Consider the following 57,671-nt stretch of genomic DNA (forward strand, 5'->3'; position numbering starts at 1 on the left):
CAGCAACGCCGCCGAGGCCGTCGGCGCGCCGGGCCAGTCCGAGGGCTTCATGGGGCTGATGAGCTCGGCCAAGTACCGCGACAACGCGGACTCGGACTTCAAGCTGGGTCTGTGTGACGGGATCAAGCCGTGGCTCGGGTTCACCAACGCCGGTGTCGGCCTGATCGCGGCGGGCAGCGACAGCCCGAACGCGTCCAAGCTGTTCATCCATTACGTGATGACCGCCGAAGGCATCGCGCCGCAGGCACAGGACGGCAAGATGTCCGCCAACTCCGAGGTCGGCCTGCCTGACGACGAACCGTCGGGCATCGGCGACGCGTGGGATCAGCTGCTGACCTACAATCTGTCCACCGCCGTCGAAGACTACGACACGCGGCAGGATTGGCAGGATTTCTGGCGCATCAACTACGTCCGCTAAGCGGGTCAGCCGGGCGGCAGCGCCGCCCGGCCCTTTCCCAAGAAGGTGAACAGGAATGAGACAGATGAACAGATCCGGGACGTCCGGCATCCTGCTTGCGCTGACCGCCGCGATGGCCCTGCCCTCGATGGCGATGGCCGAGGACTTCGACCTCGACGCGCTGATCGAGGCCGCCCGCGCCGAGCCGCCGCTGACCGTCTACGATAGCACCGGCAAGATCGTATCCATGGCCGAGAATTTCGCGGCCAAGTACGGGCTGGACGCAATCGGCCAGAAGGTCAGCGCGACCGCGCAGCTAGAGATGGTGATCCGCGAGTTTCAGGCGAACAACGTGCAGGGCGACGTCCTGATGATCACCGACGCGCCCGCCGGGCTGGCGCAGCTGCTGCCCGAGGGCTTCGTCACCAGCTGGCTGCCGCCTGACATGGCCGACGTGATCCCCGCCACCTATCAGGACCCGCTGACGGTGACGACGAACGCCAACGTCTTCGCCTACAACACCGAGGTGTACGACGCCTGCCCCGTCACCAACATCTGGGCGCTGACGGATCCCGAGTGGTCCAAGAAATTCGCCCTGATCGACCCGCTGTCCAAGTCCAGCTACACCGACTGGTTCAGCCAGATGGAAAGCCACCACGACGACGCGGTCCGGGCCGCCTATGAAGACCACTACGGCCAACCGCTGGAGACCGAGTTCGACACCGCCACCAAGGCATGGGTGGCCGCTTTGGCGGGCAACGCGCCGCTGGTGACTGAAGGCGACGACACCACCTCGGCCGCCGTCGGCGCGCCGGGGCAGGAAGACCCGTTCATCGGGCTGATGTCCTCGGCCAAGTTCCGCGATGTCGACGGCAAGGGTCACGCGATGGCGATCTGCGACACGCTGACCCCGTGGGTCGGCTGGACCTATTCCAAGCTCGCGCTGATCGCCGCCGGGACCGACAGCCCCAACGCCGCGAAGCTGTTCGTACATTTCGTTCTGACCGAAGAGGGCATCGCGCCCCAGATGGTCGACGGCAAGGTGCCGACGAACACCACCATCTCGATGCCGGATGACGAACCCTCTGGTGTCGTGGCGCTGTGGGACAACCTTCTGGCCTACGACTCGAAGTCCGGGATCGAGGACTGGGACACCCGCCAGGACTGGCAGGACTTCTGGCGCATCCACTACAGCCGCTGACCTCCCCAGCGGCCAAGCTTCGGGCCTGTCCGGGCCCGGAGCGACCGAACTCAAAGGACCAAGATCGAATGACATCCACCGATCCCGCCATTCCGTCCCCCGCCCGCCTGCGCGAGGTGGCCGAAGCCGTCGCGCGCGCCGCCGGGACGCCGCTGATCCCGGTGTTCCGGTCCGGGATGACGGTGGACTACAAGGCCGACCTGCACGACCCGGTCACGGTCCACGACAAACGAACCGAAGCGGTGATCCGCGAACAACTGCTGGCGCAGGTCCCCGCCTCTGCCATCGTCGGCGAGGAAGGCGGCGAGATCGGCAACGGGCCGGTGAAGTGGTTCGTCGATCCGATCGACGGCACCTCGAACTTCGCTGCCGGGCTTGCGTTCTGGTGCGTGTCGATCGGGGCCGTCGTCGACGGCCGGATCGTCGCGGGCGCGGTATATGACCCGATGGCGGACAACCTGTTCTCGGCCGACACCAAGGGCGCGTGGCTGAACGGCGCGCCGCTTCGCTGCCCCGAGGCGCGTGACGAAGCCCGGGCCACGCTGATCACCGGATACCCGGTTCAGCGCGATTTCCGGCTTGAAGGCCGCGACGCGGCCCTTGCCGGTCTGGGCGACCTTGTTTCGGCATTCTCGACCCTGCGGCGTCCCGGCAGCGCGGCGCTGAGCCTGTGCCACATCGCGGCGGGCTGGGCCGACGCGGCGGCGGGCTTCGGCGTCAACGCGTGGGACGTCACCGCCGCGATCCTGATCCTTGAACACGCCGGGGGTAGCTACCGCCCGCTGACGCTGGGCAAGACGCACGACGGCACGCCCGCCCACCATTGCCCCGGCTACGTCGCGACGGGGCGCGGCGGCCGCTATCCGACGCTGGACCGGGTCGCCGACGCGGTCGACGCCCGCCGCCGCGCTACCGCCTCGGCCCCCGCCCTATGACACCGCACACGACCCAATACACCCGGCCCGAGCCCGCGCGCCGGCCCTTGAACGGAGCCTTTCCTGCATGAGCCAAGCAGACACATCCGCGCCCCGGCAGATCGCCGACCGCGCCGACATTTGCCTTTCCCTGATCCGAAGCGCCGGACGGATCGCGCTGAATGGCTTCCGCCGCCGCGATGGCGAAGAGATCACCATGAAGGGCTCGCAGGACTTCCTGACCGAGACCGACGCCGCCGTCGAGGCGCACCTGAAGGCCCGGCTGGCCGAGGCGCTGCCCGGCGACGACTTTCTGGGCGAAGAGACCGGCGGCACCGTCACCGGCCAGTCGGTCTGGGTTGTCGATCCGATCGACGGCACCGCGAACTTCGCACGCGGAATCCCGCATTTCTGCATCTCGATTGCCTATGTCCGCAACGGCGTCACGGAACTTGGCGCGATCTTCTCGCCCGCGACGGACGAACTGTGGTTCGCCCGGCGCGGCGAAGGCGCCACCTGCAACGGCGCGCCGATCAAGGTCGCCTCGACGCAAGCCTTCTCGGCTGCGTGCCTTGAACTGGGCTGGAACAACCGGCGTCCGCAGCAGGACTACCTGTCGGTCCTGACGCGGCTTCTGGATCACGGCGCGAACGTGCGGCGCTGCTCGTCGGGTGCGCTTGGGCTGGCCTACGTGGCCGACGGGCGGTCCGATGGCTATGCCGAACTGCACATGAACGCGTGGGACTGCCTTGCGGGGCTTTTGCTGGTCGAAGAAGCCGGCGGGCGCGTCAGCGCCATGCCCGAAGACGGGCTGGGTCAGGGGGGCGCGGTGCTGGCCGTCGTGCCCTCGCTGGCGGCCGAGACAAGCGCCGCGACGGGCATCAGCCTTGCGTCGCAGTCGAACGAAACCGAACGCGCAAGGATGATCGCATGAACGACGCAAGCCCGATGAAGAAGGCCCCCCGCTATGACCGCCCCGACATCAGCCTGATCGAAGAGCGGCTAGAGCCCTACGGCGTCGCCCTGTACATCGGCGGGCGCGAGGGCATGTCGAACCCGGATCTGCTGCAAAAGCACGGCATCACCACCGTCGTGAACTGCGCCGTCAATCTGGACGTGAACCTTGTGACCTCACCCGACCCCGAGATGTCCGACGACGGACTGACCTACGGGTTCGGCGCGTACCGATATTACAAGCTGGGTCTGGTCGACGGCGGCGGCAACGCCGAGACGATGATGCTGGCTGGCTACTATCAACTGCTGGGCGCGCTGTCGCAGATCCTGCCCGAGCGGGCGTCGTACCCGCTGCGCGAGCGTGGCAACGTGCTGGTGAACTGCCGGGGCGGACGCAGCCGGTCGGTCGCCTTGGTGGCGCTGTTGCTGCACAAACAGATGCCGGACCGCTATCCGACGCTGGACGCGGCGCTGGACCATGTGCGCACCCGGCGCGAACTGCACCCGGACGAGTGGTTCGAGGCGCCGAAGCCCGTGCTGGTCAATGCCGCGAAGGCGGCGTCGGACTGGATCGACCGGATCGCGCATCGCGACCCCGAACCGGCCGAGGCAGCCCGCGCGCAATGACCCGTATCGCCGTCCTGTCCGATCCGCACCTGCACGACGTCCACGCGGGCACCACCGACGACACGCCGCTGGTGCGGTCCTTCGCCGACAGCATGGCGTCAACGCGCGTGTTCAACGAAAGCGGCCCGGCGTTCCGCGCCGCGCTGGATGCGTTGGTGGCCGAAGGGATCACCCTGTGCATCATCGTGGGTGACCTGACCGACGACGGCCAGCCCGCAAGCTGGCAGGCGGTGTCCGACCTGCTGGCCGACTATACCCGGCGGCACGGCGTCCGCTTTTTCGCGACTCCCGGCAACCACGACCAATGGTCGATGACCGGCAAGCCGCTGGCGAAAAGCTTCGTCGATGCCGACGGCCACGTCGAGGCGCTGGCAGGCCAAAGCATCCCGCGCCGCGCGGGCGCGCGGTTGTGGCCGGGACAAAGGATGGTCGGCTATGACGAGGCGACGCTGTACGCCGAGGCGTTCGGTTACCGCCCGCAGCCGTCGGACCTGCACTGGGAAACGCCGTTCGGCACCACGCCGGACCTTGCCGACCGCGAGGCCCGGTTCTCGTCCGCGCGGGGCGACAGCGCCTTCGTCTGCGACCTGTCCTATCTTGTTGAGCCGGTCGAGGGTCTGTGGCTTCTGTCGCTGGACGCGAACGTCTACCTGCCGGACGGCACGGGCGGTTACACCGATTGCAGCAAGGAAGGCTGGAACGCGACGGTGCGGCACAAGCCCTACCTGCTGGACTGGATGCGCGACGTCGCGCAGCGGGCCCGCAAGCAGGGCAAACGGCTGGTGACGTTCTCGCACTATCCTGTGGCCGATGTCTTCCACGGCTGCACCGAAGCGCTGGCGCGGTTGCCGTCCTCGCGCGCGGGCGCCCGCCAGATGCCACGCAGCGACGTCGCGGCGGCGATTGCCGGAACCGGCATCCCGCTGCATTTCAGCGGCCATTGGCATGTCGATTCCACGGCATCCAGCCCCGGCGGCGAGGTCGTGAATGTCGCCATCCCGTCCACCGTCGCCTTCCCCGCCGGGTGGAAATGCCTGACCCTCGACGCGGACGGCGCGCGGATCTGCGACCGCGCCGTGACCGACGCACCCGGATTTGACGCGTGGTTCGGCCGATATGCCGCCGAGGCTGAACGGACCGTGCGCGAGGCCCCCGCGCTGACGGCCGCCGATTATCCTGACTTCCTAGATCTGCATTTCCGCGATGTCGTGCTGAACCGTCGTCTGCCGGAAGACTGGCCGAAGCGGATGCAGCCAATGGTCCAGACCGCACGGCTGTCCGACGTGATCGCACGCCTCGGCCATTCCGACGTGCAGGTGCCCGACATCGCGTTCGCCGATGTGTTCGTGGATTGGTATCGCCTGCGCGAGGCCGGTGCCGGCGCGGCGGCTGTCGCCCCCGAGCGGCGCGCGCTTTATGCCGACCTTGCTCGAACCTGTGCCAGCCCGGCGTCCGTCAGCGGACCCGACACGGCAATCCTTGCGGTCTTCTTTGAAACGCTGGGGATAATGAAGACCGGCAACGCCTTGGCCCGCGCCGCGCTGGACCGGCTGAGGTCGGTGGCCGAAACGTGCTAGCCCATGCGCACAGTCTTCCGCCACACCGGCAAGGCGTCGAAGGCGGACTCGCTACCGCCCGCGTCCGAGGTCAGCAGCTCGGCGATGCGCGCGACCATCTCGTCCATCGGCTGGCGGAAGGTGGTCAGTTCGTACGCCGACCAGCGCGCCTGCGGCACATCGTCGAAGCCGATTACGCACAGGTCGCGCGGGATCTCGACGCCGAAGATGTTGCGCGCCCCGTCGATGAAGCCGAACGCCAGCAGGTCGGTCACGCAGAACACCCCGTCCGGCGGATCCGAGCGGCCCAGCAGGACGCGCGCCGCCTCGAGCCCGGTGTCATAGCTGGTCGGCCCGATCCGCGTGACGTCGATGTGGACGCCGACCTCGGCCGCGGCTTCGGTAAAGGCGGTTTCACGGGTCATCATCGACGGGGTCCGCGCCTGCGAGGACACGCACGCCAGCCGCGCGCAGCCCGCCCGACGCAGCAGTGCCAGCGCCTCGCGGCAGGCCTTGTGGTTGTCGATCCAGATCCGTTCCACCCCTTCGGCGTCATCGGTCCGGTTGACCAGCACCACGCGCTGCCCATTGGCAAGACAGCTTTGCACCAGCTTGGCAGAAGGCGCCCCGCTGAGCACGACCGAGGCCTCTGCACGGTATTGCAAACTTTGCCGCAAAGCCTGGCTGACGCTGTCCTCGTCACCGCCGGTGTTGATGATCATCGCGACCTTGCCCAGATCCTGAATCTGCCGGGTCACCCGGTCGATCATCGCGGCATGATACGGCTGGCCGACATCCGCCGCGATCACGCAAACGATCTTGGACGGTTCACCGACCAGCCCGCGCGCCAGAAGGTTGGCGTGATACCCAAGTTCTTCGGCTGCTTTCAGCACCTTGCGGCGGGTCGCCGGGGCGACGCTTCCGGCGCCCGAAAAGGTGCGCGACACGGCGGACCGGGACACCCCGGCGCGTTCCGCCACCTCGTTGGCGCTTACATAGGACGTCCGGTCGCCCCGCGGTGGAATTGGTCCGCTCATGCACAGCCCTTGCAATCGGTTGCAAATAATTTCATCGAGGACCCTAAAGGCAGGATCCGCACGGCTCAAGAAAAAGCTGTGGCCGCCCTGCCCGGCCCGGCGCCGCATGGAGACCCCGCATGACCTCTACCATCCAGCTGATCGACCTTCTGGGCGCCGGTGCGCTGCTGCTGTGGGCGCTGCGGATGGTCAAGTCGGGCATCCTGTCGGGCTTTGGCGCCTCGCTGCGAAACGGCATCGCCCGAGGCACCGGCAACCGCGTCACTGCCGCGCTGTCCGGGATGCTGGCGACCATCGCGGTGCAATCCTCGACCGCGACGGCGGTGATCGCCGGGTCCTTCGTCTCGCGCGATCTGATCGGGCCGCGCATGGCGCAGGCGGTACTGCTGGGCGCGAACCTTGGCACCGCGCTGACCGCCGCGATCCTCGTGAACGACCTGCACTGGCTGTCGCCTGCCTTGGTGCTGGCCGGGGTCATCACCCATGCCCGCAGCCAACTGGCCAAGGGGCGCGGCATCGGCAAGGCTCTGATCGGGCTGGGTCTTATGCTGTTCGCGCTGGAACTCCTCGGCGCCGCCACCGGCCCCCTGCGCGAGGCCGAGGTGACGACCGCGATCCTGTCCGCACTGTCGCAGGGCCCGATCTTCGGCCTGCTGCTGGCCGCCGCGCTGGCCTTTGCGTCCTCGTCCAGCCTTGCCGTGGTGCTGTTCGTGTCGATGCTGGCCGACAGCACCGCCGTCAGCCCGTCGCTGCTGTTGGTGCTTGTCGCCGGGGCGAACCTTGGCGGCGCAATCCCGCCCTGCCTTGCCGTCACGTCAGACGGCCCCGAGGCGCGCCGCCTGACGCGCGGCAACCTTGCGGTGCGCGCCGCCGGGTCATTGCTGGTGCTGGTCACGGCGGGGCTGGCCGGGCCCGTCATGGCGGCCCATGTCCCGGCGGGGGTCAACCTTGGCATCGCCGCGCATCTTGCGTTCAACGCCATCCTGCTGGCGCTGTTCCTGCCGCTGCTGGGCCCGCTGGACCGCCTGACCCGCAGGCTGTGGCCCGACCCCGAGGGCGAGCGCGGCGCACCGTCCCATCTGGACGACGCCGCGCTGGACACTCCGGCGCTGGCGCTGGGGGGCGCCGCCCGCGAGGTCCTGCGCATCGGCGACACCGTGGCCGCGATGATGGAACTGAACCTGCGGTCGCTCTTGGTCGACGATCCGGGCGCCCCGCGCGAGATCGGGCGGCTGGACGACCGCGTCGACGCCGCGCTGTACGAGGTAAAGCAGTATTTCCTGCGCCTTGGCCGGTCCGACCTGAACGAACCCGAGGCCGCGCGGATGCGTGAAATCCTGTCCTACGCGATCAACCTCGAACACATCGGGGACATCATCGACCGCGACCTGTCCCAGATGGCGCGCAAGAAGGCCGAGCGGCAGGTGAAATTCTCGCCCGCAGGCGAGGAAGAGATCGGCGAGCTGTACCGCAAAACGCTGCTGAACCTAGAACTGGCGCAGTCGGTTTTCCTTAGCCGCGACGTGAACCTCGCCCGCCGCCTGACCGCAGAAAAGGTGCATGTCCGCCAGATCGAAGAGCGGTCCCAGAAAAAGCACATCGAACGGCTGCAGAACGGCCAGCCCGAAACGCTTGGCTCGACTTCGCTGCATCTCGACATCTTGCGCGACCTGAAGCGGATCAACGCCCACGTCGCGGCGGTGGCGCTGCCGATCCTATCCGAAGCCGGAGAGCTGTCGGCCAGCCGAGTGATTACCCTGCAGAACGCGAGCTGACCCGCCCGGGCGCCTTGCCGCGCCACAGGATGAACAGGCCCGAGGCGACGATCAGCGCCGATCCGACCAGCATCGCAAGGCTGGGCCGCTCGCCGAAAAGCGCGATACCGAAGGCCACGCCGAACAGCAGCCGGGTATAGCGGAACGGTGTCACCGCCGATACCTCGCCGGTGCGCATCGCCTTCATCAGGAAGGAATAGGCCGCGACGCCCGCGACGACGGCCGCCGTCAGCACCAGCGCGGCGCGGGTGTCGGGTATCACCATCGGGCGCGCCTCCCATACCGCGAAGGCAAGACCCGCGACCACGATGGCAAGAAAGCCATAGACCCCAAGCGTCGACGTGCCCAGCGTCCTCGGCGCCGCGCGGCTGGCTAGATCGCGGCCCGCAAAGCCGAACATGCCGATCACCGCCAGCACCGACAGCATGGAAAAGCTGTCCGTTCCGGGCTGAATGATGATCACCACCCCGGCCAGCCCCACGACGATCGCGCACCACCGTCGCCAGCCGACCGTTTCCCCGAACAGCAACGCCGCCCCCGCAACGACCACCAGCGGGGTCGCCTGCAGGATGACCGTCGCCGCCGACAGCGGGATCATCGAGATGGCAAGGACATAGAACAGCCGCCCGACGACCTCGAACAGGACGCGGATGCGCATCGGGCGGGACAGGACATCGGGCGAGAACAGCCGCTCGCGGTTCACAAGCGCAAGGCAGGCGAACAGGCAGGCCCCGCCCGCGCCGAACAGGATCAGGATCTGCCACACCGGCAAGGTCACGGCGGCGACCTTCAAAAGCGCGTCCTCGACCGCGAAAGCGCCCATCGCGGCGATCATCCAGAAGCTGCCGGCAAGGTTGGCACGGCCAAGGTCGGCGATTGCGGATGTCACGGTGTCTCCCGGTCTGGCGCGCGGCAGACCGTGGGGGCCGCCGATCTGCCTATAGGACCGTTCCGTTGCCCGAACATCCCGGATCAATCAAGGGGCGGCGTCGCTCCGCCGCCCCGCGCAACGGTTATGTCGCGTCGCGCTCCATGATCCATTCGACCTGCGGCGCGGCGACGAAGCGCCACTTGCGCAGCGGCCCGGCCATCACGTTGAGATAATACATCTCGAACCCGTGCGGCGCCCCGCAAGGGTGGTGGCCGCGCGGAACGCAGACCACATCGCCGTCATGCACCGCCATCGTCTCGTTCAGCTGCAGGTCGTCGGTATAGACCCGCTGAATCCCGAATCCGTCCGCGGGGTTCAGCCGGTGATAGTAGGTCTCTTCCAGATAGGTGATCCGGGGATAGTCGTCCTCGTCGTGGCGGTGGCTGGGATAGGACGACCAGTGGCCCGCCGGGGTGAACACCTCGGTCACCAGCAGGCTGTCGCAGTAATCCTCGGCCTCCATCGCGATGTTGTTGATATGACGCGTGTTGCTGCCCTTGCCGCGCTGGGTCAGTTCGATCCCGTCCGGCCCGATCCGGCGCGCCGGATGGCCGCCGGTGCCGGGGGCCGAGCAGACGGCGATGACGCAGTCGGTGGTGGCCGTCGCCTGCCACGTTTCGCCGTTCGGCACGTACAGGGAATGCGGCGGCGTCTTCTCGAACACGTTCATCCGGTCGCCCAACTCGCCCCAGTCCTGCCCGGCCGCCTGCATCGTCGCCTTGCCCTCGACCATGACAAGGATCACCTCGCGGTCGCCGGTCTCTGCGCCCGTGGTTTCGCCCGCGCGCAGGCGCCACAGGTCGAACCCGACATAGCGCCACCCGGCGCTTTCCGGCGTGATCGAATGGACCTTGCCGTGGGTCCCGAACGGGCGTTTCAGAAGATCTGGCATCGGAATTCCTTTCCTGTCTTGTCCGGTCGCATCAGCCCGCGACCAGCCCGGTCTCGCGCGCCAGCCGTTTCAGGGTGGCCAGTCCCAGCGTCTGGTACAGCAGGGGATTGCGAACGTTGGGGTCCTGCTCTGCCTCGATCACGATCCAGCCGTCGTAACCGGCATCCGAAAGGATCTGCAGCAACGGACGAAACTCGACGCACCCCTCCTGGTCGCCGGGCACGGTGAAGGCCCCGGCCAGGACGCCCTCGATGAACGACAGGTTCTCGTCGCGCACCCGCGCCGCCACGTCGGGGCGTACGTTCTTGGCATGGAAATGCACCACACGGTCTATGTGCCGCGCCAGCACCGTCTCGGGATCGCCACCGCCAAACCGGCAATGGCCCGCATCGAACAGCAGCCCCGTCGCGGGTCCTGTCGCCGCCATGAACGCGTCGATCTCGTCCGGCGTCTCGACGATGGTCCCCATGTGGTGGTGATAGGCCAGCCGCACGCCCTCCGACTGGAGGTAGGCGGCGAAGGCCTCCAGCTTTGCGCCGAACGCCGCCATCTCGTCCGCCGACAGCACCGGCTTGTCGTTCACCGCGACCGCCGGGTCGGAATGCACCGCGTTCGAGGTCTCGCACGCGATGCACACCGCACAGCCGTTCTCTTTCAGCTTGGCAAGATGCGGCTGTACGGCGGCGATCTCGTCCTCGACCGACCGCACCAGCAACTCGGTCGAGTACCAGCCGGAAATGAACGTCAGCCCGTAGCCGCCCAAAAGCTGCTTCAAGGCTACGGGATCGTCAGGCCAGCGGTGGCCGTTCTCGATCCCGTCAAAGCCGATCTGGCGGCCTGCCTCGTCAAGAATACGCTCGGTCGGGATGTCCGCACCGATGCTTTGGTCGTCGTCGTTGGCCCAGGCGATGGGGTTGGTGCCGAATTGGATCATGGGTCGGTCCTGCATGGAACGCGCGGGCGCACGGCCCGGCGCGGGATCAGTTGAGCGGGTTCTGCCGGGCGATGTTGGCGGCATAGTCGGCGCGGGCGCGGTCCAAGCTGTCACCGTCGCCCACTTCCGGCACCGCGACGTCCCACCAATGCCCCCCGGCGCCGGTGCCGGACTCCGCCTCGGTGTCGATGACGATCACGCTGGGGATGTCGCGCCCGCGCGCCGCAAGGATCTTCGCCTCGAGGTCGGCGATGCCGGTCGCCTTTTCCGAATGGGCCCCCATCGCGCCCGCGTGGGCGACAAAGTCGATGTCGGGCTGCACCTCGACATTGGCGTCGGCGTACATGTTGTTGAACGCGGCGCCCCCGGTGGCCTGCTGCAACCGGTTGATGCAGCCATAGCCGCGGTTGTCGGTCAGAACGACGGTGAAGGGCACGCGGCGCATCACCGCCGTCGCCAGCTCCGAGTTCGCCATCATATAGCTGCCGTCGCCCACGAAACAGACCACGTTGCGGTCGGGCGCGGCCAGCTTGATGCCCATCGCGCCCGCGATCTCGTAGCCCATGCAGCTATAGCCGTATTCCATGTGGTAGCCGCCCTGCGCCGCCTGCCACAGGACATGCAATGCCCCCGGCATGGTGCCCGCGGCGCACATGGCGACCGTGGTCTCGTCCGCGGTCCGCTGCACCGCGCCGATCACCTGCGCGTCCGACGGCAGACCGTCATGGTTCGGCGCGGCGGTGACCTGCCGCACGGTGTCGTGCCACGCCTCGCGCGCCGCGGGGTCGTGCCAGTCGAACCGCGTGTCGCCCAAGGCGGTCGACAGCTGCCCCAGCACCGTGCGCGCATCGCCGACGCAGGGGATCGCGCCGTGCTTGGTGGCGTCATAGCCGTGCAGGTTGATCGACACCAACCGGCGCCCCTCGCCCCCGAACACGGTCCACGAGCCGGTCGTGAAATCCTGGAACCGCGTGCCGACGCCGATGACAAGATCCGCCTCTGCCGCCAGCGCGTTGGCGCAGGCCGACCCGGTCACACCGGGCGCGCCGAAGTTCAGCGGGTTCTCGAAGGACAGCGCCCCCTTGCCCGCCTGCGTTTCGGCGAAGGGGATGTTGTGGCGCGCGGCGAACGCGGCCAACGCGGCCTCGGCACCGGAATACAGCACCCCGCCGCCCGACACGATCATCGGCCGCTGTGCCGCCTTGATCGCGGCGACCACGTCCGACACCTCGCGCGGGTCGGGCTCGGGACGCCGGATGCGCCAGACCTTCGGCTCGAAAAAGGCTTCGGGATAGTCATAAGCCTCGGCCTGCACGTCCTGGCAAAAGGACAGGCACACCGGACCGCAATTCGCGGGATCGGTCATCACCGCCAGCGCGCGCGGCAGGCAGGTCAGCAGATGCTCGGGCCGGGTGATCCGGTCGAAATAGCGCACCACGGGACGGAAACAGTCGTTGGCGCTGACCGTGCCGTCGTCGAAATCCTCGATTTGCTGCAGCACCGGATCGGGTCGGCGGTTCGCGAAGACATCGCCACAGATCATCAAAAGCGGCAGCCGGTTCACATGCGCCAGCGCGGCGGCGGTCACCAGGTTGGTCGAGCCGGGCCCGATCGACGATGTCACCGCCTGCGCCCGCCTGCGCCGCATCGTCTTGGCATAGGCGATCGCCGCGTGCGCCATCGTCTGCTCGTTCTGGCCCCGCCACGTCGGCAGATCGTCGCGATACCGATGCAGTGCCTCGCCCACACCGGCCACGTTGCCGTGCCCGAAGATCGCCCAGACGCCCTCGATAAACCGGCAAACCTCAGTCTGCCCTGCCGCGTCGCGGCCCGAGGGCTCAACCGCCTCGGTCACTTGCACCGAAAGCCACTTCACCATCGCCTGCGCCGCTGTCAGCCGGATCGTCTTCATGACCACCTCCCTTTCCCAGTCGGAACCAGATCCTTCTTCTGTCCCGAAATATCCCGGGGGAGCCGCGCAGCGCGCGGCGGGGGCAGAGCCCCCTGTCCCACCGACCGTTTCACGCCGCCGCCTGCCGGGCCTGTGCCCGCGCCGCGTCCCACGTTTCGCACAGCTTCGCATAACGCGCCGCCATAAGCGCCACCGCGTCGGCATCGGACATCGCACCTGTCATCCACGCCCGCGCCGCGTCCCCGAAGATCGTGCGCCCGACGGCGAACCCCTTCACCAAGGGCTGCCGGGCCGCCAGCGCGAAGCTTTCGGCAAGCTCTGCCTCTGGCGCGTCCAGCCCCAGAACCACGATCCCGCGTGTGCGCGGGTCGTTGCGCTCGATCGCGGCGACGGCGGCCTCCCACGCGGCGGCGGTGCGGAACGGTTCCAGCTTCCACCAGTCGGGATACACGCCCGCGTCATAGAACTGCTGGATCAGCACCGCCGTCGTGGTGTCGTCCACCGGGCCCACCTTCGACGGGATCACTTCCAGCAAGAACTCCAGCCCGTTGCGGCGTGCGGCGGTGAACAGGCGCCGGACCCGATCTTCCTGCAGCGCGCGCGTCGCGGCATCGTCGTCGGGGTGGCAGAAGACCAAAAGCTTCACCACGTTCTCGCGCGCCCATTCCCGCAAGCGTCCAAGGTCCGGGCCCAGGTCCGGCTCGAACCCGATGGGGCGCGAGCCGGGAAGCTCGGCAGGCCGCCCGATCCACAGGCCGGACCCACTTGCCCGGTGCAGCGCGGCGCGACCGATGCGGTTGTCGCACAGGATGCCGAAACCGCCGTTGCCGCCCTGAACCTTTATCGCAGCTTCAAGGCACAGCTCTTTGAACGCGCTGCCTTTTTCGGGCGTATAGCCATCCATCTCCTCAAGCTGCGCCCGGTGGTCGAAGGCAAAGGTCTTCAGGCTGGACCAGTCGCCTTTGCGATTGGTCGCCCAGTGGACCTGCTCCAGTTCAGCATCGTTGCGCAGGTCGGGCCGAACGACGCCGCGACGGAAAAAGAATTGCAACTCTTCCCACGATGGATAGGCCGGCGTGCAGCCGTGGCGGCTGACCGCGAAGGCGCCGCAGGCGTTCGCGTATTTCAGCGCGACCGGCCAGTCCTCGCCGTCCAGCCAACCCTTCAGCAGCCCGGACATGAAGCCATCGCCCGCGCCCAGCACATTGAACACTTCGATCGGAAAGCCCGGTCCGGTCTGACCTGCTTCAAGGCTGTCGGGGATCGCACCCTCGAACGCCACCGCGCCCATCGGCCCGCGCTTGCACACCAGCACCGCGTCCGACACCGCCCGAACCGCGCGCAGCGCCGTCAGCGTGTCGGTCGACCCGCCCGCGATGTGGAATTCTTCCTCGGTGCCGACGATCAGGTCGAACAGATGCAGCGTTTCCTGCAGGCTCGACGTGACCTCGGCGCTTTCGGCGAACCGGCTTTCGCCATCGCCATGTCCCAGCACGCCCCACAGGTTCGGGCGATAGTCGATGTCCAGCGCCGTGCGCGCCCCGTGCTTGCGCGCCAGTTCCAGCGCCTTCAGCACCGCCGCCCGCGTGCGCGGATGGCTAAGATGCGTGCCCGTGGGCACCACCGCCCGCGCCGAGGCGATGAAAGCCTCGTGCACGTCATCCTCGCACAGGCCCATGTCGGCGCAGTTCTCGCGGTAGAATATCAGCGGGAACTGTTCCTGATCTCGGATGCCAAGGATCACCAGCGCGGTCAGCCGCTCTGGATCGGTCACCACCCCCTCGGTCACCACGCCCTCGCGGGCCAGCTGTTCAAGGATGAACCGGCCCATGTGTTCGTCGCCGACCCGGCTCAGCAAAGCCGACTTCAGCCCCAGCCGCGCCGTCCCGCAGGCGATGTTCGTCGGAGACCCGCCGATGTACTTCGAGAACGAGCCCATGTCCTCCAGCCGCCCGCCGATCTGGTCGCCGTACAGATCCACACCCGCACGGCCGATGGTGATAACGTCAAGCGTCTTGGTCATGGTCATGTTATCCTGTTTTTCCAAAGCCCTGCCCGCCGCGCCTAATCCAGCGCGACAACCTTCCCGGTGCGCACGCTGTCCAAGGCGGCCTCGGCCAGTTCCAGCGCCTTCAGCCCATCCTCGCCCGTGGCGGGCATCGGCCCGTCGGTGGCAACGGCGTCGACGAAGGCCGCGATTTCATTGGCGTAAGCCGCGGTGTAGCGCGTCATGAAGAAGTTCAGCAGCGGCGGACGAAGATAGCCGTCGGCGGTCGCGATCTCGACGTTGGCTTCGCGGTGGTTTTCGGCAGACACCGCACCGCGCGATCCCAGCACCTCGATCCGCTGGTCGTAGCCATATGTGGCGCGGCGGGTGTTGGTGATGGTGCACTGTTTGCCGCTGCCCGTCGTCAGGATGACGTTGACGCTGTCATAGTCCCCCAGATCGGCAATCGCCGGGTCCGTCAGGACACTGGCGGCGGCCTGCACGGACACCACCGGCTCACCCAGCAGCCAGCGCGCCATGTCGAAATCGTGGATCGTCATGTCCCGGAAGATGCCGCCGGAAACCTTGATATAGGCGGGCGGCGGGGCGCCGGGGTCGCGCGATGTGATGGTCACCATCTCGACTTCGCCGATGCGGCCGTCGTCGATCGCCGCCTTCAGCGCCATGAAGTCGGGGTCGAAGCGGCGATTGAAGCCGATCATCAGCCGGGCGTTCAGCGCCTCGACCGTGGCTAGCGCCTGCTTCACCCGGTCGACGCTCAGGTCGATGGGCTTTTCGCAGAAGATCGCCTTGCCCGCGCGGGCGAAGGTCTCGATCAGGTCCGCGTGGGTGTCGGTCGGCGTGCAGATGACCACCGCGTCGATATCATCGGACGCCGCGATCTGGTCGATGGTGCGGATCTCGCAGCCATAACGGTCCTGCACCGCCTTCGCCGCCTCGGCCGAGGACTCGGCGACGGCGACAAGATCCGCCGTGGGGATCGAAGCGATGGCGCGCGCGTGCACCTGGCCGATACGGCCTGCGCCAAGAATGGCAAACCTGACGTTCATGTTTCCTCCCGGAACCGAGGGCCGTCGCGGACAATCCGACGCGGCCCGACTCGCCGCCTTGTGCGGCGCGGTACGGGCGAAACCTGCGCAACGGGGGCGCGTTCCGTCAATCATCGGCCGGGGATTTCACGTCATTGATGACGCATTCCAGCGCGCCTTAATGACGTATTCACGTCATCACAGCATCTCCGGCAAAATGATCCGGGGCTCAAGGAACAGCTGGCCCGCCCCCTCGCCCGATCCACCGTCGAAACTGTCGACCACGGCCCCCACCAACGCGCGTGACAAGTCGGCAAGCGGGGTCGAGATAACCATCTGGACATAGCCATCTGCCAATGCCGCGCGGCTGTCGAGGGTCAGTTCGTTCACCACAAGGCTGACCTTGCCCGGGGGCCGCATTTCGCGTAGCGCGGCGATGGCCCCTTCCATCCCGCCGCCCGCGACGTAGATGCCCGACAGATCCTCGTGACGGCGCAATAGCTCCAGCGTGGCCTCGTACGTGACCTTGCGGGTCTCTAGGTTCACCAAGGTATCAAGGACCGAGAACTGCGGCGCCTCGCCCCGTACATAGGATCGGAATCCTACCTCGCGCAGATCGTGGCCGTGCCAACGGTTTCCGCCGACGAACACCGCCAGCTTCCCCGGTCCAGCCGCGACGCGGGTCAGCATCCATGCGGCATTCCGCCCTACTTTCATGTTGTTAAGCCCAAGGTAGGCCGTCCGCACACCCTGTGCCATGTCATTCAGCAGCGCAAAGACCGGCACGCCCCGATCCTTCAGGTCCTGCACCGCGGCGGTCAGCTTCTGGTGGTTGATCGCCACGCAGGCCAGCGCGTCCACCTCTTTCCCCAGCGACTGGATCGCGGCGGCGAAATCGTCCGGCGATTGGGACGCGACATAGCTGATGCGCACCGCTCCGCGAATGTCGGGCCGGGCTGTCATCGCCTGTTCCAGTTCCTGCGCGAAGTTGCGGTAGAACGCCTGACCGCCCTTCACCAGCACCACGCCCAGCGTGACATGCGGCAGCGAGACGTTCAGACGATGCGCGATCAGCCCCCGGCCATGATAGCCCACGCGATGCGCCGCTTCGGCGATCTTGCGCAGCGTCTCTTCGCGGACCCGCATCCGCCCGTTCAGGGCGCGGTCCACGGTGGTGACGCTGACCCCGGCCGCTTTGGCGACATCTGCGACGGTGGCGCGCTTGGCCATGACTTCCCCATGAATGACGTCAAAGCGTCATTAGTGACGGACATCCCGCCCCTGCGCAAGCCGCGTCAGAAGGGCTGGTTCTTCCGCACGCTGCCGCGCCACGCCAACTGCACCGGGATCGAGGTTTGCAGCGGATCGCCAGACATCGCATCTCCGGTCAGCCAATCGACGCAGGCATCCGCGATCTCGCCCACCGGCTGCGAAAAGGTCGTCAGGTCATAGCTTTCCCAAGACGCCTGCGGCACATCGTCGAAGCCGATCACGGACAGATCCTCGGGGATGCGGACACCGAAGCGGTGGCGCGCGGCGTCCATCACGCCAAGCGCCAGAAGGTCGGTGGTGCAGAACACCCCGTCCGGTCGATCCGTCTGCGACATAAGGCGGGTGCCGATGGACAGCCCGGTCTCATAGCTGGTGGGGCCGGTCGCCTCTTCGACGATCTCCACCCCGGCGGCAGCAGCGGCATCGCGGAACCCATCACGGCGGGCGGATAGGCTGGGCGTGCCGGCCTGCGACGTCGCCAGCGCAAGACGCCTGCACCCGGCGGCGGCCAGCGTCGCGAAGGCGGTGCGCCCCGCCGCGCGGTCATCAAGGCGGATCAGGTACGACCCTTCTCGGTATTCGTCGCGGTTGATCAGAACCAACCGCATTCCGTTCTTCAGACAGGTCTCGGTCAATTCGGTCTTCGGCATCCCGGACAGCACCACCGCCGCATCGGTGCGATAGCTGATCGCCTGCCGCAGCGCCCGTTCGACACTGTCATCGGAGCGGTCCGAGTTGATCAGCATCGCCACCTTGCCGGCTTCCTGCAGCCGCTCGGACAGCGCCGCCAACAGCGCAGACCTGTAGGGCGTTGCCAATTCCGCCGCGATCAGCGCGACGATCCCGGTCTCGGACCGGATCAACCCGCGCGCCAGATGGTTGACCTGATACCCCAGCGTGTCGGCGGCCTTCATGACCTTTTTGCGGGTCTCGGCAGAGATGCTGGCGCCCGGCGTGAACGCGCGCGACACGGCCGCCCGGCTGACACCGGCCGCCTTCGCGACATCCTTGGCGCTGACGCCTCCACGTCCCAAGACCATCAATTCCCTCGCCCTTGTTGAGCACCTGCGCACATGGCACGCCCCGTACAGATTACGCACATTCCAACAGATTTGTAACAAATGTTTGACAACCTGCGAATCCGGATGAAAAGTATTGCACAGCTGTTCACGGGCTCAAGTCCGGCATTCGACAGCAAGGGAGGAAATTATGAAACCATTGAAACTGACCCTCGCCGGGGCAGCCGCGCTGCTGACCGCAGGCGCCGCCCACGCGCAGGAACTGAACCTTATCTGTTCCGCCGACGTGGTGATCTGCGAACTGCTGGTCGAGCAGTTCGAAGCCGGCCACGACATTGACGTGAACATGGTGCGCCTGTCCTCGGGCGAGGCCTATGCCAAGATCCGGGCCGAGGGCCGCAATCCTCAGACCGATCTGTGGTGGGGCGGCACCGGCGACCCGCATCTTCAGGCGGCGTCTGACGGGCTGACGATGGAATACCAGTCGCCGATGCTGGAAGAACTGCACGAGTGGGCCACGCGGCAGGCGGAACTGTCGGGCTACCGGACGGTCGGCGTCTATTCCGGCGCGCTTGGCTGGGGCTACAACACCGAGATCTTCGAATCCAAGGGCATCACCCCGCCGACGTGCTGGGCCGACCTGCTGGATCCCTCGCTGGCCGGCGAGATCCAGATCGCCGACCCGAACTCGTCGGGCACCGCCTACACCACGCTCGCCACGCTGGTGCAGCTGATGGGCGAAGACGAAGCCTTCGCCTTCCTCGCGGACATGGACGCGAACGTGTCGCAGTACACCAAGTCGGGCTCTGCCCCGGTGAAAGCCGCCGCGCGCGGTGAAACCGGCCTTGGCATCGTCTTCATGCACGACGCCGTGGCGCAGGCCGAGGAAGGCTTCCCGGTCGAGGTAGTCGCCCCCTGCGAGGGCACCGGCTATGAGATCGGGTCGATGTCGCTGATCGAAGGCGCACAGAACGAGACCGAGGCGAAGACGTTCTACGACTGGGTTCTGGGCGCGGACGTGCAAAGCATGATGCCCGAGGCCGGATCGTTCCAGATCCCGTCGAACGCGTCGGCCACCCCGCCCGAGGCGGCGCCGAACCTCGATGACATCAAGCTGATCGACTACGACTTCGCGCAGTACGGCGACAGCGAACGCCGTGCCGGCCTGCTGGCCCGCTGGGACGAAGAGATCGGCGGCAAGTAACGTCGACGGGCCGGGGCGCACCCAAAGCGCGCCCCGGCCTTTTCTTGTGTCGGCACCGCCTTTCGCCGCGCCATTGGCCGAGAACGCACGTCCGACACCACGCCGCCCGATGACATCCGCCTGCCCCCCAACGGACCCCTTCCGATGATACGCGACAATCACCGTCTCGATTACCTGCTTGGCCTTGCGCTGGCCTGCCTGCTGCTGGTGCCTTGGTACCGGGTCCGTTCCGGCTTTTTCGGCTTCGAGTGGGTCGCGGACATTTTCGGCAACGACGACCTGTGGCCCGGCCTTGCGGTGCCCTTCGCGGGCCGCTGGCAGGTGCTTCCGGTGCTTGCGCTTGTCGCGCTTGCGGTGCTGTTGCGGCTGCGGGCGCGGCCCGGCGACCGACGTGGGCGCGGGCTGATCCTGATCGGGGTCGCCGGGCTGGCGTGGATGCTGGCCGAGGGCCTGTCGATCGGGATGCGGGGATGGAACTGGGGCCTGCTGGAAGCCACGTTCGGCGACATCAACGGCCAACCCGCCTTCGGCGCGGGGGCGGTCGGGCTGGCCACGGTCTTTACCCTGCTGATCGCCTTCGGCTTCACCGAACGCGGCGCGCTGAAGGGCGACGCCTTCGTCGCGGGCATGATCGCGATGCTTCTGTTGCTGGTCGCGACCTTCGTGTTCTACCCGATCGTGTCGATGTTCACCGGCGCGTTTCAGGACTATGACGGGTCCTTCACCGCCGCCGGCGTGCTGAAGAACCTCCCCGACCCCAAGATCTGGTCGCTGTCCTGCCTGACCGGATCGGGCAGTTGCGGCGTTGCGTGGCGCACGTTCTTCCTTGCCTGCTGCACGGCGACCGGCACCACGCTTCTGGGTCTCGCCTTCGCGCTGGTCGCCACCCGCACCGGATTTCCCGCCAAGAAGGGCCTGCGCCTGCTGACGGTGCTGCCGATCATCACACCGCCATTCGTGGTCGGCCTTGCGCTGACGATGATGCTGGGCCGCGCCGGCTTCGTCACCCAGTGGATCGAAGCAATCACCGGGCTGGAACTGGGCCGCTGGCTGTACGGCCTGACCGGCATCTGGATCGCGCAGATGCTGTCCTTCACCCCGATCTCGTTCCTTGTCCTGATCGGCGTCGTCGGCGGCGTCTCCCCCTCGATGGAGGAAGCCAGCCAGACCCTGCGCGCCGACCGCTGGCGCACCTTCCGCAAGGTGTCGCTGCCGCTGATGGCGCCGGGGCTGGCGAACTCGTTCCTGATCGGCTTCATCGAGTCGATGGCAGACTTCGGCAACCCGCTGGTCCTTGGCGGCTCGGGCGGCGTGCTGTCGACCGAGATTTTCTTTTCCGTCGTCGGCGCCCAGCACGATCCGTCCCGCGCGGCGGTGCTGGCGACGGTGTTGCTGTGCTTCACCCTGTCGGCCTTCTTGGCCCAGCGGCTGTGGCTGTCGGGCCGGAACTTCGCCACCGTGTCCGGCAAGGGCGACGGCGGCCGCCATGCGCTGCTGCCGCGCCGGGTGGCATGGCCCGTCACCTCGATCGTGGTGTTCTGGAGCCTGTTCACCATCGCGGTCTACGGGATGATCCTGTTCGGCGGCTTCGTGAAGCTTTGGGGGCTGGATCACTCGCTGACCTTCGACCACTACGTCCGCGCCTTCGGCATCTCGTGGGATGGCGGCATCGTCTGGGCCGGCGTTGCGTGGGACAGCTTCTGGACCACCATGAAGATCGCCCTGATCGCCGCGCCGCTGACCGCCGCCGTGGGTCTGTTGACCGCATGGCTGATCGTGCGGCAGACCTTCCCCGGCAAGGCGGCGTTCGAATTCGCGCTGATGATGTCCTTCGCCATCCCCGGCACGGTCATCGGCATCAGCTACATCATGGCGTTCAACCTGCCGCCGCTGCAGATGACCGGCACCGCGCTGATCCTGATCTTCTGCTTCGTATTCCGCAACATGCCCGTGGGCGTGCGCGGCGGGGTGGCGGCGATGGCGCAGATCGACGGCTCGCTGGACGAGGCGTCGCTGACGCTGGGCGCCAACTCGGCCCGCACCATGCGCCGCGTTGTCCTGCCGCTGCTGCGCCCCGCGATCCTTGCGGCGCTGGTCTACAGCTTCGTGCGGGCGATCACGTCGATCTCGGCGGTGATCTTCCTTGTCAGCGCCAAGTACAACATGGCCACGGCCTATATCGTCGGCCTTGTCGAGAACGGCGAATACGGCGTTGCGATCGCCTATTCCTCGGCGCTGATCGTGGTGATGATCACCGTGATCGGCACCTTCCAGCTGCTGGTGGGCGACCGCCGCCTGCAGCGCCCCGCAACCCCTGACACACCCGCTGCCAAACCGCAGGAGGTCCCCGCTTGACCCGTCCCAAACGCGGCGCCGTCCGCTTCGAGAACGTCCGCAAGGACTTTGGCGGCTTCACCGCCATCCCCGACCTGACGCTGGACATCGAGCCCGGTCAGCTGGTCACGCTGCTGGGGCCTTCGGGTTGCGGCAAGACCACCACGCTGCGGATGCTGGCGGGGCTGGAAAGCCCGACGCAGGGGCGCATCCTGATCGGTGGAGAGGACGTGACCCGCCTGCCCGCCAACCGCCGCGACGTGTCGATGGTGTTCCAAAGCTATGCCCTGTTCCCGCACATGAGCGTGGCCGACAACGTCGCCTACGGTCTGGAATCCGGCGGCATGAAGCGGGCCGAAGCCCACGCGGCAGCCGAGAACGGGCTAGAGCTTGTCGGCCTTGCCGGGCTGGGGCGGCGCCTGCCGTCCGAGCTGTCGGGCGGTCAGCAGCAGCGGGTCGCGGTCGCGCGCGCGCTGGTGCTGGAACCGCAGGTGCTGTTGCTGGACGAACCGCTGTCGAACCTTGACGCCCGCCTGCGGCGCCGGGTGCGGACCGAGATCCGCGACCTGCAGCAGCGGCTGGGGTTCACCGCCGTCTACGTGACGCACGATCAGGAAGAGGCGCTTGCCGTCTCGGACCGGATCGTCGTGATGAAAGACGGCCGGATCGAACAGTCCGGCTCTCCGCGCGAACTGTACGATGCGCCCGCCTCCGAGTTCATCGCGGATTTCATCGGCGAAGCGAACGTGATGGCGGCAGAGGTCCTGTCGGTCAACGGCACCGAGGCCGACGTGTCCATCAGCGGCATCACGGTCACTGTCCCTGCGCGCGCCGCCCGCCCCGGCCCGTCGAAAGTCGCCGCGCGGGCCAACGCGATCACCGTGACGCCCCAGTCGGACGCGCCCTTTCCGGGCCGCGTGCTGTCCTCGGCCTATCTCGGCGACCACGTCGAGTACGAGATCGAGACCGCCAGCGGCCCGCTGTTCGTGCTGGACTCCGAAGGCGAAACACCCCTGCCCGCCGGCACCAGCGTTGCCATCGGCTTTCGCCCCCGCGGGCTTGCGCTGATCTCGTGAAAGGTCTTGGCAGTCCGTGAGTTTCAGACCACGGGCTGCACCGTCACGCCGCTTTCAGCAACTCGCGCAGCGCCGGGTCTTTCTTGGGCTTCCGGTCGATCCGGCGCAGCAGTTCCGACAGTTCCGGCTCGTGCACCGATTTCGCCGCCGACCGGGCCGAGAACCAGCGGCGCTTGCGTTGCTTCCGTTCTTTCCAGTCGCGCTTTAGCTTCTGCACGATCATCGGATAGACCCGGACCCGGCACAGCACCGTGCTGCCGTCGTCCAGCACCTTGTCATAGTGATAGTCCCCGATCGCCCGGCGCGAGATACGGCCCTTGGCCCCGGCTTCTTCCAGCGCCTCGATCTCTGCGGCGGCCCACGGCTTCTTGCCGTCCATCGTCCAGCCCTTCGGCATCACCCAGCGCCCCGTCTCGCGCGAGGTGACCATCAGCACCTGAAGCTCGCCCTTGCCGCTATAGCGCAGCGGCAGTGCCGCGATCTGCTCTGCGGGCGTCGTCATCCCGGGGTCTCCGACCAAAATTGCAGAAGACGCACCAAACGGACACGCGGCCAAAATGGACCGGCGAAGGTCCGCGTGGACCTTGCAAGTTTCTGGTCAGGGGTGCCGTAGAGTTCCCTGCGCTTCGTGCTCACCTCTACACCTTCCCGCTTCAAAGCGGTGTCATCTTGCCTTGCACAGCCGATGATAGCGGAAAACACCGCCGCATGTCTTCAAATGTTCCGGCAGTCTATAAATGCAATTCGGCGCAAATGCGGAAATACCAGGCCACCGGGTCTCCGGGCAAAGACTGAAAAGCCACGATATAGATTAAGGCTGGTCGTGGGGGCGTCGGGCGTGCGGCTGTCAGGACACCCGGGCCACCGCCACCACACGGGTGCGGTCGATGTGGTCGGCCAGCAGCGCCAGCGCGGTGTCGATGTCGCCCTGCCGCAGGTTGTCGACGATCTGGCAATGCTCGAAAAAGCTGGCATCGCGCCGCTCGACATAGGGAGAGGTCAGCGCGGTGCGCACCGTGGCGATCCGCGCCTCGGCCATGTCGAAAGCGGACGTGACCAGCCGGTTGCCGCAGAACGCGAAGAACGCGCGGTGAAAATCGGTGTCGGAATGGGCGTAGGCCTGAAAGTCCTTGCGCGCCAGTTCCGCTTCCATCCTTGCCACGATCCCGTCCAGTTGATCGCACAGCGCCCCGCGCGACCCCGCGACCGACATACGGATCGCCTCGCGCTCCAGCATCTCGCGGTAAGCACAAAGTTCGGCGATGTCGTCGGCGGTGGGGTCGAAGACGAAACTGCCGCGCTTCGGGCGTACCTCGACCAGGCCCTGAAACTGCAGCGCGGACAAGGCGTCGCGCACCGGCGTCCGGCTGACACCGTAGGCTGCCGCCAGACGGTCCTCGGACACGTTTTCCCCGAAGGCGAAAACGCCGTCCACGATGTCGCCGCGCAAACGCTCTGTCACCAGCTCTGTCAACGAGCGCGGTGACGGGATCTTGCCCGCTGTGCCCTTCATCCGATCCTTGGCCCCTTCCCTCGCGCGCCGCCGCCTGCCGCCACGCCCCACCGCGAATCGCGATCCGCTGAAAGGCGCGTTTGAACAGGAGTAACTGGAAAACCGCTGCGTTGCAGGTATTTCCGGCGTGTTGTATGTAAGTGCATAGTGATGTATGTAACATACAACACGGGGGAGGACACGGTAAATGACGACGGTTTCGGACCGCCTGGACGCGATGCAGGCCCAGTTTCCGGATATGCGGCTGCTTGGCGGATCTGACATCCCCGAGCGCAACCGCACCGACTGGAGCTTCCTGCCGCCGTCGGACCCGTTGGCCGTTGCCCGCCCCACATCCACGGAAGACGTCTCGAAGCTGATGGCCGCCTGCCATGCGTCGGGCATCCCGGTGACACCGCAGGGCGGCCTGACCGGCCTGTGCGGCGGCTCGCGTCCGCTGGACGGCGGCATCGCCCTGTCGATGGAACGCATGTCCGGGATCGAAAAGATCGACCCCGACGGCATGACCATGACCGTGCTTGCGGGCACCCCTTTGGAGACCGTGCAGAAAGCGGCGGACGACGCCGGGATGTTCTTCTCTCTGGATCTTGGGGCGCGCGGGTCCTGCGCTATCGGCGGCAACCTGTCGACCAACGCGGGCGGCAACCGCGTGATCCGCTACGGCATGGCGCGCGATCTGGTGCTTGGGGTCGAGGTCGTGCTGGCCGACGGCACCGTGCTGCCGATGCTGAACACCATGCTGAAAAACAACGCCGGATATGACCTGAAACAGCTGTTCCTCGGGTCCGAGGGCACGCTGGGCGTCATCACCCGCGCCGTGCTGCGGATGCACCCGAAACCCGGTTGCGTCAGTGCAGCGCTGTGCGTGGTCGACGGCTACGACAAGGTTCTGGAACTGCTGCGCACGGCGCGCCGCAGCCTTGGCCCGATGCTGTCGGCGTTCGAGGTGATGTGGGGCGACTATTGGCATCAGGCGACCGAATGCGTCCCGGGCGCCCGCGCGCCGGTGCAGATCGGCGACGGCACCCATGTCGTGCTGGTCGAGATGCAGGGGCTGGACGCCGACATCGACACGCCCCGGTTCGAGACATGGCTGGAAGGCGTGTTCGCCTCTGGCGCCGTGACCGACGGGGCGGTGGCGCAAAGCCTTGGCGACATGGCGGCCTTCTGGGCCACGCGCGACGCCGCGGCCGAATTCGCCAACCCGGCGGTGATCGGGCCGCATATCTCGTTCGATGTGGGCCTGCCGGTCAAGCGGATGGACGAGTTCGCGCAACAGTCAAAAGCCGCGCTGCTGACAGAGCTGGGCTGCCAGTCGGTGCACTACGGCCACGTCGGAGACGGCAACCTGCACATCGTGGCATGGGTGCCCGGCGCCTCGCCGCAGCCCCTGCCCGACGTCAGCCGCATCGTCTACGGCATCGTCCGTGGGTTCGGCGGCACCGTTTCGGCCGAACATGGCATCGGCACGCTGAAGAAACCGTACCTGGGCCACACGCGCGGCCCGGACGAGATGGCGCTGATGCGCCGGATCAAGACCTGCCTGGACCCGGAGAACATCCTGAACCCCGGCAAGGTTTTCGACTGAGACCCCGGGCCATGGCGCCCGGCAGATTTTTTCCAAGGGAGGAAGACATGAAACTGACGAAACGCGCACTGCTTGCAGCAACCGCCGCATTCGCGATGGCCGGAACCGCCCCGGCGATGGCGCAGGACTGGCCGGACGGCCCGGTCACGATCATCGTTCCGTGGAGCTCGGGCGGCGGCACCGATGCGACCGCCCGTATGATCGGCACCCTGCTTGAGGACGAGATCGGCGTACCGGTCAACGTCGTGAACCGCACCGGCGGCTCGGGCGTCATCGGCCACACCGCCATCGCGGATGCCGACGCGGACGGCCAGACCATCGGCGTCGCGACGCTGGAAATCGGCAGCATGCACACGCTGGGCCTGACCGATCTGACCTACGAGGCCTACGCGCCCATCGGGCTGTACAACTCGGACCCTGCCGCGCTGTTCGTGCGCAGCAACTCTGACTACGAAGATGCCGCCGCGCTGCTGGCCGCGCTGGAAGGCGCCGAGGACCGTGCGTTCAAGGCGTCGGGCTCGGCCCAGGGCGGCGTGAACCACCTTGCGCTGGCCGGGATGCTGCTGGCCGCCGGGATGCCCCCGGAGCGCGTCGCATGGGTTCCGTCGGAAGGCGCGGCCCCCGGCCTGCAGGACCTTGCCGCCGGCGGCGTCGAGATCGCAACCGCCTCGCTGCCGGAAGCCGCCGCGCTGATGGACGCGGGCCTGATCCGTCCGCTGGCCGTCTTCGCGGCAGACCGGCTGGCGTCGGCGCCTGACGTGCCGACCTTCGAGGAAGCCACCGGCAACACCTTCGCGCTGGGGTCGTGGCGCGGCATCGTCGCCCCGGCCGGCATCCCCGAGGACGTCCAGTCGCAGCTGATCGAAGCTGTCGGCGCCGTGGTCGAACATCCCGACTACCTCGCCTTCATGAACGATCGCGGCTATGCCACCCAGTGGACACCGGGCGCAGAGTTCGAAAGCTTCATGGAACAGTCCGATGCGGCACTCGCCGACAGCCTTGCCGCGGTCGGTCTCGCGAAGTGAACCAAACGGCGCGGGCAGGTGTTGCCCGCGCCACCCCCGCCGCTCGTCTGACGGAGGCAGGCCATGCGCATACACGACAGCCTGATCGGCGCCCTTTTCGTCCTGTTCGGCGGCTGGGTCCTTTTCACAGCCCTCGGGTTTCCGGACATGCCCGGCCAGTCGATTGGCCCCGGCACCTTCCCCAGCATCCTTGGCGTGGTCTTCCTGCTTGGCGGCGCGGCCCTGATCGTCACCGGCCGGATGCGCGGTGAGCGGACGCTGGCCGACCCCAACGCGGGCTGGCGCAAACCCCACCGCCTGATGGCCGCCGGACTGGCGACCGTCGGCGTGCTGGCCCTTGCGCTGGGTTTCGAAACCGTGGGCTTCCCGCTGGGCGCTTCGATCCTGATGTACGCCCTGTTCTTCCTCGAAGGCTATCGCCGCCCGCAGTGGCTGGCGCTGTGCGTCGTCTTCGCCGTCGGACTGCATGTCCTGATGACCCGGTTCCTGCTGGTGCCGCTGCCCGCAGGTCTGCTGGAAGGAATTCTCTGATGATCATCGACCACCTCGGAAACGCCATCGGGCTGGTGATGACGTGGAACATGGCGCTGGTCATGCTGTCCTGCGCGCTGTTCGGCCTGTTCGTCGGCGCGGTGCCCGGCCTGTCGGCCACGATGGCGACGGCGATGCTGGTGCCGCTGACGTTCTTCATGGACCCGGTGCCCGCGATCTCGGCCATCGTGACGACCGCCGCGATGGCGATCTTCGCGTCCGACATCCCCGCCGCGCTGGTCCGCATCCCCGGCACAGCCGCATCGGCGGCCTATGTCGGAGACCTGACCGCCCTGACCGCGAAGGGGCGCGTCGGACGCGCGCTTGGCATCTCGGTCACCGCGTCGGCCATCGGCGGCGTGTTCGGGTCGCTGGTGCTGATGTTCGCCGCGCCGCAACTGGCGCTGGTGTCGCTGAACTTCACCTCGTTCGAATACTTCTGGCTGGCGCTGCTGGGCCTGTCGGCGGCGGTCATGCTGGGCAACGCGTCGATCCTGAAAAGCCTGATGGCGCTGGCCATCGGGCTGATGATCGCCTCGGTCGGGATGGACACCACCAGCGGCACGCCGCGGTTCACCTTCGGGGCCGCGTCGTTGCTGGACGGCGTGGCCTTCGTCCCCGCCCTGATCGGCATGTTCGCCGTGCCCGAACTGATCCGCACCTTCGTCCACCGCGACGAGACGCCCCCCGTCGCCCCCATCGGCAACCCGTTCCGCATGTTTCAGGGACTGGGCCGCGTGCTGTGGACGTCGAAGCTGAACCTTCTGCGGTCCTCGACCATCGGCACCGCCATCGGCATTCTGCCCGGCGCCGGATCGGACATCGGGTCGTGGATTTCCTACGCCGTGTCCAAGCGGTTCTCGCGCAAGCCGGAAGCCTACGGCAAGGGCAGCGAAGAGGCCGTGCTGGGCGCTTGTGCCGCCAACAACTCGGCCCTGTCCGGCGCCTACGTGCCCGCGATGGTGTTCGGCATTCCCGGCGACAGCATCACCGCCATCGTGATCGGCGTGCTGTACGTGAAGGGGCTGAACCCCGGCCCGATGGTGTTCATGACCAATGCCGACACCGTGGCCGCGATCTTCCTTGTGTTCCTGCTGGCGAACCTGCTGATCGTGCCGCTGGGCCTGTTGGCCATCGCGCTGGCCAGTCAGGTGCTGCGGGTGCCCAAACTGGCGCTGGCGCCGCTGATCCTTGGGTTCTGCATCGTGGGGTCCTATTCCATCGACGCCTCGGCCTCGGGCATCATCATCATGATCGTGCTGGGCGTGTTGGCCTACCTGATGGAGGAAAACGGCTTTCCGGTCGCGCCGACGATCCTTGGGATCGTCATGGGGCTGCTGGTAGAACGCAACCTTGTGTCCAACATGATCAAGTCCGACGGGGCCTTCCTGCCCTTCGTGGAACGTCCCATCGCCGCCGGGCTGGCGCTGACCTGCCTGCTGGTGTGGACGGTGCCCGCCATCGGATGGCTGCGGAAGCGCAGGCGCGGCACGGCGACCGCCCCGACCGCGACAGAACAGGAGACCTAAGCCATGACCGACCGTCCTTTGCTGATGAACGCCGCCGCGCGGCTGCGGGCCCGCCTTGAGACCGGCGGCATCGTTGCCGCGCCCGGGGCGCAGGACGCGCTGACCGCGCGGCTGGTCGCCGCCGCCGGGTTCGAGGCGGTGTACATGACCGGCCTCGGCGCCACCGCGTCGCGGCTTGGACAACCCGACCTCGGGCTGATGACACAGGCCGAGATGGCCGACTGCGCCCGGTCGATGGTCCGCGCCACCGCGCTTCCGGTGATCGCCGACGCCGATGCGGGCTATGGCGGCCCGCTGAACATGGCCCGCACCGTCGACGAATACATTCAGGCCGGCGTCGCGGCGTTGCATATCGAAGACCAGCAGAACCCGAAGCAATGCGGCGTGCTGGCCGGTGCGCAACTGGTGGACACCGCCGAGGCCTGTGCCCGCCTGTCAGCGGCGGTCGAGGCCCGAAACCGCAGCGGGTCCGACATCGTGCTGATCGGGCGCACCGACGCGCTGAAGGGCGAAGGGCTGGACGCCGCGCTAGACCGGGTGCGCGCCTATCGCGACACCGGCGTCGATTTCATGTTCGTGGACGGGGTCACCACCCGCGCCCAGATCGAAGGCATCGCCCGCGGGCTGGACGGGCCGAAGATCATCTCGATCGTCGATGGCACCGACGCCGCAGGCGTGTCGCTGAAGGAACTGGACGAGATGGGCTATTCGGTCGCGCTGTACGCCGTCACCACCCTGTTCGCCGCGATGAACGCCATGAAAACAGCCCTCGACGCACTTCAAAGCACCGGTCACCCTGCCCCGGCAAGCTATGACTACGCCGCCTACGCCGACGTCGTGTCGCTGGCCGAGTTTCAGGACTTCGCCCACCGGTTCGAACCCGGCGGCACCGTCAAAGGCTGACACGCGAAGGCCCCTACATCAGGAACCGTCGACCTCTGTCGGCAGCAGCCCGGCGGCTTGGATGCCGCGTTTCTCGGCGCTGGTCAGGACCGCCTCGCGCAGGGCGCGGCTGCGTTCCAGCAAGCGCCAGAACCGTTCCTCGTCCAGCACCAGCAGCGTGGTCGGCGCAATGGCCCGGACGTCGGCGCGGCGGGCCCTGTTGGTCAGGATCGCCATCTGGCCGAACATCTCGCCCCGGCCCAGCCGCCAGCTTTGCCCGGCGCTTTCCAACTCGACCGCGCCCGACGCGATGAAGAACACGCTTTTGGCCGCGCTTTCCTTGCGCAGCACGGCCTCGCCCGCATCGACATGGCGCGTGGTGATGGACCGGCCCAGACGCTTCATGTCGCCCTCGGCAAGGTCCGCGAACAGCGGAAACTGCCGCACGAAGGACGCCCGCTGCACCGCCACATCCAGCCGCGGGCGGACTTCGGCGGCGGTCCGGCGCGTCGCCAGTTCCTGCATCAGGGCGGTATAGACCTCGGCCCCAATCAGCCCGTCCTCGCGCATCGCCACGTATTCGCGTTCCTCCATCCGCAGCGCGGTGCGGCGGATGAAACGGCGTTCAAGTTCCTCGGCATAGCCGGGATACTGCAATCGCATCCCCTCAAGCGCGGTTTCCACCGCCTCGATCCGCCGCGACAACAATTCGTGCAGCAGTTCCGCGACCCGGCGGCCGTGGATGCGCCGGATACGGCCGTCGATGAAGCTGCCAAGGTCGCGCAGGATCAGCCGCTGCGACAGCAACAGCTCGAACCTGTCGGCGGTCATGCGGGCCAGCGGCGCCGAGATCCCCAGCCGCCCGTGCAACAGGACCGCGGCCCGGAACGCCTTGCCGTAGGCGACGCTGCGCCGGGCGGCCCGCTGATAGCCGCTGCGGCCCATCGTGCGGGCCCCTTCGATCAGGCGGTCGGCCTCTGACAGCACCAGTTCCGCCATCCGGGCAGAGATCGTCCGTTCGCGCACTCGCGCAAGGATGGTATCACGCTCGTGGCCCGCCAGTGCGATCAGCCCCAGCGCGATGCGGTCCCGGTCAAGAATGTCGGCGTTTTCCTCGGCCGTCTTCACCGCGACGTCCAGCCGCTCGCCGAACCGCTTGGCCTCGGACCGGACCGTGTCGCGGTTCAGGTCATAGTTCTCGGTCGACCGCGCCACATCCTCGCGCACCGTCTGCAACGCCACGGCCACGACCTGCCGCGACAGCGCCTCGTCGATCGGCGACAGCCGGTCCAGCCCCAGCTTGCCGATGACCCAGCGCAGGGTCGTGCCCTGCACCAGCAGCGTGAACAGCGTGAACCCGGTGGCTAGGATACCGACCAGCCGCTGGATGTCGTCCGGCACCCGCACGCTTTCGGTCACCGCCAGCGCCAGCGCCAGCGTCACCGCCCCGCGCAGCCCGCCCCACAGGATCGCCGCCCGGTACGGACGCTCGACCACCGGCGACAGCTTCACCGCCGACAAAAGCGGCATCAGCCCGAACAGGATTGCGCTGCGCGCCACTACGGCGGCCACCACGACGACGCCGACCAGAAGGAAATCGCCGACGCGCACCTCTTCCAGCAGGCGCGGGATCAAAAGCGCGGCGAGGATAAAGATCAACGCCCCGGCCCAGTGCGCCAGCACGCCCCACAGTTCACGCAGGTTCGCCCACGCCTGCGGCGGCAGACGGCCCGGCGCGGTCAGGTTAAGCGTCAGACCCGCCGCGACCACGGCGATCACCCCGGACGCGCCGATGCCCTGCTCGGCCACGATATAGGCAAGGTACGGCAGCGCCACCGAGATCGAGATCTGCGCCAGTTCGTGCCGCCCGAACATGGACATCACCCAGACCGCGATCCGCGCCGCCAGCCAGCCGGTCACCGCGCCGCCCGCCACCAGCATCGGGAACCGGGCCAGCGCGTCGCCCAGCTCGGGGTCCGGGATGCCCAGCATGACGAACCCCATGAACAGCCCGAACAGCGCGATGGCCGCGGCGTCGTTCAGCAGGCTTTCACCCTCGATGATCCGCGCCAGCCGTCGCGGGGCCGAGATCGAGCGGAAGATCGAGACGACGGCGGATGGGTCCGTGGTGGACACGATCGACCCGATCAGCAGACAGGCCGCAATCGGCAGCGCGCTAGCCCACGACAGCGCGACGCCGACGGTGATCGTCGCGACGACGACGGCCACCACTGCCAGCACGATGATCGGCACCCAGTCGTCCAGCATCCGCCGCAGGTTCATCCCCAGCGTCGCCTGAAACAGCAACGTCGGCAGGAACACGTAAAGGAACACGTTGGACCGGATCGGCAGCCCAAGGATCGCCTCTGCCACCGGGTTCAGCGCGTCCGTCAGTTCGGTGCGCAGGAAAAAGGTCGCCCCGGCCCCGATCAGGATGCCCAGCACCGCAAGGATCACACTGTACGGCAGCCTGACACGCGCGGCGAACGGCTCTGCGATGCCGATGACCACGAACAGCGACGCGATGACAGTGGTGACAAGGATGATGTCCATGACGCGGGAATAGCAGAAGTTTTCCCGGATGCACCTTCGTTATGGCGCCGCCGCGTGACAAGGCCGTGTTCCGGGCGGAGAAATGGCCGCACAGTGCGCGCGCGACGCAAATCGTGGCGGCATCCCGCGCGGGTTGGCGGGGTCAGGCAGAGGCGATTGGCCGGACCGGACGCATGGCCCTCCGGTCCCCGAGCCCGATCCGCATCGCGCTATAGCGGGTCAGCAGTAGGGTCTCGACCCACAGTCCATTCGCACGGATCATCTCGTGCCGGTCCAGCAGGATGTTGTAGTAATTGGCGATGCGGCAGTGCTGCCGCTGCTGAAGACCAAAGCGGTCGACCAACCGGCGCGCCGGCACCAATCGCTTCGGCGCGGTTTGCGGAAGCGCGATCCGGTGCTGCGGCGACAAAAGAAGTTCCCGGGTTGGCAGGTTCGTCCCGAACCGACCGGGCGGGATGCGCAGGGGCTTCATCTTGTGGGCGCCACTCGGGAACCGGTAGGTGTGCGAGACCAGACGCCGCACGGGTTGCGGGCCGCGATCATGGGTCAGAACCAGTTGGCCCGGCGCGAGGCTTTCGATCCTCCGCTCCCCGCCAAGGGTTGCAATCCGCGTCCCTTTCACAAGACAGACCGGGCCGGTATTGAAGACGAACTGCGCCGGCGCGGCCGAGCCCACGGGATACCACTTGATCTGCGTGACGGAACCGTCCGGGAAGGTGATCAAGGTCCCAAAATTTCCATCGTCGGCCAGATAGGGCTGCAACTCTGCAAAGGTGTTGATGCCGGGGTAATTTACCGAAATCAGGTCGCCGTCGCCCGGGGTGAAATCATCGATGATCACCGTGCCACTTCCGGCGTTCGCGACAAAGACGTCCGCGCCCGCACCGCCAAGAACTGTGTCGGTCCCTGCGCCACCGACGATCGTGTCGGCCCCGCCCTGACCGTAGATCAGGTCGTTGCCGTCATCGCCAAACAGCAGGTCGTCGCCGTCATCGCCATAGATGTCGTCGTCGCCCGTGCCGCCGTGAACCGTGTCCGCGCCGATACCGGCGTAGACGGTGTCGTTGTCGGCACCACCATCGAGGACGTCGTTTCCAGCGTTGCCGTATAGGGTGTCGCTGCCGGTGCCACCCGAAAGCGTGTCGCCCCCGGCCCCGCCCAGTACGCTGTCAAGCCCGTCGTCCCCGAATAACAGGTTGCCGTCGTCGCCACCCTCAATCGTGTCGTTCCCGCCGCCGCCGGTGACGGTGTTCAGCCCGCTCCCCGCAACGATCGAGTCGTTGCCGAGCCCCCCGTCGATGCTGTCATTGCCTGACTGGCTGGTGATCGTATCGTCGCCAGCCCCGCCCGAGATGCTGTCGTCGCCCGAGGTCCCGTCCAGACTGTCGTCGCCGCTTCCGCCTGAAACCGTTGCCATGTTTTCCCGTCGAATCGTGCAGGACAAGGCCCCGGCAGTTAGACGGCCGGAAACCTCAGCGTTTCATGTCCAAGGACAAGCACACAGGTTAGGAAACTCCGCCTAAGATCCGGTAAAAAGACGGCGGTGCGTCCATTTTCGCGGCAAGCACGCGCAAGTGCCGCGCGAGACGTGTTTCATATACAAACTTCGATTTACATACGGGGCGAAGCGCCCCAAAGTGCGAAGCACCACATTCGGAGCTAAGTGAAATGTACGACTTCCTTATCGTCGGCGCCGGGGCAGCGGGGGCGGCGATGGCCGCTCGTCTGACGGATGGCACCGACAAGACCGTCCTGCTGCTGGAAAGCGGGCCCGACTATCTCAGCGCGGACCAGCCGGACGAGATGGCCAGCCCCAACCCGTTCAACCTGCTGCTGCCGCGCCGCTTTCAGGAACAGTACATGTATCCCGACCTGATGGCCCGGCGCACCGCGCGGCAAGAGCATCGGATCTACTGGCGCGGCAAGGGCGTCGGCGGCTCGACCGCGGTGAACGGCCAGATCGCGATCCGCGGCCTGCTGCACGCTTTCGACCGCTGGGAAAGCGACGCGGGCTGCACCGGATGGGGCCGCGAAGGCGTGCTGCCGTTCTTCAACCTGCTTGAAGACGACCCCCTCGAGGCCGCCTATCACGGACAGGGCGGCCCGATCCCGATCTTCCGGATGCCGCAGGACAACTGGGGCGCCGTCGACCGCGCCCTGCGCGATGCCGCGCTAGAGGCCGGGCATCCGTGGAACGACGATCTGAACGCGCCCGACACCGAGGGCGTATCGTGCTATCCGATCAACAACCGTGACGCGCGGCGGGTGTCGACCAACGACTCGTATCTCGAAACCGCGCGGCGGCGGAACAACTTCTCGATCCGCTGCGGCGTGACGGTGGACCGCGTGCTGCTGGACGGCCGTCGCGCCACCGGCGTGCGCGCCATCGTCAACGGCGAGCCGGAAGAGTTCCACGCCGAAACCGTCATCCTGTCCGCCGGGTCGATCCACACGCCGCCGATCCTGCAACGCAGCGGCATCGGTCGCCCCGAAACGCTGAAGACGCACGGCATCGCGCCCGTCGCCGACCTGCCGGTGGGCGAGGATTTCTTCGACCACCCGTTCTGCCGCTTCGAGCTGAAGCTGAAGGACGAACACCGCGCCCGCGACGTGAACGCCCGCCACACCAACGCCTGCGTCCGGATGAGCACCGGCGTCGAGGGCGCGCAGGCCGATGACATTCTGTACGTCGCCATGAACCACGGCGGCGTGGGTGTCGAAAGTGACAGCGACAGCGCCCAGTTCGGCGCCGCGATGGTAAACAACATCCTGATGGACTGCGCCAGCCGTGGGTCCGTGACGCTGTCCTCGGCCGATCCGTTGATGCAGCCGGTCGTCGAAGAGAACATGCTGGACGACGAGACCGACCGCGCCCAGTTCCGCGCCGGGTATCGTCACCTTGGGTCGCTGGTGGCGCTGGACCCGATCCAGTCGATCTGCGACGACGTCACGCTGGGCGACAGCGACCTGCCCTTGGGCTGGCTCGACGACGCGTCCGAAGACGAGCTGGACGACTTCCTGCTGGAACAAAGCTCGGACGCGCAGCACGGCATCGGCGGCTGCCGGATGTCGGGCAATGGGTCCGGCGTGGTCGACCCGTTCTGCCGGGTCGAGGGGTTTCAGGGGCTGCGCGTGGTCGACGCCTCGATCATACCGCTTGACTGTCAGGCCAACACCAACCTGACTTCGATCATGATCGGCGAGAAGATGGCCCGCGCCATTCTCGACGGCCACTGACGACACGACACGAAGGACAATCGCAATGGACGCCTACGAACGGCTGAAGGCGGCGGGGATCGAGCTTCCCCCCGCGCCGAACCCCGCCGGGACCTATATCCCCGGCAAGATCATCGACAGCTTCATGTACCTGTCCGGTCAGGGCCCGCGTAAGCCCGACGGCACGTTTCACGAAGGCAAGGTCGGCGGCGAAGTCACGCTTGAGGAGGCCAACCGCCACGCGCGCGAGGTCGGCATTCAATTGCTGGGCGTCGCACACATGCTGGCGGGCGACCTGAACAAGCTGGAAGCCGTGAAGGTGCTGGGCATGGTCAACGCCGTGCCAGAGTTCCGCGACCACCCGAAGGTGATCAACGGCTGTTCCGACCTGTTCATCGAGATCCTCGGCGAGCGCGGCAAGCACGCGCGGTCCGCCGTCGGCATGGGATCATTGCCGAACTACATGACCGTCGAAGTCGAGGTCATTTTCAAGATCCACTCGTAACGCATTGCCCCGGCGCGGTTTTCCACGCCGGGGTTTTCCGGTTCAGACCGCGATGTCGACGACCATCGTCTTCAGGTCGCACATCTCCATCAGGGTGTGCCGACCGCCGGCCCGGCCCAGCCCGCTTTGCGTGCCCGACGCGCCGCCGGCGGGCACGTGCGGCTCCCAATAGCTGCTCATCTCGTTGATGTTGACGATCCCCGCCTGCAGCTTCTCGGTGAACCGATAGGCCGCTGCCAGCGACCGCGTGAACACCGCCGCCGACAGGCCATAGGGGCTGGAGGCAGCAAGGCGGAACGCCTCGGCCTCGTCCGCGAAGGTCAGCACTGGCACCACGGGGCCGAAGCTTTCCTCGCGGTTCAGCAGGCTGTCCGCGTCCAGCCCGGTCACGACGGTCGGTTCGAAATACAGGTTGGTGGGCAGCCCCTTGGCCGGACCGCCCCCCGCCAGCACCTTGGCGCCGCGCGCGCGGGCGTCATCCATGTGCGACTGCATCTTGTCCAGAGCGGCGGCGTTGTTCAGCGGACCCATCGTCGTGCCCGCATCGAGCGGGTGACCAAGGCGCACGTCGCCTGCCGCCTGAACCAGAAGCGCGACGAAGCGGTCGTGCAGGCTTTCATGGACCAACACCCGTTCGGTCGCCGTGCAGATCTGCCCCGCGTTCCCGAAGGCCCCGGCGGCGACGCGCTTTGCCGCCAGTTCGACGTCGGCGTCTTCCAGCACGATGGTCGGGCCGTTGCCGCCCAGTTCCAGCAACAACGGCTTGCCCGCCCCGCGCCGGGCGATGGTCATGCCGGTGGCGGTCGAGCCGGTGAAGCCGATGGCGTGAACGCCCGGATGCACCACCGTGGCGTCGCCCACCTCTGCCCCGTCGCCGGTCACGAGGTTCAGCGCGCCAGCGGGCAGCCCCGCCTCGACCAGCACGCGAACCAGTTCATAGGCCACGAGGGAGGTCGAGGGCGCCGGAACCCAGACCACCGCGTTGCCGGTCGCCAGCGCCGGGCCGAGGTAATACAGGCACGGCAGCGCCAGCGGGAAGTTCCACGGGGTGATGATCCCGAACACGCCTTTCGGCTGCAGGAAACTGTGCGCCCGCTTCGTCGGATCGGCCAGCGGGATCACCCCGGTTTCCATCCACTTGATCTGCTCGGCCGCGTTGCGGAACCCCAGCGCGGCGGCGCCCAGTTCACCCTTCGCCTCGGCCAGCGGCTTGCCCTGTTCAAGGCTCAGAAGCGGAGCGATCTCGTCGGCGGCGGCGTCGATGGCGGCGGCCATGTCCATGCACAGGGCCGCGCGGGCGAAGGGGCCCATCTCGACCAGTTCGGCGCGCGCGGCCTCTGCGGCGGCCACCGCGCGGTCCACGTCGTCGGCGGTGCCCAGCGGGACGTGGCCCAGCGGTTCGCCGGTGGCAGGGCTGTCGATGCGCAGGAAGCGCCCCGCGCCGTCCTGCCACTGGCCGCCGATCAGGTGACGCGCGGCAATGCCATCGCCGGTGGGTGCGGCGTCGATCGCGATGCCGCGCAGGTGCGGGCCGTCCGCCCGCGTCGAGAACTGGACCGTCACGGGTCTCTCCTTCGTCGTATGTCTTTCGGGGGTCCGGCGGCGCGTTACGCCGCCCGTGCCAGCCGTGTCTTGGCCAGCGTCATGCCGCTGTCGGCCAGCAGCGCGACCATGATGATGGCGCCCTTGTACAGCTCTAGACTGGACGGGTCGGTGCCAAAGATCCGCAGCGCCGTGGTCAGCAGGCTGACGATCAGCGCGCCGACGATGGTGCCCCAGACCGTGCCGCGCCCGCCGAAGATCGACGTGCCGCCCAGAACCGCCGCCGCGATGGCGTCCAGAAGCAGCGTGGTGCCGCCAAGGTTCGGCGTCACGATCGGCACACGGGCCACCATGACCAGCGCGCACAGGAACACGAACACGCCCGACGCGGTGTAGACCAGCACCGTGTGCCGCGCGATGGGGATGCCCGCCAGTTCAGACGCGGCGGCGTCGGACCCCAGCGCGTAGGTGCGCAGCCCGAACCGCGTGCGCCGCAGCAGGAATGCCGCCCCCACCACGATCAGCGCGGTCAGGAAGATGATGTTCGGCAGGCCCAGCGTGCGGGTGACGCCGATGAATTGCAGGACCGGCTCGCGCAGGATCAGCACCCCGGACGAGGCGACGGCCAGTGTCGCGCCCTGCAAAGCCACCATCGCCGCGAGCGTGGTCACGAAAGGCGGGATCTTGAGATAGGCGATCACCGCGCCGTTCAGCGCGCCAATCGCCGTCATCGCCACCAGCCCGGCCAGCAGCGCCAGCCCCAGCGGCACGCCCGCCGCCTTGAGCGAGGCCATCAGCACGGCGCAGAACGCCACGCCGACGCCGGTCGACAGGTCGATCCCGGCGGTGATCAGCACGATCATCGCCCCCAGCGCCAGCACCGCGATGGGCGTCGCCTGACTGACGATGTTGATCAGGCTTTGCCCCGAGATCACGCGGGGGTCCAGGATTGCGAACACCACCAGCAGAACGGCCAGCAGGATCAGCGGCGACAGGTCCAGCAGGCGGCGGACCAGATGTGCGCGGTCATGGGTCATGTCGGTCGCTCCTTACTCGGCCGCGTGGCGGGTGGTCTTGGCATCGCCAAGCGCCAGCCGCATCACGTCTTCTTCCGTGGCGCCGCGCGGCAGTTCGCCGACGGCATGGCCTTCGCACATCACCACGATCCGGTCCGCGACACCCAACACCTCGGGCAGTTCGCTGGACACCATGATGATCGCCGCGCCGTCCTTCTTGAGGTCGGCGAACAGGCGGTGCAGTTCCGATTTCGCGCCGACGTCGACGCCGCGCGTCGGTTCGTCCAGCAGGATCACGCGCGGTTTGGTGGCCAGCCACTTGCCGATCACGACCTTCTGCTGATTGCCGCCCGACAGCTCGCCCGTGCGCTTTTCCGGCTGTGCCGGACGCACGCCCAGCGACTGGATCAGGTCGCGCGCAAGACGGCCGATGGCGCGCCACGACAGGATGCCGCCGGTCGTGTTCCCGCGCAGCCACGCGAGCGAAAGGTTGTCGCGCACCGTCATGGTGCCGACGAAGCCTTCAAGGTGCCGGTCTTCGGGGATGTAGACGACGCCGTTGCGGTTCGCCTCTTTGATGTCGCCGCCCGACTGGGGTTTGCCGAACACCTCGATCGACCCGGCTTCAAGCGAGGACAGCCCCGCGATCAGGCGCAGAACCTCGCTGCGGCCGGAACTCATCAACCCCGCCAGCGCAAGGACTTCGCCCTGCCGAACATGCAGGCTGGCCTCTTTCAGCAGTTTGCCATCCGAAATGCCGTCGACCTTGACCGCGACCTCTCCCGCAGGTGCCTGAAGCCACGGGAAGATCTCGCCCACATCGCGGCCGACCATCATCGACACGATCTCGGACTCGGTCGTCTCGGAAGTCTCACGCGTGCCGATGTAGCGGCCATCGCGCATGACGACGACGCGGTCGCACTGGCTGAAGATCTCTTCCATCTTGTGGCTGATATAGAGGATGCCAGCGCCCCGCGCCTTCAGCTTGGCGATCACCTCGTACAGGCGGTCGCGTTCGCGGTTCGACAGGGCCGAGGTCGGTTCGTCCATCACGAACAGCCACGCGTCGGACAGGACGGCGCGGGCGATCTCGACCATCTGCTGGCGCCCGACGGTCAGGCTTTGCAGCTCGGCGGTGACGTCGATGTCCAGTTCCAGCTCGGCCATGATGCGTTCCGCCTCGGCCTTCATGCGGCGGCGGTCCAGCATCCCTGCCCCGGTGCGCGGCTCGCGCCCCAGAAACAGGTTTTCCAGCACGGTCAGGTCGGGCGCGAGGCTGAAATGCTGGTGGATCACGGCGATGCCCTTGGCGTCGTTCGCGCCCTGAAAGCGCACCGGTTGGCCATCCAGCACGATCTCGCCCTCGTCCGGGCGGTAGATGCCGCTGATGCATTTCACCAGCGTGGACTTGCCCGCCCCGTTCTCGCCCGCCAGCGCCACGACCTCGCCCGCGCGGATCGCGAAGCTGACGCCGTCCAGCGCCTTCACGCCGGGAAACTCCTTGCCCAGCCCCCGCAATTCAAGGCTGTGCCCCTCGACATGGCCGTGGGCGGCGTCCTCCGACGCCTCGGCCGCCGGGCCGATCTTGCGGCGGCGTTTCTTCAGCAGCGCGGTCACGGTTTCCGGCTGGCTGAGCAGCACCGCGATCAGCACGAGGAAGGCGGTGACGAAATAGATGATGGTCTGCGGCACCTGCAGGAACGACAGGCCGGTGTTGATGACGCCCAGTAGCAGCGCCCCGATGGCGGTGCCCCAGATCGAGCCCTCGCCCCCCGACAGCTTGGTGCCGCCGATGATCGCGGCGGTGATGGCGGTGAATTCCAGCCCGGTGCCGGCCAGCGGCTGCGCAGAGCCAAGCCGACCGATGGTCAGAACCGCACCGACGCCCGCCGTCAGGCCAAGGATGACATAGGCCGACACGCGGACCTTCTGCACCGGCACCATCGACGCCCGCGCCGCCGAGGCCGAGCCGCCGGTCGCGTAGATCCAGCGCCCGTAGGTGGTGCGCGTCAGCACGAACCACCACGCCACCAGCGCGATGCCCGCGATTACCACCGACACCGGGATCACGCCCAATGTCTCACGCCCCGCGAAGACCAGCACCGGGTCGTTGATCGGAATCGACGACGCGCCCGACAGGTTCAGCGAAAAGCCCCGCGCGAAGGCCATCGTCGCCAGCGTCGCGATGAAGGGCGAGATGCCCGAGAACCCGATCAGCAGGCCATTCAGCAGCCCCATCGCGGCCCCCGCGCCTAGCGCGGCCATAATCGTCAGGGCGGCAGACCCGGTGGCCTGAAACACCAGCCCGCCGCAGATGCCCGCGAAAGCCAGGGTCGAGCCGACCGAGATGTCGATGCCCTTGGTCAGGATCACCGTGGTCATCGCGAAGGCGATCAGCGCCGTGACCGCGCTTTGCTGCAGGATCGACACGATGTTGCCGGTCGACAGGAACCGCGCGTCGACCGCGCCGAACACGGCGACGGCAGCGATCAGCACGACGATCAGGATCGGTTCGTTGCGGCGAAAAAGCGAAGAGAGGTCGGGCATGGGCTGTGCCTGTCTTGCGTCCGAATCGCGCGGCGGCACGCGAACGGACGGGAAAACTGTGAGCGGGGCGCGCCGAGGGGAGAGGTTCGCGCACCCCGCCGTTAGGCCGGCAAGCGGTCTGCCGCCCCGAAGACCGGGACGGCACCCTTACCGGCGAACGGGCTTATTCGCCCGCTGTCATCGCCTCGGTCGGCAGGTCCGGGCCCAGCTGTTCCGAGTAGGCCATCGCGGCTTCCTGCGCGGCGTCCGGCGTCAGGTAGTCGATGTCCAGACCGGCCTCGGCCAGCATCGCGGCGCTTTCGTCCGACGCGATGAAGTAGGTCGGCATGAACAGGTCCAGCGGCATCTCTTCGCCCTTGGCAAGGCGGGCGGCCACGGCGATGTTCCAGTAGCCCACGCGGTAGGCGCCGGTCAGCACGTCGATGACCATCTTGCCGCTTTCCAGCAGGTCGACCATCTCGGCGTCGCCGTCATGACCACCGTACAGCAGGTCCGCGCCCATCGCGGTCGCGACGGATTCCGCGCCAAGGCACATCGAGTCCGAGATGCAGGCGATGCCGCCCAGATCCGGGTTCGCGGTCAGCCACGTCTGCGCGGCGTTGGCGGCGGTGGCGGCGTCCCAGTTGGTGGGCTCGATACCGACCAGTTCGATGCCGGGGAATTCTTCGGCCAGCGTCTCGGTGAAGCCCGCCTCGCGGGTGTCGGACACGAAGTTGCCGCGCGCGCCGACCAGCAGGGCGATCTTGCCCTCGCCGCCCATCGCGGTGGCCAGCGCCCGTGCGACCATCGACATGTTTTCATAGTCCGGGTACAGCGTGCCGTAGTTCTCGCCCGCTTCCACCTTGTTGCCCATCGTAATGACGGGGATGCCGGCCTCGGTCGCCTGCTGGATCACCGGGATCACGGCGTTCTTGTCCAGCGGGTCGATCAGGATCGCGTCGACGCCTTGGTTGATGAAGTTCTCGATGATGCCGACCTGATTTTCCAGGCTGCCTTCGGCGGACTGCCACGTCGCGTTCACACCGTATTCCTCGGCGGCGACGTCACCGGCTTCGCGCATCCGCACGAAGAACGAGTTCTGCAGGTCGATGGCGGCCAGACCGAGGGTCGGCATGTCATCTTGGGCGAACGCCGGAAGCGCGGTCGACAGCGACAGCAGGGCGGCAGCGGCAAGGGGGAGTGTCTTGGACATCTGGGTAGCTCCTTGATGGTAAAAGAAAACGTGCAGTTCTCTGCATCTTGTTGTGGCGCGCCGTCCCGCGCGGGACGGCGAAAGGGTCATGCGGGTGGTTGGGCGGTCACGCCCCCATCCCATCCGTGCCGGCGCCGCAGACCAGCCCGGCCACCACGGCCTCGGGCGGAAGCGTCACGGCGCCGGTCATCAGCGCGGCCAGCGACGCGGCGGCGCTAAGGTCGGCGGCAAGGCCGAACTCGAACCACAGAAGTTCCGCCGCGGTCTGCATCGCGTCGTCCTCGATCAGGACCACGTCGTCGACGAGGTCGCGGACGGTGGCATAGATATCCTCGTGGGTGCGGCCGCAGGCCATCGTGGCGACGCGCGTCGTCACCTCGGGCAGCCGGACGACATGCCCCGCATCAAGGCTGCTGTGCAACGTCGGAGACCCGACAGGTTCCACCCCGATGATGCGCGCATTGGGCTTCAGTTCGCGCAGAACGGTCGACATGCCCGCGATCAGCCCACCGCCGCCGATGGCGACGATATAGGTGTCGGCGTCGGGGATCTGTTCCGCCATTTCCAGCGCCACGGTGCCCTGCCCTGCAACGATCACCGGGTCCGCGAACGGGTGAACGTAGAAGGCGCCGATCCGCTCGGCATGGGTCGTCGCGGCGGCGTGCGCCTCGTCCCAGAACCGGCCGGTCTGGACCACCTCGGCCCCAAGACGGCGCAGTTTCTCGGCCTTGATGGGGCTGGCGGTCTCGGGAAGGAAAATCGTCGCCGGCAGCCCGGCATCGCGCGCCACATAGGCGGTGGCCAGCCCGTGGTTGCCCCCGGACGCCGCCACCAGACCGCCGGGCGCTGCGCCTTCGGGCAGCGTCATCGCCCGGTGCGTCGCGCCACGGATCTTGAAGCTGCCGCTGACCTGCAGGCATTCGAGCTTCAGGTGCACGGGGTTCGACAGGTCCGCGCCCCGGCAATGATCCAGCCGCAGCACCGGGGTCTGCCGAAGGCGAGGCGTGATCAGGTCTCGCGCCGCGACGATGTCACTGAAACTGGGCATGGGGCGGTGACGTCTCCTGTCGTAGGGCTTGCCTTGGGGCTCGGGCCGGCAGGGCGCGCCCGACGGCGGGCCCGAGTGCCGTGATTTTGGTCATCCGGGGCCCGTAAGCGGCACGGGCGCCAGAATTGTCTTGTGGGGTCCAGAGTGTTGGTTTTATATTTGATGTCAAGTTCGAATATGAAACCATCGACCGAAGCCCGTGCAGTTGCTAGAAATTTCAGCGACAACTCAGCGACACCCACGGGCAGGAGGACCACAGGCGATGACAGAACGAACAAAACCCGAGAGGACGGCGAGCTATTCCGCGCCGGCTCTGATCAAGGGGCTCGATATTCTCGAGCTGCTGGCGGAGCGTCGGCAGGACCTGACGATGAAGGAAATCGCCGAAGGTCTTGGGCGCACCAAGAACGAACTGTTCCGGATGATCGTCGCCCTTCAGGAACGCGGCTACATCCAGCGCAACCCGGACACCGACGCCTTCAGCCTTGGCGAGCGCCTGTTCAAGCTGGGCCTGCACGCGCCCAGTTCGCAGGACCTTCTGACCGCCGCGATGCCCGAGCTTGAATTCATCGCCGCCGAATGCGGGCAGTCGCCGCACCTTGTAGTTTTGGCGTCGGGGCGCACCGTCGTCACCGCCGCCGTGCCGGGGGGCGAGGATATGTCGTTCACGCTGCATCTTGGCTATGGCCGGGTCGCGACGGACGCCACCTCGGGGATCGCGATCCTTGCGTTCCAGTCGGACGCGATGCTTCAGCGCGGGCTTGCGGAAGCCGACGCGCACCTGACCGAACCGATGGACCGCGCGGTGCTGGCGGACCGGCTGAAAACCGTGCGCGAACAGGGTTACTGGATGCGCGACAGTAGCGATTTCATCGGTATTACAGATATTTGCTGCCCGATCTTCGGGCCACAGGGGACCGCTGTCGCGTCGATCGTGATCCCCTTCGTGAACCGCCACAACCGGCCCGACGGACGCCCGCACACCCTTGAGGTGATGCAAAAGGCCTGCGGTCGGATCTCGGAAAAACTGTCCAACAGAATCAACAGGACCGGGATCGCGGACTGACTGAACGCCCCGCGCCCGTCCCCCAAGGAGACCGAACGACCATTGCCACACGATAAGCAGCCGCGCCCCGCGCCCACGGTATCCCGCGACGAAGCGGTCTCTGTTCTTTCCGAGATGGTGCGCATTCCCAGCATCAACCCGAACTTCCTGCGCGACGGCCAGCCAGAGGACTGGCACGGCGAGGCCGCGCAGGCGCAGTACATCCTTGACTGGTGCACCGCCCTTGGCCTGAAGGCCCGGCTGGACGAGGTGCTGCCGGGACGCCCCAACGTGGTGGTGGAACTGATCACCGACCCCGATGCGCCGTCGTTCCTGTGGGAAGGCCACACCGACACGGTTCAGGTCGAAGGCATGGCCGCCCCGTTCGAGCCCCGGCTGGACGGCAACCTGCTGTACGGGCGCGGATCGGTGGACGACAAGGGGTGCCTTGCGATGTTCATGCTGGCGCTGGCCGCGCTCAAGCGGGCGGGAACGCCCTGTAACGTGACCTTCGTCGCCGCCGTCGACGAGGAATCGACCTTCCTTGGCGTGCTGCACCACGTCAATTCGAACCCGCCCGCCGACATGGGCGTCGCGGGCGAGCCGACGAAGCTGGAAATGGTCACCGCCTGCAAGGGTGTGATCCGGTTCATCGTCGATGTGACAGGCCGGGGTGCCCACGCCTCGCAGCCGCACGAAGGTCTCGACGCGCTGGCGGCCTCTTCGCGGCTGATCCTGCACTTGCAGGACTACATCAAGGCCACCCCCCGCACGCATCCCACGCTGGGACCGCGCAGCCTGACCTGCACGATGATGCAGGGGGGCGAGGGGCAGAACACCGTTCCCGCCCATGCCCGCCTGACCTTCGACATGCGCACCCTGCCCGACCAGTCCGGCGAAGACGCGTGGGCCGAGATCAACGGCGTGGTGTCCACCTTCGCCGCCGACGCGCTGCCGGGGTTCGGGGTGACGATGCAGCCGCCGTTCATCGACTCGATCTCGCAGCAGGTGCCCCACGACGCCCGCATCGTGACCGAAATGGGCGCCGTACTGGCCGCGTGCGGCCTTCCCGACACGCCGCTGGCGGTGCCGTTCGGATCGGATGCGTCCAAGATGACCAAGGCCGGCACACCGACCATCGTGTTCGGCCCCGGCACAATCGATGTCGCGCATTCCGACAACGAGCATGTCGACGTGACCGAAGTCGTCCGCTCTGCCGAGATCTTGGTCGAACTCGTGCTGCGTGCCGGTGCGGGCCGAAGCTGACTGCCGGTGGTCAGCCTTTGAAGGCATCAAGCGCACGGGCGATGATCTCGTCGGTGGACAGGTCGGGACTGACCACGATGCTGTCCACCGCGCCCGCCGCCTGCGATGGCACGTCCTTGAGGATGTGCCCCGACAGGATCAGCACGGCGGGCTTCGGCAGCTTGTCCGCCAGCTTGCGATAGGCCGCCAGCGCCGCGATGGCCGCGGGTTCGGCCGCGATCCCTTCCAGCTTGCCAAGGTCCAGCATCGCGCTGCGGATCTCGTCATCGGTGACCGCGACGGCATGGCCGTCCGCGCCCCGGATCCGCGCAAGCGTTCGCGTGCCGTCGGCGGCATAGCCCCGCAATGGGTCGTTGATCGACCCCGGCATCCCGGTGACGGGATCGCCCCATTCCTCGACCGTGTCGGCGCCCGCATCGAAGGCCCGCGCGATCGGCGCGCAGCCTGCGCCCTGAACGCCGACCGGGACCGGCATCCGGTCGATGCGCCCCTGCGCCATCAGCACCTCGGCCCCGGCAACGATGCCGTCCAGCATCGGACCGGCGCCGATGGGGATCACGACCGATCCGACCTCGCCCAGTTCCGCCTGCAATTCCCACATGATGGTGGCGTGTGCGGCGGTCATGTAAGGGCTAAGATAGGTCGAGGTCAGGTTGACCCAGTCGGAATGCTCGGCGGCGATGGTTTCGGCCATCTTGAAGGCATCCGAGAACGTGCCGTCCACCTCGACCACGATGGCGCCGTTGGCCTTGGAATGCACCAGCTTGCCCGGCGGCGTGCCTTTGGCGAGTGCGACGATACACGGCAGCCCCGCCCGCGCGGCATAGCCCGAGACCGAGGCCGCGTTGTTCCCGGTCGAGGCGCAGACGACCCCCTTCGCCCCAAGCGCGACCGCCGCCGACACGGCCACCGCCGCGCCGCGATCCTTGAACGAACCGCTGGCGTTCATCCACTCGGCCTTCACGTAGACGCCGCCCTCGGGGAACATCCGGTCCAGCGGCAAAAGCGGCGTGCGCCCCTCGCCAAGGCTGACGCGCACGTCTCCCACCGGCAACGCGGACGCGTAGTCATAGAAAGACGCGCGGCCCTGCGGCAGCACCGGCCCGTCAACCTCGGCCGCGAGCGTGCCGCCGCAGGCGTGGCACGCGGCGCCAAGGTCGGGCGCGCGGGTGGTGCCGCACAGGACGCACCGCAACTGGGTTCGGGAAAGTCCGCCGGTGGGGGTGGCTGGCGTCATGGCTGGTGGCTCCGTCGTTTTTCCGCCATCGAAGCCGGTCCTGCCGTCGCGGGGGCATTGACCGTCCGCGCGTGGGGCGGCAGGGTTAGTTAATCGTTTGACCTTAAAGAAACAGCAAATCCTGCCGCCTGTCCAGATGCCTCAGAACGGCGCGGGAACGCCCGTCATCGCCACCCAGTCCAAGGCCCGCCGCGCGTGGCGCCGCCCGCCTTTCAAAGAGAACGTCCCGTGCCCCGGATAGAATTCGTCCCAGTCCAGATCGGCCAGCTTGCGGATCGACGCGATGCTGTCGGCGACCGAGCAATCGGCGATTTCTTGCAGCACCACGCGCCCGCCCGCGAACAGCGCATCCCCCGCGATCAGCGCCGGGGCGCCCTGCCCCGTCACAAGGAACGCGCAGTGGTCCGCGCTGTGGCCGGGCGTCTCGATCAGCGTCACCGTGTAGGGGCCGACCTCCATCGGATCGTCAGGCTGCATCACCCCGTCCACGTCGGGCGGGGTCCATTGGTAATCCGCCGGATAGTACCCGCCCCGCGCCCGGTCGAGGCTGATCGCCCGCTCGTCGCGCTGCGCAAGGATCTCTGCCGTCGCGGCGCCCGAAAGGATCCGCAGCCCAGGCACCCGCGCCTTCAACGCCGCCGCCCCGCCCGAGTGGTCGGCATGGGCGTGGGTCAGGAACAGCGTCTCCAGCCCGTCCGGGTCCAGCCCGCCCGCCTGCATCGCGTCCAGCATGCCTTCGACGTCCAACCCGGCGCCGCTGTCGAACATGTGGTGCCGCTGGCCGTCGGTCAGAACGTGCACGTTGCAGTCAAGCCGGTCGGTCAGGTCCATCCCGTTGCCGCCGCTGGCCACCAGATGAAATCGCTCGGTCAGCTTCATTCTCGCACTCCCATCGGCGCCCGCCGCGCCGGACAAACAGGTTTCAAGGAAAGGGTCCACCCATGACTACACGGATGAACGAGCTTCTGTCGCTCCCCGGCAAGGTCGCCATTGTCACCGGCGGCGCCGCCGGACAGGGCCGCGTGGCGGCTGAACTGTTCGCCCAGCAAGGCGCGACCGTGGTGATCGCCGATATCGACGCCAAGGCCGGCGCAGAGGTCGCAGACCAGATCGGCGGCACCTTCGTCGCCACCGACATGGCCGACGAGGCGCAGATCGCCGCGATGGTCGCCCACACGGTCGAAACCCACGGCGGCATCGACATCCTGTTCAACAACGCGGGCGTCGGTTTCTCTGCCTCGCCCCGGTTCAAGATGGCGCCGATCACCGACACCCCGCTGCAGGCGTGGGACGCGATCCTCGACATCAACCTGCGCGGCCCCGCAATGGCCTGCAAGCACGCGATCCCGCACATGGTGGAACGCGGCGGCGGGGCGATCATCAACAACGCCTCGATCAATGCGATTGCCGGGGTGAACGGGGCCGACGCCTATACCGCCGCGAAAGGCGGGATCGTGTCGCTGACGCGGGTGCTGGCGCTGGACTGGGGCGCGAAGGGCATCCGCACCAACTGCATCTGCCCCGGCCCGGTGGCGACGGCGATGATCAACGACCTGCTGGACGACCCGGACTTCAACAGCGCGATGACCACCTCGATCCCCATGGAACGCGTCGGCACCGCGGAAGAGATCGCGTCGGTCGCGGTGTTCCTTGCGACGCCGGCAGCGGCCTATATCAACGGTGCGATCCTGCCCGTCGACGGCGGCTGGTCCGCCAAATGAACGAAGGCGGGGCCGATCGTCTGGCCCCGCCCCCGCTCCGTGAGTGTTTCCGTTGCAGGTCACCCGCCCTACTTGGACGATCCCGCCGTCACCCCGGCGATGAAGTATCGCCCAGCGAAGGCGAACAGGATCACCACAGGCAGCGCCGTCATCACCGCAGCCGCAGACAGCAGGCCCCAGTCGATGGAATAGGAGGACACCAGCCCCTCCAGCCCCACCGGCAGGGTCTGCAACGAGTCGTCGATGATGAAGACCGAGGCGAACAGAAACTCGGTCCACGAATAGACGAAGGTGTACGTCCCCGTGACCACGATCCCCGGAAGCGTCAGCGGCACGATGATCCGGCGCAGGATCTGCATGTCGGTGGCCCCGTCGATGGCCGCCGCTTCCTCGATGCCGTCTGGGATCGAGGTGAAGAACCCGCGCATCAGCCACACGCTGAACGGCGCCGCGAAGGTGACGTTCATGATGATCAGGCTGGCCCATGTGTTCAGCGCACCCGACAAGGCGAACAGCTTGAACAGCGGCGCCAGCAGCAGGATGCCGGGAAACACGTAGACCACCAGCAACAGCAGATAGACCGTCTGCCGCCCGCGATACTTCGTCCGGTACACGCTGTAGGCCGCCAACAGCGCCAGCGGGATCGAGATCAGCGTGCTGGCCAGCGCCACGATCAGGCTGTTGCGCAGCACCAGCAGGAAATTCGCCTCGCGCGGGAGACGCGCGTAGTTGTCCAGCGTCACGGCCTCCAGCCGGAACAGCTCTCCGGGGCGGATCAGCACCCCGTTGGGCTGGAACGAGCTAAGCAGCATCCAGATGAATGGCAGGCCGATGATGGCCAACATCAGGACGATCAGCGCGCCGCGCAGAAGGCCGGGAAGACGAAGCGACGGCATCACACGACCTCCTGTTCCGAGGCGCCCGAGGGCACGAAGCGGATGTAGCAAAAGGCGAACAACAGCAGGAACAGCGCCAGCGTCACCGACATGGCCGACGCCTCGCCCAGGCGGAACTGCTGGAACGCGCGTTCGTAGATCGCCACGGGCATCGTCTTGGTGGCACCGATGGGCCCGCCCTTGGTTGTCAGCCAGATGATGTCGAACACGTTGATCGACCACAGCGTGCCCAGAAGCCCCACCACGTACAGCACCGGCTGGATGAACGGCAGCGTCACACGCTTGAAGATCTGCAGGCTGGTCGCGCCCTCGACCTTGGCGGCCTCGTAGTATTCGGGCGCGATGCGGGTCAGCGCGGCAAGGATCAGCAGCGTCATGAAGGGGAACCAGCGCCACGCGTTGATCAGCGTCACGGTCAGAAAGGCAAAGTCGGGATCGCCAAGGAAATCAATGGGGCGGTCGATTAGGCCAAGGCCGGTCAGTACGTGGTTCACCACGCCGAAGTCGGCGTTCAGCATCCAGCGCCACAGGAAGGTGACGATGATCGTGGGCACCACCCAGCTGATCATGATCCACGTGCGGGCGATGTGCTGGCCGCGGAACCCGCGCGACAGCAAAAGCGCGGCGGCGGCGGCGATCACGGTCTGCAGCACGGCCCCGCCGATGGCCCACAGCAGGCTGCGCAGGAACGGTCCGGTCATCGTGCCGTCCGAGAACACGGTGATGTAATTCGCCAGCCCGACGAAGCGCGGCACGCCGCCCATCGTGTTGGCGTTGGTCAGGCTGATCCAGATGCAATAGCCCAACGGCAGCGCAATGGTCAGCGCCAGCCAGATCAGGATCGGCGCCGCGAACAGCCGCCCAAGCCCGGCCCGGACCGATACGGTTGCCGCCCCCGAGGGGGCGGCGTCCTTCACATCGTCAACGGTCGCGCCGGTCATTCCGCGATGGCGCTTTCCATCTGCGCCTGGCCCCACGCCACGGCGTCGGCGGCGGTCTCGTCCCCGATGATCGCGCGCTGCACGACCTGCGCAAGGATGTTCTGCGCCGCGATCGGGCCGATGGCATCCTGCACCTCGCCGATGTTGAAGCCCGGCAGCATCCCATAGGCGGATTGCTCGGTCATCAGGTCAAGGCAGGACTGGTACGGCGCCAGCGCCTCGGCGTTTTTCCACGCGTCGGTCGCGCCGTCCTCGGTCAGCGGCAGGAACAGGCCCGGCTCGGCCAGCAGGAACTCGGCATAGTTCTCGGGCTCCAGCACGAAGGACAGGAACGCCTCGGCCCCGGCGCGGCGCTCGGGATCGTCGGTCATGATCATCGCCGCGTTCGAATAGTAGATCGAGGCGCGTTCCCCGCCGTCCGCCACCGGAACCGGGGCGCAGCCCAGCATCTCGGACGGCTGGCCCGAGGCGGTTTCGAAGGTCGACAGGTACTGCCCCTTCTCGATCGCCATCGCCACCGCGCCCGCGTTCAGCGCGTCCTGCGGTTCGGCCCAAGTCCACGACCCGATGCCCGACGGCGACAGGTCGGCCAGTTGCTTGTAGAACTCCAGCGTCGCGACGGTCTGCGGGTTGTCGAAGATCACGTTGCCGTCCGCGTCGAACAGCTCGGCATCGTTGTTGGTGGCCATGAAGCTGTAGAACACCTGATCGGTCGCAAGGCTTTGCGAGGCCGGGATGCCGATGCCATAGACGCCCTCGCCCGTCAGGGTTTCGGCCGCCGACAGCAGGTCTTCCCATGTCGCGGGGGGCGTTTCGGGGTCAAGGCCCGCAGCCTCGAACATGTCCTTGCGATACCACAGCACCTGCACCATGCCGTAAACCGGAACCGCCCAGACCTCGCCGTCGTCGGTATAGGGCAGTGCCGCCTGATCGATGAAGCCATGCGCTTCGTCCAGCTCGGCGACGAACTCGGTCACCGGCTGCACCGCGCCGGTGTCACGCACGGTCACGGTGAAATCGGGAATGGTGAACTGGATGTCGGGCTGAATGCCGGCATCCACCGCAGGCGGCAGCACCTGATAGATGTTGCCCCAGCCCTGCACCTGCTGGACCACTTCGTATTCGTCCTGGCTGGCGTTGAACGCGTCGATGACGACCTGAAACTGGTCGATCCGGGGCTGCACCTGCTCTTGGTGCCACATGGTGATCTGGGTCTGCGCCATCGCGCCGGATGCGGCGGTGGTGGCAAGCAGAACGGCGCAAAGACGCGCGGCTCTTTTCGAGCTGGTCATGGGGAAGAACTCCTCTGCCGGGATATGCATTTTCGTTGGCAAGCGGACGGTCCGGCCGGTGGTCTGGCCGCCCCCGCTGCATGACTCGGATCGTAGGAAGCACGATTTCAAAACGCAAGTTTAATCGTTTGACTAACTGAAAACGCGCGGGTTACGGTATTGCTCAAGCAAGATCGCCGACGTCCGCGCCGCCGTTTGGAGGCACGGGAAAAAGACGATCCCGACCGCCGCATTCAGAACGACAGGGCAGCGCACATGGCGAAAGTCACACTCGACGGAGTGGTCAAATCCTACGGAAACGGCATGACCGCCGTGCACGGCATCGACCTTGCCGTCGAGGACCGCGAATTCGTCGTTCTGGTCGGCCCATCGGGCTGCGGCAAGTCGACAACGCTGCGGATGATCGCAGGGCTGGAAGACATCACCGGCGGCACGATCCGCATCGGCGACCGGGTGGTGAACGATCTGCCCGCCCGGCAGCGCGACATCTCGATGGTGTTTCAGAACTACGCGCTGTACCCGCACCTGACGGTGTTCGATAACATGGCCTTCGGGCTGTCGCTGGGAAAGACCCCCAAGTCCGAGATCGAAACCCGCGTCCGCGCGGCCGCCGACACGCTGGGCATCGGCGCCTTGCTGGAACGCAAGCCCAAGGCGCTGTCGGGCGGTCAACGCCAGCGCGTCGCGATGGGGCGCGCCATCGTGCGCCACCCCTCGGCCTTCCTGTTCGACGAACCGCTGTCGAACCTCGACGCGGAACTGCGCACCCAGATGCGCAGCGAGATCAAGCGCGTGCACCAGCGCGTTGATACAACGACGATTTACGTCACCCACGATCAGGTCGAGGCGATGACGCTGGCCGACCGGGTCGTGGTGATGCGTGGCGGGCGGATCGAACAGGTGGCGCCGCCGCAGGAATTGTACGCCAAGCCCGCCAGCCGCTTTGTCGCCGGGTTCATCGGCAGCCCCGGCATGAACTTCCTTCCGGCGACCGTCACGACCGATCCCGTTGCGCTGACCTTCGAAGACGGCACGCGCATGGTGCTTCCCGGGGATCAGGCCGGTCGCCTTGCCGCCTTCGCGGGCCGCACCGTCACCTTCGGCATCCGCCCCGAGCACCTGATGCCGCCGGACGGCGTGATCCGCGGCCCCGAGGCCTCGATCGACGCGCGTGTCACGCTGGTCGAGCCGCTGGGCGGAGAGGTCATCCTGCACCTTGAAGTCGCGGGGACCGAACTGGTGTCCCGCGCCGCCGTCGATACGTGGCCCTCGCCCGGGGACATCGTGCGCATGCGCGTCGCGCTGGACCGGCTTTGCCTGTTCGATCCCGAAACCGGCGCCGCCCTGCCGCTGTAAAGACCCGAGACCCACATGACATCCGAACAGACCCTTCGCTTCGACACCATCATCGCAGGGGGCACGGTCATCGACGGCACCGGTGCGCCGGGCGTCCGCGCCGACGTCGGCCTGATCGACGACCGCATCGCCGCTGTGGGCGCGCTGGACGGCGCACAGGCCGGCAAACGCATCGATGCCACCGGGCTGACCGTGGCGCCGGGCTTCATCGACTGCCACACCCACGACGACGGCTACCTGCTGACATCACCGGATATGTCCGCGAAGGTCAGTCAGGGTGTGACCTCTGTCGTGATCGGCAACTGCGGCATCTCGCTGGCGCCGACCTTCGGACGCCCGCCCGCCCCGCCGATGAACCTGCTGGGCGCTGATGAACTGTTCCGTTTCAAAAGCTTCAAGGGTTTTCTTGATGCGTTGGACGAAGCGCCTGCGGCGGTGAACGCCTTGCCGCTGGTCGGCCTGACCACGCTGCGCCGCTCGATCATGGAAGACCTTGAAAAGGCCGCCACCCGCGACGAGATCGACGCGATGCGGCAGCTGTTCGAGGACTCGCTGGACGCCGGTGTTCTCGGGTTCTCGACCGGGCTGTTTTATCCCAACGCCGCCGCCTCGACCCCGAAAGAGGTGATCGGCGTGGCCGAGCCCGCCAAGGGCATGGACCTTGTCTATGCTACGCACCTGCGCAACGAGGCCGACTTCATCATGCCCGCGCTGGAAGAAGCCTTCGGCATCGCCCGCCAGCTTCAGTCGCGGCTGGTCCTGTCGCATCACAAGCTGATCGGGGTTCAGAACCACGGGCGCGCCACCGAAACGCTGGGCCGGGTACATCGCCAGCGGCTGACGCAGGACATCGCGCTGGATCTTTACCCCTACACCGCCGGATCGTCGGTGCTGAACCTCAAGACCGTCGAAGACACCGAACGTGTCGTGATCAGCTGGTCCGACCCCCACCCCGAGATGGCGGGCCGCGATCTGGAAGAGGTCTGCGCCGAGTGGAACCTGCCGCTGGCCGAGACCATCGACAGGCTGTCGCCCGCAGGCGGCATCCTGTTCATGATGGCAGAGAAGGACGTGCAAGAGATCCTGCGCTACGAGGCGACGATGATCGGTTCGGACGGGCTGCCGAACGACAAGTTTCCGCATCCCCGCCTGTGGGGCACCTTCCCCCGCATCCTTGGCCACTATAGCCGCGACCTGGGCCTGATCGACCTGCCCGAAGCGGTGCACCGGATGACCGGCCTGACCGCGCAGGTGTTCGGCCTGACCGACCGCGGCCGCATCGCGCCGGGCTGCAAGGCCGACCTGACGCTGTTCGACGCCCGCACCATCCGCGACCGCGCCGACTGGGCCGCGCCGACGGAACCGGCCGAAGGCATCGCGCACGTACTGGTCAACGGCACGACGGTCTGGACCGACGGTCAGTCTACCGGCGCCCGCCCCGGTCAGGCGGTTCGACGGGCCTGAACCACGCCGGATCGCGGGGTTTCGCCGCACCCAGAATTGGCGCTATGGGCCAATCCGGTATTGGCGGTCCGTCCGGGCCCGCTTAGCATTCCGCCGCGGCATCCGTAGTCACGGGCCGGGCGGCAGAAAGGACGGCACGATGCGACGGATGACGATGGCGGACCTTGCGCGGCTGGCCGGCGTCTCGGCGGCGTCGGTGTCGCTGGCCCTGCGCGGCAGCGAGAAGATCTCGCCCGCGACCCGCAAGCGCATCGCCGAACTCGCCGCCGAACATGGCTATGTCTACAACCGCGCGGCGGCGCACCTGCGCATGTCGCGGTCCACGATGATCGGGATGTGCCTGCACACCATCGTCAATCCGACCGTCTCGGCGATCCTGACCAGCGCCCAGCGCGTGCTGGCGGACGAGAACTGGTCGATGATGATCGGCGACTCCGAAGACGACGTGGACCGGCAGCAAAGCTTCCTTGCCAGCGCGATCGAGACCAACATCGCGGGCCTTGTCCTAAGCCCCGCCGCAGGCACCACCGAGGCGCATCTGCGCATGGTGCAGGAACGCGTTCCGCTTGTGCTGGCGTCCCGGTCGGTCGTTGACGCCGACATCGACACGGTCCGCATCGACTTTCCCGCCGGTGTCCGGCTGGCGATGGCGCATCTGGCCGATCTGGGACACCGCCGCATCGGCTGGATCGGCCGCAGCGCCGAAACCGGCACCCGCCCCGAAGGGCATGTCCACTACGTTCGGATCATGGCCGAGCTTGGCGTGACCCCGCCGCCGGAATGGACCGAGTTTTGCCACCCCAACCGCGAAAGCGGCTATCTCGCCATGAAGAGGATGCTGGCGGCGGTGCCGGACCTAACGGCTGTTTTGTGCTTCTCGGACCTGTTGGCCATCGGCGCCCAGCGCGCCGCGCACGAGGCGGGGCGCATCCCCGGGCGGGATCTGTCCATCATGGGCTTCGACGACATCGACGAGGCGCGCTTTGCCACCCCGCCGCTGACCACCGTTCACATCGACTATGACGCATTGGGCGAAACCGCCGTGCGCCTGCTGCTCGCCCGGATCGAAGAACCGGACGCGCCACGGCAGGTGGTCGAGATGGCGCCAAGGCTGCTGATCCGCGACAGCACCGCCCCCGCTTGATCCGCGCCTACAGGTGCGGGTTGCGGTCGCGGTAGCGCGCGACCAGCTTCGCGTTGATCTCGTCCGCGCCTTCCATGTTGGCGCTGCGGTAGACCGGCACGTCCTCGCCCCGGTCGACCAGCCGCTGCGCCACGTCCGCGAACAGCGCGTTCAGCAGCGTCGCGCCGATCACCGTCGACACCGGGCCCACATGCATCTCGCTGCCCTTCAGCGCGATGGCCGCGTCGCCTGCGGGGCCGCCGTTGTCCAGAACGATGTCCGCGATGTCCGCGATCCGCACCCGGCCGCGCGCCGCGTGGGCCGAATAGGTCTCGGACGTCACCGCGACGACCACCGCGCCGCGATCCTTGGCGATCTGCGCCGCCTCGACCGGCGCGGTGTTCACGCCCGAGTTCGACACCACGATGAGCATGTCGCGGTCCCCGACCCCATAGCGATCGAGGATCGGCGCGACGATGCCCGACAGCCGTTCATAGACCGTCCCGGCAACGGCGCCGTCCTGTACGGTGGTCGGCCCCGACAGGATCGGCACGGTGAAGGCCGGACCGCCGGCGCGGAAATGGGTTTCCTCGGCCATCGTGTGCGAATGGCCGGTGCCGAACACGAAGACCCTGCCCCCCCGGTCCAGCACGTCCAGCACCGCCTCGGTCGCGGCGGCCAGCGGCGCGGCGGCGGTGTCGCGCAGGTCGGTCAGGCGGGCAAGGATGTCGTCGAAATAACGGGCGACGGTATCGGTCATGGAAGGGTCTCCTGATCTGCAGCGGCAAGCACGGCGTCGCGTCTTGCGGCATAAAGGGCATGGGCGGCGCGCCACGCCGGGGCGTCTGCGGCGCGCGGTACGACGCGGCGCGCCTGTGGCGGCGTCATCGCGGTGAAACTGTCGCTGTCGGGGTCGGACATCGTCGCGGCCAGCATCGCCGCACCCAGCGCGCCGAACTCGCTGCCGTCGGGCACCGTCACGGTGCGGCCCAATGCGTCGGCGATCATCTGCACCCATGTCGCGCTGCGCGCACCGCCGCCAGCGATCAGCACCGGCGCATCCGCCTCCGACGGCGGCAGCAGGTCCACTAGGTCCAGGATCGCCAGCACGATGCCTTCGTGCACCGCCCGCAGGATCTCTGACCGGCCATGCGCCGGCGTCAGGCCTAGGAATGTGCCCCGTGCCCCCGCCGAGACCGTGGGCGCGATAATGCCGCTTTCGCTGAGATACGGCAGAAAGGTCACCCCGTTCGCCCCCACCGGCACGTCACGCACCAGCGCCTCGGCCCGTGCATACCGCTCGGGGTCCAAGGACCAGTCGGGGCAGAACAGGTCCAGCGCCCAGTCCAGCGCCAGCGTGCCCGCGACGTTCACCATCGCGCGGAACCACGCGTCGCCGGGCAGCGGGAACAGCAGCCCCAGCCCCGGCGGCGTGAACACCGGCCGGTCGGTGGCGACGCCCAGCATGCATGTGGTGCCAAGGATGATCGAAACGGTGCCGGGTGCGCGCCCTCCCATCCCGGTCACCCCCGCCGGGACGTCACCCGCGCCGATGGCGACCGGGGTTCCGGC

Annotated in this window: 48 protein-coding genes (2 of these 48 cut by a window edge); 23 read left to right on the forward strand and 25 right to left on the reverse strand. The window is 67.4% G+C overall.

Annotated elements, in window-relative coordinates:
- The 6 genes from P1K30_RS20855 to P1K30_RS20880 all read left to right on the forward strand — a co-directional run.
- Nucleotides 1-418 carry the 3' end of an ABC transporter substrate-binding protein gene (locus tag P1K30_RS20855; RefSeq protein WP_275634719.1) on the forward strand. It extends 692 nt beyond the left edge of the window, so 418 of the gene's 1,110 nt are visible here — the last part of the coding sequence; its start codon lies beyond the left edge, outside the window; its stop codon occupies nt 416-418.
- Between the two features lie 64 nt (nt 419-482).
- A complete protein-coding gene (locus P1K30_RS20860; protein ID WP_275634720.1) occupies nt 483-1,598 on the forward strand; it encodes an ABC transporter substrate-binding protein in 1,116 nt (371 codons plus the stop codon).
- A gap of 68 nt (nt 1,599-1,666) precedes the next feature.
- A complete protein-coding gene (locus tag P1K30_RS20865) occupies nt 1,667-2,533 on the forward strand; it encodes an inositol monophosphatase family protein (RefSeq protein WP_275634721.1) in 867 nt (288 codons plus the stop codon).
- A gap of 67 nt (nt 2,534-2,600) precedes the next feature.
- Nucleotides 2,601-3,446 carry an inositol monophosphatase family protein gene (locus P1K30_RS20870; RefSeq protein ID WP_275634722.1) on the forward strand — a complete coding sequence of 282 codons (846 nt, stop codon included), beginning with the start codon at nt 2,601-2,603 and terminating at the stop codon, nt 3,444-3,446.
- Nucleotides 3,443-4,093 carry a dual specificity protein phosphatase family protein gene (locus P1K30_RS20875; RefSeq protein WP_275634723.1) on the forward strand — a complete coding sequence of 217 codons (651 nt, stop codon included), beginning with the start codon at nt 3,443-3,445 and terminating at the stop codon, nt 4,091-4,093. The genes P1K30_RS20870 and P1K30_RS20875 overlap by 4 nt, the downstream gene beginning before the upstream one ends.
- Nucleotides 4,090-5,670, forward strand: coding sequence for a metallophosphoesterase family protein (locus tag P1K30_RS20880; protein ID WP_275634724.1), 1,581 nt, complete (start codon nt 4,090-4,092; stop codon nt 5,668-5,670). Before P1K30_RS20875 ends, P1K30_RS20880 begins: the two co-directional genes overlap by 4 nt.
- Here the strand turns inward: P1K30_RS20880 and P1K30_RS20885 are convergent.
- On the reverse strand, nt 5,667-6,686 hold the full coding sequence (locus P1K30_RS20885) for a LacI family DNA-binding transcriptional regulator (RefSeq protein WP_275634725.1): 1,020 nt from the start codon (nt 6,684-6,686) through the stop codon (nt 5,667-5,669). The genes P1K30_RS20880 and P1K30_RS20885 overlap by 4 nt on opposite strands.
- A 119-nt stretch (nt 6,687-6,805) precedes the next feature.
- Here P1K30_RS20885 and P1K30_RS20890 point away from each other — a divergent pair, with 119 nt between their 5' ends.
- Nucleotides 6,806-8,461, forward strand: coding sequence for a Na/Pi cotransporter family protein (locus P1K30_RS20890; protein WP_275634726.1), 1,656 nt, complete (start codon nt 6,806-6,808; stop codon nt 8,459-8,461).
- Here the strand turns inward: P1K30_RS20890 and P1K30_RS20895 are convergent.
- From P1K30_RS20895 to P1K30_RS20930, 8 genes are all read right to left on the reverse strand, one after another.
- Nucleotides 8,439-9,350 carry a DMT family transporter gene (locus P1K30_RS20895; RefSeq protein WP_338052390.1) on the reverse strand — a complete coding sequence of 304 codons (912 nt, stop codon included), beginning with the start codon at nt 9,348-9,350 and terminating at the stop codon, nt 8,439-8,441. The genes P1K30_RS20890 and P1K30_RS20895 overlap by 23 nt on opposite strands.
- Nucleotides 9,351-9,474: 124 nt before the next feature.
- Nucleotides 9,475-10,284, reverse strand: coding sequence for a 5-deoxy-glucuronate isomerase (gene iolB, locus P1K30_RS20900; protein ID WP_275634727.1), 810 nt, complete (start codon nt 10,282-10,284; stop codon nt 9,475-9,477).
- Between the two features lie 31 nt (nt 10,285-10,315).
- Nucleotides 10,316-11,233 carry a myo-inosose-2 dehydratase gene (gene iolE, locus P1K30_RS20905; RefSeq protein ID WP_275634728.1) on the reverse strand — a complete coding sequence of 306 codons (918 nt, stop codon included), beginning with the start codon at nt 11,231-11,233 and terminating at the stop codon, nt 10,316-10,318.
- A gap of 31 nt (nt 11,234-11,264) precedes the next feature.
- Nucleotides 11,265-13,130: a 3D-(3,5/4)-trihydroxycyclohexane-1,2-dione acylhydrolase (decyclizing) gene (gene iolD, locus P1K30_RS20910; protein WP_275634729.1), complete on the reverse strand. Its 1,866-nt coding sequence runs from the start codon at nt 13,128-13,130 to the stop codon at nt 11,265-11,267.
- A gap of 109 nt (nt 13,131-13,239) precedes the next feature.
- Complete coding sequence (locus P1K30_RS20915; RefSeq protein ID WP_275634730.1) at nt 13,240-15,153, reverse strand: bifunctional 5-dehydro-2-deoxygluconokinase/5-dehydro-2-deoxyphosphogluconate aldolase; 1,914 nt, start codon at nt 15,151-15,153, stop codon at nt 13,240-13,242.
- Nucleotides 15,154-15,194: 41 nt separating this feature from the next.
- On the reverse strand, nt 15,195-16,187 hold the full coding sequence (gene iolG / locus P1K30_RS20920) for an inositol 2-dehydrogenase (protein ID WP_275634731.1): 993 nt from the start codon (nt 16,185-16,187) through the stop codon (nt 15,195-15,197).
- Nucleotides 16,188-16,364: 177 nt separating this feature from the next.
- Nucleotides 16,365-17,396, reverse strand: coding sequence for a LacI family DNA-binding transcriptional regulator (locus P1K30_RS20925; protein ID WP_275634732.1), 1,032 nt, complete (start codon nt 17,394-17,396; stop codon nt 16,365-16,367).
- Between the two features lie 65 nt (nt 17,397-17,461).
- Complete coding sequence (locus P1K30_RS20930; RefSeq protein ID WP_275634733.1) at nt 17,462-18,478, reverse strand: LacI family DNA-binding transcriptional regulator; 1,017 nt, start codon at nt 18,476-18,478, stop codon at nt 17,462-17,464.
- A 169-nt stretch (nt 18,479-18,647) separates the two neighbouring features.
- Here P1K30_RS20930 and P1K30_RS20935 point away from each other — a divergent pair, with 169 nt between their 5' ends.
- From P1K30_RS20935 to P1K30_RS20945, 3 genes are all read left to right on the forward strand, one after another.
- Nucleotides 18,648-19,661 carry an ABC transporter substrate-binding protein gene (locus P1K30_RS20935; protein WP_275634734.1) on the forward strand — a complete coding sequence of 338 codons (1,014 nt, stop codon included), beginning with the start codon at nt 18,648-18,650 and terminating at the stop codon, nt 19,659-19,661.
- A gap of 144 nt (nt 19,662-19,805) precedes the next feature.
- Nucleotides 19,806-22,016, forward strand: a complete 2,211-nt coding sequence (locus P1K30_RS20940; RefSeq protein WP_275634735.1) for an ABC transporter permease — start codon at nt 19,806-19,808, stop codon at nt 22,014-22,016.
- On the forward strand, nt 22,013-23,071 hold the full coding sequence (locus tag P1K30_RS20945; protein WP_275634736.1) for an ABC transporter ATP-binding protein: 1,059 nt from the start codon (nt 22,013-22,015) through the stop codon (nt 23,069-23,071). The genes P1K30_RS20940 and P1K30_RS20945 overlap by 4 nt, the downstream gene beginning before the upstream one ends.
- A gap of 43 nt (nt 23,072-23,114) precedes the next feature.
- Here P1K30_RS20945 and P1K30_RS20950 read toward each other — a convergent pair whose 3' ends face one another.
- Both P1K30_RS20950 and P1K30_RS20955 read right to left on the reverse strand, forming a co-directional pair.
- Entirely contained in the window at nt 23,115-23,573 is a 459-nt protein-coding gene (locus P1K30_RS20950; RefSeq protein ID WP_275634737.1) for an NUDIX hydrolase, read from the reverse strand.
- Nucleotides 23,574-23,918: 345 nt separating this feature from the next.
- Nucleotides 23,919-24,584, reverse strand: coding sequence for a GntR family transcriptional regulator (locus P1K30_RS20955; RefSeq protein WP_275634738.1), 666 nt, complete (start codon nt 24,582-24,584; stop codon nt 23,919-23,921).
- A 187-nt stretch (nt 24,585-24,771) separates the two neighbouring features.
- Here P1K30_RS20955 and P1K30_RS20960 point away from each other — a divergent pair, with 187 nt between their 5' ends.
- From P1K30_RS20960 to P1K30_RS20980, 5 genes are all read left to right on the forward strand, one after another.
- Nucleotides 24,772-26,172: an FAD-binding oxidoreductase gene (locus P1K30_RS20960; protein ID WP_275634739.1), complete on the forward strand. Its 1,401-nt coding sequence runs from the start codon at nt 24,772-24,774 to the stop codon at nt 26,170-26,172.
- Between the two features lie 47 nt (nt 26,173-26,219).
- Nucleotides 26,220-27,197, forward strand: a complete 978-nt coding sequence (locus P1K30_RS20965; protein ID WP_275634740.1) for a Bug family tripartite tricarboxylate transporter substrate binding protein — start codon at nt 26,220-26,222, stop codon at nt 27,195-27,197.
- Nucleotides 27,198-27,260: 63 nt separating this feature from the next.
- The gene (locus P1K30_RS20970; RefSeq protein WP_275634741.1) at nt 27,261-27,728 is read left to right on the forward strand and encodes a tripartite tricarboxylate transporter TctB family protein; all 468 of its coding nucleotides are present in this window, start codon (nt 27,261-27,263) and stop codon (nt 27,726-27,728) included.
- Nucleotides 27,728-29,257 (forward strand): tripartite tricarboxylate transporter permease, encoded by a 1,530-nt coding sequence (locus P1K30_RS20975; protein WP_275634742.1) that lies wholly within the window; start codon nt 27,728-27,730, stop codon nt 29,255-29,257. The genes P1K30_RS20970 and P1K30_RS20975 overlap by 1 nt, the downstream gene beginning before the upstream one ends.
- A 3-nt stretch (nt 29,258-29,260) precedes the next feature.
- A complete protein-coding gene (locus tag P1K30_RS20980; RefSeq protein ID WP_275634743.1) occupies nt 29,261-30,160 on the forward strand; it encodes an isocitrate lyase/PEP mutase family protein in 900 nt (299 codons plus the stop codon).
- A gap of 18 nt (nt 30,161-30,178) precedes the next feature.
- Here P1K30_RS20980 and P1K30_RS20985 read toward each other — a convergent pair whose 3' ends face one another.
- Both P1K30_RS20985 and P1K30_RS20990 read right to left on the reverse strand, forming a co-directional pair.
- Entirely contained in the window at nt 30,179-32,692 is a 2,514-nt protein-coding gene (locus P1K30_RS20985) for a cation:proton antiporter (RefSeq protein WP_275634744.1), read from the reverse strand.
- Nucleotides 32,693-32,834: 142 nt separating this feature from the next.
- Complete coding sequence (locus P1K30_RS20990) at nt 32,835-34,109, reverse strand: Hint domain-containing protein (RefSeq protein ID WP_275634745.1); 1,275 nt, start codon at nt 34,107-34,109, stop codon at nt 32,835-32,837.
- 251 nt (nt 34,110-34,360) lie between these two features.
- Between P1K30_RS20990 and P1K30_RS20995 the strand changes: the two genes are divergently transcribed.
- Nucleotides 34,361-35,929: a GMC family oxidoreductase gene (locus P1K30_RS20995; protein WP_275634746.1), complete on the forward strand. Its 1,569-nt coding sequence runs from the start codon at nt 34,361-34,363 to the stop codon at nt 35,927-35,929.
- A 25-nt stretch (nt 35,930-35,954) separates the two neighbouring features.
- On the forward strand, nt 35,955-36,413 hold the full coding sequence (locus P1K30_RS21000; RefSeq protein WP_275634747.1) for a RidA family protein: 459 nt from the start codon (nt 35,955-35,957) through the stop codon (nt 36,411-36,413).
- 42 nt (nt 36,414-36,455) lie between these two features.
- Here the strand turns inward: P1K30_RS21000 and P1K30_RS21005 are convergent, their stop codons facing one another.
- The 5 genes from P1K30_RS21005 to P1K30_RS21025 form a co-directional block, all read right to left on the reverse strand.
- On the reverse strand, nt 36,456-37,976 hold the full coding sequence (locus tag P1K30_RS21005) for an aldehyde dehydrogenase family protein (RefSeq protein WP_275634748.1): 1,521 nt from the start codon (nt 37,974-37,976) through the stop codon (nt 36,456-36,458).
- A 44-nt stretch (nt 37,977-38,020) separates the two neighbouring features.
- Nucleotides 38,021-38,992 (reverse strand): ABC transporter permease, encoded by a 972-nt coding sequence (locus P1K30_RS21010; RefSeq protein WP_275634749.1) that lies wholly within the window; start codon nt 38,990-38,992, stop codon nt 38,021-38,023.
- A gap of 12 nt (nt 38,993-39,004) precedes the next feature.
- The gene (locus tag P1K30_RS21015; protein ID WP_275634750.1) at nt 39,005-41,518 is read right to left on the reverse strand and encodes an ATP-binding cassette domain-containing protein; all 2,514 of its coding nucleotides are present in this window, start codon (nt 41,516-41,518) and stop codon (nt 39,005-39,007) included.
- A 163-nt stretch (nt 41,519-41,681) separates the two neighbouring features.
- Nucleotides 41,682-42,710, reverse strand: a complete 1,029-nt coding sequence (locus P1K30_RS21020) for a sugar ABC transporter substrate-binding protein (RefSeq protein WP_275634751.1) — start codon at nt 42,708-42,710, stop codon at nt 41,682-41,684.
- Between the two features lie 106 nt (nt 42,711-42,816).
- Complete coding sequence (locus tag P1K30_RS21025) at nt 42,817-43,758, reverse strand: threonine ammonia-lyase (RefSeq protein WP_275634752.1); 942 nt, start codon at nt 43,756-43,758, stop codon at nt 42,817-42,819.
- A 262-nt stretch (nt 43,759-44,020) separates the two neighbouring features.
- Here P1K30_RS21025 and P1K30_RS21030 point away from each other — a divergent pair, with 262 nt between their 5' ends.
- A complete protein-coding gene (locus P1K30_RS21030; RefSeq protein WP_275634753.1) occupies nt 44,021-44,824 on the forward strand; it encodes an IclR family transcriptional regulator in 804 nt (267 codons plus the stop codon).
- A gap of 42 nt (nt 44,825-44,866) precedes the next feature.
- Nucleotides 44,867-46,069 (forward strand): M20 family metallopeptidase, encoded by a 1,203-nt coding sequence (locus P1K30_RS21035; RefSeq protein WP_275634754.1) that lies wholly within the window; start codon nt 44,867-44,869, stop codon nt 46,067-46,069.
- Nucleotides 46,070-46,079: 10 nt separating this feature from the next.
- On the opposite strand, the gene P1K30_RS21040 is transcribed toward P1K30_RS21035, so the two are convergent.
- Together P1K30_RS21040 and P1K30_RS21045 are read right to left on the reverse strand one after the other, a co-directional pair.
- Nucleotides 46,080-47,306: a pyridoxal-phosphate dependent enzyme gene (locus P1K30_RS21040; RefSeq protein ID WP_275634755.1), complete on the reverse strand. Its 1,227-nt coding sequence runs from the start codon at nt 47,304-47,306 to the stop codon at nt 46,080-46,082.
- A 141-nt stretch (nt 47,307-47,447) separates the two neighbouring features.
- Entirely contained in the window at nt 47,448-48,185 is a 738-nt protein-coding gene (locus P1K30_RS21045) for an MBL fold metallo-hydrolase (RefSeq protein ID WP_275634756.1), read from the reverse strand.
- A gap of 62 nt (nt 48,186-48,247) precedes the next feature.
- Here P1K30_RS21045 and P1K30_RS21050 point away from each other — a divergent pair, with 62 nt between their 5' ends.
- Nucleotides 48,248-49,027, forward strand: coding sequence for an SDR family NAD(P)-dependent oxidoreductase (locus P1K30_RS21050; RefSeq protein ID WP_275634757.1), 780 nt, complete (start codon nt 48,248-48,250; stop codon nt 49,025-49,027).
- A gap of 68 nt (nt 49,028-49,095) precedes the next feature.
- Here the strand turns inward: P1K30_RS21050 and P1K30_RS21055 are convergent, their stop codons facing one another.
- Genes P1K30_RS21055 through P1K30_RS21065 form a run of 3 tightly spaced genes read right to left on the reverse strand, consistent with a single transcriptional unit; the run spans nt 49,096 to nt 52,156 of the window.
- On the reverse strand, nt 49,096-49,923 hold the full coding sequence (locus P1K30_RS21055) for a carbohydrate ABC transporter permease (RefSeq protein WP_275634758.1): 828 nt from the start codon (nt 49,921-49,923) through the stop codon (nt 49,096-49,098).
- A complete protein-coding gene (locus P1K30_RS21060) occupies nt 49,923-50,864 on the reverse strand; it encodes a carbohydrate ABC transporter permease (protein ID WP_275634759.1) in 942 nt (313 codons plus the stop codon). Before P1K30_RS21060 ends, P1K30_RS21055 begins: the two co-directional genes overlap by 1 nt.
- Nucleotides 50,861-52,156, reverse strand: a complete 1,296-nt coding sequence (locus P1K30_RS21065; RefSeq protein ID WP_275634760.1) for an ABC transporter substrate-binding protein — start codon at nt 52,154-52,156, stop codon at nt 50,861-50,863. The genes P1K30_RS21060 and P1K30_RS21065 overlap by 4 nt, the downstream gene beginning before the upstream one ends.
- A 255-nt stretch (nt 52,157-52,411) precedes the next feature.
- Here P1K30_RS21065 and P1K30_RS21070 point away from each other — a divergent pair, with 255 nt between their 5' ends.
- The 3 genes from P1K30_RS21070 to P1K30_RS21080 all read left to right on the forward strand — a co-directional run bounded on the left by P1K30_RS21070 (nt 52,412) and on the right by P1K30_RS21080 (nt 56,120).
- A complete protein-coding gene (locus P1K30_RS21070) occupies nt 52,412-53,512 on the forward strand; it encodes an ABC transporter ATP-binding protein (RefSeq protein WP_275634761.1) in 1,101 nt (366 codons plus the stop codon).
- 15 nt (nt 53,513-53,527) lie between these two features.
- On the forward strand, nt 53,528-54,976 hold the full coding sequence (locus P1K30_RS21075; RefSeq protein WP_275634762.1) for an N-acyl-D-amino-acid deacylase family protein: 1,449 nt from the start codon (nt 53,528-53,530) through the stop codon (nt 54,974-54,976).
- 139 nt (nt 54,977-55,115) lie between these two features.
- On the forward strand, nt 55,116-56,120 hold the full coding sequence (locus P1K30_RS21080; protein WP_275634763.1) for a LacI family DNA-binding transcriptional regulator: 1,005 nt from the start codon (nt 55,116-55,118) through the stop codon (nt 56,118-56,120).
- Between the two features lie 7 nt (nt 56,121-56,127).
- On the opposite strand, the gene P1K30_RS21085 is transcribed toward P1K30_RS21080, so the two are convergent.
- Nucleotides 56,128-56,859 (reverse strand): SIS domain-containing protein, encoded by a 732-nt coding sequence (locus P1K30_RS21085; RefSeq protein ID WP_275634764.1) that lies wholly within the window; start codon nt 56,857-56,859, stop codon nt 56,128-56,130.
- Nucleotides 56,856-57,671, reverse strand: the 3' portion of a protein-coding gene (locus P1K30_RS21090; RefSeq protein ID WP_275634765.1) for an FGGY-family carbohydrate kinase. 705 nt of this gene lie beyond the right edge of the window; 816 of the gene's 1,521 nt are visible here — the last part of the coding sequence; its start codon lies off the right edge, out of view; it ends in the stop codon at nt 56,856-56,858. The genes P1K30_RS21085 and P1K30_RS21090 overlap by 4 nt, the downstream gene beginning before the upstream one ends.

This window comes from Psychromarinibacter halotolerans, assembly GCF_029168315.1.
In the GTDB taxonomy this organism is placed as follows: domain Bacteria; phylum Pseudomonadota; class Alphaproteobacteria; order Rhodobacterales; family Rhodobacteraceae; genus Psychromarinibacter; species Psychromarinibacter halotolerans.

Coding starts and splice junctions, on each gene's coding strand:
- P1K30_RS21070 (WP_275634761.1), top strand. CDS start 52,412: ATGGCGAAAGTCACACTCGACGGAGTGGTCAAATCCTACGGAAACGGC.
- P1K30_RS20870 (WP_275634722.1), top strand. CDS start 2,601: ATGAGCCAAGCAGACACATCCGCGCCCCGGCAGATCGCCGACCGCGCC.
- P1K30_RS20955 (WP_275634738.1), bottom strand. CDS start 24,584: ATGAAGGGCACAGCGGGCAAGATCCCGTCACCGCGCTCGTTGACAGAG.
- P1K30_RS21040 (WP_275634755.1), bottom strand. CDS start 47,306: ATGACGCCAGCCACCCCCACCGGCGGACTTTCCCGAACCCAGTTGCGG.
- P1K30_RS20865 (WP_275634721.1), top strand. CDS start 1,667: ATGACATCCACCGATCCCGCCATTCCGTCCCCCGCCCGCCTGCGCGAG.
- P1K30_RS21060 (WP_275634759.1), bottom strand. CDS start 50,864: ATGACCGGCGCGACCGTTGACGATGTGAAGGACGCCGCCCCCTCGGGG.
- P1K30_RS20960 (WP_275634739.1), top strand. CDS start 24,772: ATGACGACGGTTTCGGACCGCCTGGACGCGATGCAGGCCCAGTTTCCG.
- P1K30_RS21080 (WP_275634763.1), top strand. CDS start 55,116: ATGCGACGGATGACGATGGCGGACCTTGCGCGGCTGGCCGGCGTCTCG.
- P1K30_RS20975 (WP_275634742.1), top strand. CDS start 27,728: ATGATCATCGACCACCTCGGAAACGCCATCGGGCTGGTGATGACGTGG.
- P1K30_RS21075 (WP_275634762.1), top strand. CDS start 53,528: ATGACATCCGAACAGACCCTTCGCTTCGACACCATCATCGCAGGGGGC.
- P1K30_RS20985 (WP_275634744.1), bottom strand. CDS start 32,692: ATGGACATCATCCTTGTCACCACTGTCATCGCGTCGCTGTTCGTGGTC.
- P1K30_RS21010 (WP_275634749.1), bottom strand. CDS start 38,992: ATGACCCATGACCGCGCACATCTGGTCCGCCGCCTGCTGGACCTGTCG.
- P1K30_RS21045 (WP_275634756.1), bottom strand. CDS start 48,185: ATGAAGCTGACCGAGCGATTTCATCTGGTGGCCAGCGGCGGCAACGGG.
- P1K30_RS20885 (WP_275634725.1), bottom strand. CDS start 6,686: ATGAGCGGACCAATTCCACCGCGGGGCGACCGGACGTCCTATGTAAGC.
- P1K30_RS20990 (WP_275634745.1), bottom strand. CDS start 34,109: ATGGCAACGGTTTCAGGCGGAAGCGGCGACGACAGTCTGGACGGGACC.
- P1K30_RS21000 (WP_275634747.1), top strand. CDS start 35,955: ATGGACGCCTACGAACGGCTGAAGGCGGCGGGGATCGAGCTTCCCCCC.
- P1K30_RS20860 (WP_275634720.1), top strand. CDS start 483: ATGAACAGATCCGGGACGTCCGGCATCCTGCTTGCGCTGACCGCCGCG.
- iolE (WP_275634728.1), bottom strand. CDS start 11,233: ATGCAGGACCGACCCATGATCCAATTCGGCACCAACCCCATCGCCTGG.
- P1K30_RS20950 (WP_275634737.1), bottom strand. CDS start 23,573: ATGACGACGCCCGCAGAGCAGATCGCGGCACTGCCGCTGCGCTATAGC.
- P1K30_RS20925 (WP_275634732.1), bottom strand. CDS start 17,396: ATGGCCAAGCGCGCCACCGTCGCAGATGTCGCCAAAGCGGCCGGGGTC.
- P1K30_RS21025 (WP_275634752.1), bottom strand. CDS start 43,758: ATGCCCAGTTTCAGTGACATCGTCGCGGCGCGAGACCTGATCACGCCT.
- P1K30_RS20880 (WP_275634724.1), top strand. CDS start 4,090: ATGACCCGTATCGCCGTCCTGTCCGATCCGCACCTGCACGACGTCCAC.
- P1K30_RS20930 (WP_275634733.1), bottom strand. CDS start 18,478: ATGGTCTTGGGACGTGGAGGCGTCAGCGCCAAGGATGTCGCGAAGGCG.
- iolG (WP_275634731.1), bottom strand. CDS start 16,187: ATGAACGTCAGGTTTGCCATTCTTGGCGCAGGCCGTATCGGCCAGGTG.
- P1K30_RS21055 (WP_275634758.1), bottom strand. CDS start 49,923: ATGCCGTCGCTTCGTCTTCCCGGCCTTCTGCGCGGCGCGCTGATCGTC.
- P1K30_RS20970 (WP_275634741.1), top strand. CDS start 27,261: ATGCGCATACACGACAGCCTGATCGGCGCCCTTTTCGTCCTGTTCGGC.
- P1K30_RS20875 (WP_275634723.1), top strand. CDS start 3,443: ATGAACGACGCAAGCCCGATGAAGAAGGCCCCCCGCTATGACCGCCCC.
- P1K30_RS20965 (WP_275634740.1), top strand. CDS start 26,220: ATGAAACTGACGAAACGCGCACTGCTTGCAGCAACCGCCGCATTCGCG.
- iolD (WP_275634729.1), bottom strand. CDS start 13,130: ATGAAGACGATCCGGCTGACAGCGGCGCAGGCGATGGTGAAGTGGCTT.
- P1K30_RS21050 (WP_275634757.1), top strand. CDS start 48,248: ATGACTACACGGATGAACGAGCTTCTGTCGCTCCCCGGCAAGGTCGCC.
- P1K30_RS21015 (WP_275634750.1), bottom strand. CDS start 41,518: ATGCCCGACCTCTCTTCGCTTTTTCGCCGCAACGAACCGATCCTGATC.
- P1K30_RS20890 (WP_275634726.1), top strand. CDS start 6,806: ATGACCTCTACCATCCAGCTGATCGACCTTCTGGGCGCCGGTGCGCTG.
- P1K30_RS20940 (WP_275634735.1), top strand. CDS start 19,806: ATGATACGCGACAATCACCGTCTCGATTACCTGCTTGGCCTTGCGCTG.
- P1K30_RS21020 (WP_275634751.1), bottom strand. CDS start 42,710: ATGTCCAAGACACTCCCCCTTGCCGCTGCCGCCCTGCTGTCGCTGTCG.
- P1K30_RS20915 (WP_275634730.1), bottom strand. CDS start 15,153: ATGACCAAGACGCTTGACGTTATCACCATCGGCCGTGCGGGTGTGGAT.
- P1K30_RS20980 (WP_275634743.1), top strand. CDS start 29,261: ATGACCGACCGTCCTTTGCTGATGAACGCCGCCGCGCGGCTGCGGGCC.
- P1K30_RS21030 (WP_275634753.1), top strand. CDS start 44,021: ATGACAGAACGAACAAAACCCGAGAGGACGGCGAGCTATTCCGCGCCG.
- P1K30_RS21065 (WP_275634760.1), bottom strand. CDS start 52,156: ATGACCAGCTCGAAAAGAGCCGCGCGTCTTTGCGCCGTTCTGCTTGCC.
- P1K30_RS20995 (WP_275634746.1), top strand. CDS start 34,361: ATGTACGACTTCCTTATCGTCGGCGCCGGGGCAGCGGGGGCGGCGATG.
- iolB (WP_275634727.1), bottom strand. CDS start 10,284: ATGCCAGATCTTCTGAAACGCCCGTTCGGGACCCACGGCAAGGTCCAT.
- P1K30_RS20935 (WP_275634734.1), top strand. CDS start 18,648: ATGAAACCATTGAAACTGACCCTCGCCGGGGCAGCCGCGCTGCTGACC.
- P1K30_RS21085 (WP_275634764.1), bottom strand. CDS start 56,859: ATGACCGATACCGTCGCCCGTTATTTCGACGACATCCTTGCCCGCCTG.